This is a genomic window from Verrucosispora sp. NA02020 (assembly GCF_013364215.1).
Taxonomy (GTDB): Bacteria; Actinomycetota; Actinomycetes; order Mycobacteriales; family Micromonosporaceae; genus Micromonospora.
Window position 1 is genome coordinate 3,440,741 of sequence record NZ_CP054923.1, and the last position, 57,671, is coordinate 3,498,411.

Here is a 57,671-nt window from a genome sequence, read left to right on the forward strand (position 1 = left end):
GTAGAGGTGCTCGTGCATCAGCGTGGTGCCGAGCGTGGCCGGGTCGATCTCGCCCAGCACGGTGACGATCCGTCCCGCGCTCATCCGACCGGCACCTCGTGCAGCGCCGCCGCCGGAACCCGCAGCGCGTCGTGGATGATCTCGACCGCCTCGTCGATCTCGGCGTCGTCGAAGACGGTCGGCAACGCGAACACCCCCCAGCCGCACACCCCCCGGTTGAGCAGGGCGAGCCGCATCGCGGCGTTGACCTCACCCCAGGCCGCCGGGGTGCGCTCGGTGGTGGCGACACTGACCAGCGAACCGACCTGGCGTACCTCCAGTGCCAGGTCCAGGTCGGCGAAGGCGCCCCGGAGCCGGGTGGCGAACCGCTCACCGAGCCGTTCCAGGCGCGGGTACGCGTCGGCGTCGAGCAGCCGCAGCGTGGCCAGCCCGGCGGCGGCGGTCACCGGATTGCCGTTGAACGTGCCGGCGTGTGCCAGCCGGGGCCCACCGGCCGCGTCGGTCACCGCCATCACGTCGACCCGTCCGCCGTACGCGCCGACCGGCATGCCGCCGCCGATCACCTTGCCGTAGGCGGTGAGGTCCGGGGTGACGCCGTAGCGCTGCTGCGCGCCCCCGGGTGCGACCCGGAACGCGATGACCTCGTCGAAGAGCAGGAGTACACCGTGGGCCGTGGCGGCTGCCCGGACGGCCTCGAGGAAGCCGGGTGCCGGCGGGATCCAGGTGGCGATGGAGGCCATCGGGGTGACGATGACGGCGGCCAGCCGGTCGGCGTACCGCTCGATCAGCGAGACCACGCCGTCGGTGTCGTTGAACGACCCGATGACCACGTTGTCGGCGAGGTTCGCCGGCACCCCGGCGGTGTACGGCGCGCCGCGTTCGGAGCCGGGGGTCGCCGCGTTGATCTCCATGCCGTCGAAGGTGCCGTGGTACGAGCCGTCCATCTTCAGCACGAGGTCACGACCGGTGTACGCCCGGGCCGTCTTGATCATCATCATGGTGGCCTCGGTGCCGGAGTTGGTGAACCGCAGCCGGTCCAGCGAGGGCACCCGGGCGCACAGCTCCTCGGCGAGGTCGATCTGCACCGTGTTGGGGGCGAGCACGGCGGTGGCCCGACCGGCCTGGTCCCGGATGGCCTCGGTGACCTGCGGGTGGACGTGGCCGTGGATCAGCGACGTCGCGTTGTAGATCAGGTCGAGCAGCCGGTGACCGTCGGCGTCCTCCAGACGTGTCCCGGCGGCGCGTTCCACGTAAACGGGATACGGATTCATCGCCAGCGAATAGCGTGTGTCGCCGCCGGGAAGGACCTGGCGAGCGCGGTGGAAGAGAGCCGCCGATGCGGGCGTACGCTCTTCAAATGTGGACCTTTCGGTGGTGATCCAGTCTGCGATCCGAGTCCCGGCGCCCATCCGTTGACAGCCTCCCGCCTCAACCCTACTGTGCATTCGTAGTCACAGCGTCTGACGTCACAGTAGGGCCTCAAGGACCGTCGGACAAGGGCCCGGAACCACCCGACGAGGGGAGCCCGACCAGCGTGAGCGCCGCAGCGAGTACCTCGACCCGCGTACCCCGCCGACTGGCCGATCTCGACACCCCCGCGCCACTGGTGGAGGTCCCCCGGCTCGACGCCAACCTGCGTCGGGGCGCCGAGATCGCCGACCGGGACGGGCTGGCGCTGCGTCCGCACGCCAAGACCCACAAGACCGTGGAGATAGCCCGCCGGCAGCTCGCCACCGGGGCCACCGGACTCACCGTGTCCAAGCTGGACGAACTCGACGCGCTGCGTCCGGCCGGCGCGGCCGACTACCTGCTCGCCTACCCGGTGGTCACCGCCGTGAAGGCGGACCGCCTGGTGGCGCTCTCGACGACCACCCCGGCGCGGATGCTCGTCGGGCTGGACAGCCCGGCCGGCGCCGAGGTGCTCAGCGGTGCCGCCATCCGCGCCGGCGTCGAGATCGAGGTGCTGATCGAGGTCGACAGCGGCCTCGGGCGCTGCGGCGTGGCGCCGGACGACGCCGCCGACCTGGCGGACCTGGTCACCGGTCGGCCCGGCCTGCGGATCGCCGGGGTGTTCACCCACGCCGGCCACGCCTACGCCGCCCGCGACGCCGCCCACCTGGCCCGGACCGCCCAGTCCGAGGCCGACGCCGTCCGGCGGGCCGCCGCCGCGCTCCGCGCCGCGGGCACCACCTGCGAGGTGGTCAGCGTCGGCTCGACCCCGACGTTCCTCACCGCCGCAGACCGCCGTGGCGTCACCGAGACCCGACCCGGCAACTACGCGCTGCTCGACCGCACCCAGGTCGCCCTCGGCGTGGCCACCCTCGACCAGTGCGCGCTCTCCGTCCTCTGCACCGTGGTCAGCACCGGCCCGGGACGCGCCGTGGTCGACGCCGGCTCCAAGGTCTTCGGCCTCGATCGCGGCGCGCACGGCGTCAGCGTGCTCGACGGCTACGGCGAGGACCCGGACCGGGGCGCGGTGCTGTCCTGGCTCTCCGAGGAACACGGTGTCGTCGACGACCCGTCCGGGCGGTTCCGCGTCGGCGACCGCCTGCGCTTCGTGCCCAACCACGCCTGCGTCGCCGCCAACCTCACCCGCCACCTGTATTTCGTCGACGGTGACACGGTGCTGGAGACCGTCGCCGTGGCCGCCTCCGGCGGTGGCCGATGACCGGCGGCCCGGACCTGCTGCTGCGCGGCGGCACCGTCGTCGACGGGACCGGCGGTCCGCCCACGGTCACCGACGTCCGGATCAGTGCCGGCCGGATCGACGGGCTCGGCCCCACCGGCCGGGTCCGCGACGCCGTCGAGGTCGACTGCCGTGGCCTGCACGTGCTGCCCGGTGCCGTCGACGCGCACTCGCACGCCGACTTCACCCTGCCGACCACGCCGCACGCCGCCGGGCTGCTGCGTCAGGGAGTCACCACCGTCGTCACCGGCAACTGCGGCTTCTCGCCCTTCCCGGTGCGCCACCCCGACGCCCCACCGGCCAGCGGCGGGTTCCTCAACCCCATCCTGCCGCACGGCTGGCCGGACCTGGCCGCCTACCGCACCGCGCTCACCGCCGCCGGAATCCGGGTCAACGTCGCGCCGATGATCGGCCACGGCTCGGTACGGGCGGCCACCGCCCGGGCCGACGGGGACACCGGGGCGCACCGGGCACGTGTCCGCCACGCGATCACCCGGGCACTGGCCCAGGGCGCGGTCGGGGTCAGCCTCGGGCTGGCGTACCCCGACGGCCGTGCGGCGGACCGGACCGAACTCACCGACGTGGCGACGCTGGCCGCCACGACCGGCGCGGTGCTCGCGGTGCACCTGCGCGACGAACGGTCCGGCTGCGTCGCCGCCGTCGACGAGATCCTCGACCTGGCCGCGCGCAGCGGCGTGGCCACCCAGATCTCGCACCTCAAGGCGATGGGACGGGCGAACTGGGGATCCACCCGCACCACCCTGGCGCACATCGACCGGGCCCGCGCCGCAGGCGTCGACGTCACCGTCGACATGTACCCGTACACGGTCGGCGCGACGACGCTGACCGCCGCGCTGCCCGACTGGGCCGACACCGGCGGCGCCGAGGCGATCCGTCGGCTGGTCCGCGACCCCGCCGGCCGGGCCCGGTTGCTGACCGAACTCGCCGCCGGAGGCGGCTACGTCGGCCTCGACGAGGTCGTCGTCTCGCACGCCTCGCCCCGGTGGCGGCCGGTGATCGGACGCCCGCTGCCGCAGGCCGCCGCCGCGCTCGCCGTCACCCCCGGCGAACTGCTGCTCGACATCCTGGCCGACGACGCCGCCGGGGCCACCATGCTGGTCGACGCGATGACCGCCGACGACGTCGACCGGGTCCTCACCCACCCCGCCGCGATGGTCGGCTCCGACGGATGGGTCATCGACCCCACGCCGGGCGCGCATCCGCGCAACTTCGCCACCTTCGTGCGGACGCTGCGCGCCGCCGCCGACCGACCCGAGCGACTGGCCGACGCGGTCCGCCGACAGAGCGCCGCCGTCGCCGACCGGTTCGGGCTGGTCGGGCGGGGCCGGGTCGTCCCCGGGCACTGGGCCGACCTGGTCGTGGTGGACCTCGCCGCGCTGCACGACGGCGGCGACGACCCGACCGTACGGCCCGACGGCGTGCGGCAGGTCCTCGTCAACGGGATCGCCGGGTACGGCGAACTCCTTCCCACCACACCACGACCGGCGGGGCGGGTGCTGCGCCGCGCCGCCGACGGCAGGAGGCCACGATGACCGTCAACCCGCTGTCCAGTCCGGTGACCGGGGAACACCTCGGCGAATGGTCGGAGGTCGGCCCGGCCGGCGTCGACGCCGCCGTACGCACCGCCTCGGCGGCACTGCCCCGGATGGCCGCGCTGTCCCGCTGGCAGCGGTGTGACCTGCTGATCGCGACCGCCCGTGCGCTGAGGGCCCGCCGGGACCGGGTCGTCGCCGATCTCCTGGTGGAGCACGGCAAGGTCCGGGCCGAGGCGGAGGCGGAGGTGGACACCGCCATCCACGCGCTGGAGAGCACCGCCGAGTACGCCCGCCGCCTCGACGACGGCACGCCGACCATGTCCGACCCGGCCAAACGCGTCTTCGTCGACCGGATCCCGCTCGGGGTGATCGGCGTGATCACTCCCTGGAACTTCCCGGTCAACATCCCGCTGGAGTACCTCGGGCCCGCGCTGGCGATGGGCAACACGGTGGTCTGGAAGGGGGCCGAGAGCACCCTGCGCAGCAGCGCCCACGTGCTCGCCGCGATCGTCGAGGCGGGCTGGCCCGACGGCGCGGTCACCCTGGTCGAGGGCGGACCGCAGACCGGTGCGGCACTCGCCGCCCACCAGGGCCTGGCGGCCGTCGGGTTCACCGGCAGCAGCACGGTCGGGCACCGTATCGCCGCGACCGGTGGGATGCGTCGGCTGCTGCTCGAACTCGGCGGCAACGGCCCCACCGTGGTCTTCGACGACGCCGACCCGTACCAGGTGGCCGAGGCCGTCGTCACCGCCGCCACGTTCTGTTCCGGGCAGAGCTGCGCGGCCACCGAGCGGGTCCTGGTCCAACAGGGCCGCTACCGGCAGGTACTCGACGCCGTCGCGGCGGTGGCCGCCGAGCGTCGGGTCGGCGCACCGGAGGACACCGACGCGGCCTTCGGCCCACTGCACCTGGCGCAGACCGGTGCCACCATGCGCGAGCACCTCGCCGACGCCACCGACCGGGGAGCCCGGCTGGTGGTCGGCGGCGAGCCGCTGACCGACGCCCCCACCGACCGGTACTGGCCGTTGAGCGTGCTCGACCGGGTGGACCCGGCGTCACTGGTGTTCACCGAGGAGACCTTCGGCCCGGTCGTCCCGCTCACCCCGTTCCGCGACGAGGAGGCGCTCGCCGATCTGGTCGCCGCCGGCGGGTACGGGCTCAACGGCGCGGTCTTCACCGCCGACCTGGACCGGGCGTTCCGGGTGGCGCAGTCACTGCCGTGCGGCAGCGTCGTGGTCAACGACCACTCCAACGTCTGGGAGACGCACCTGCCGTTCGGCGGCCACCCCGGACGCGGCAGCGGCATCGGCCGGGTCGGTGCGCCGTACGCGCTGCTGGAGTTCTCCACCGTGCGCAGCACCATCCTGCACCTGGGGAGAGCGGGCCGTGGCTGACCCGTCGACGACCGGGCCGCAGCCGGACGGCACCGACACGCCCGTGCCGGCCGACCTCGTGCTGCGCCACGGGCGCGTGGTCACCCTCGACCCGCGCCGCCGCATCCTCACCGACGGCACGATCGTCGTGCACGCCGGCCGGATCCGCTGGGTCGGCCCCGACCGGCTCCGTCCGGCGACCACCGGGCCGGAACGGGACCTGGCCGGCGCCGTGGTCCACCCGGGCCTGGTCGACGCGCACGTGCACACCGGCACCGAGACGGTCCGGGGCCTCGCGCCCAAGGGCGCCGAGAGCTGGGAGACCGTGGAGGAGGTGGCCTACCTCGGCAAGACCCCGTACGACGAGGAGTTGGCCGCCACCCTGAGCGCGATGGACATGGTGTCCAGCGGCACCACGCTGTTCGCCGACACCGGCGGCTCGGTGCACCTGGACGCCACCGCGCGGGGGATCGCGGCGGTGGGGATGCGCGGCATCCCCGGCCACATCCTCTGCGACGTGCCGCAGGACGGTGTGCTGGTCGAGGTGGCGACCGACACCGACACCTGCCTGGCCCGGCTCCGGGACCAGCTCGACCGGTACCCGTGGCGGCCCGACGCGCGGGTCCGCGCCGCGGTGACCCTGGTCGGCATGGGCCTGGACAGCGACGCGCTGTTGACCGCCGCCGCCGGTCTGGCCGAGGAGTACGACGTACCGCTGATCATGCACCAGTCGTGGGACCGGGCCGAGGTGGACGCCAGCCTCGCCGGGTGCGGCGTCCGGCCCGTGACCCGGCTGCGCGACCTCGGTCTGCTCGGCGCGCGCACCACCCTCGTGCACATGATCCAGACCGACGACGCCGAGCGGGACCTGGTCCGGGAGACCGGCACCCGGGTCGTGCACTGCCCGTCGGCGTCGCTGCGGCGGGCCAAGGGGGCGCTGCGCGACGGGCGGTTCCCGGAGATGGTCGCCGACGGCGTCACGGTCGCGCTCGGCTCGGACGGCCTGTCCGGCCCGCGTGACCTGTTCCGTCAGGCATACCTCGCGGCGACGGTCTTCCGGGAACTGCGCGACGAACTGCCCACGCTCACCGCCGAGCAGGTGCTGGAGATGTCCACCCTGCACGGTGCCCGCGCACTCGGCATGTCCGACGAGGTCGGCTCGATCGAGGTGGGCAAACGCGCGGACCTGGTGGTCCACGCCACCGACCGGCCCCAGTCCCTGCCGGCCTTCGACGACCCCGTCGACTGGCTGGTCTTCTATGCCGGGGCCCGCACCGTCGACACCGTCCTGGTCGACGGCGAGATCCTCTACGACCGTGGACGGTTCACCCGGATCGACACCGACGAGGTACTCGCCGCCGTCGCCGACCAGGCCCGCCGACACGAACGCGCCATCGGCCCGGACCGCTTCGCCCGCTGGCCGCTGATCCGCTGACCGCCGCCCGGTCCGTCCCCTCACCACCGACCACCGGCCACGCTGGGAGTTGCCATGCCTCCGTCCACCCCGACCGCCGTCGCACCCCGTGAGCCGGCCGAGCCCGGGTACGCCGACCTCGACGAGATTCAGCGCCGGGTGCTGTGGCTCGCCGTCCGGATGGTCGACGCCGCGAACCGGGAACGACCCAACCTCGACGGGGTGAAGGTCGGCGGCCACCAGGCGTCCAGCGCCTCGCTGGTCTCGGCGATGACCGCGCTCTGGTTCGCCCACCTCGGGCCGGACGACCGGGTGGCGGTCAAGCCGCACGCCGCGCCGGTCTTCCACGCGATCCAGTATCTGCTCGGCGACCTGGACCGCGCGTACCTCACCCGGCTGCGTAGCCGGGGCGGCCTCCAGTCGTACCCGTCCCGGACCAAGGACCCGGACCGGGTCGACTTCTCCACCGGCTCGGTCGGGCTCGGCGCCGCCGCACCGTTGTTCGCCGCCGCCACCCGCCGGTACGTCGACGCGCACTTCGGGCCCCGCCCCCGGTCCCGCTTCGTGGCCATCCTGGGCGACGCCGAACTCGACGAGGGCAATATCTGGGAGGCCGTGGCGGACCCGGCCACCCAGGGGCTCGGCGACGTGATGTGGCTCGTCGACTTCAACCGGCAGTCCCTGGACCGGGTGGTCCCCGGGGTCCGGATCGACCAGTGGCGTGGCCAGTTCGAGGCGGCGGGCTGGCACGTGCTGGAGGTGAAGTACGGCCGGCGGCTCCAGGCGGCGTTCGCCCGCCCCGGCGGTCACCACCTGCGCGCCTGGCTGGACCGGATGCCCAACGAGCAGTACCAGTCGATGTTCGGCCTCACCGGCCGGACCCTGCGCGACCGGCTGACCGAGGGGGCGCCGGCCGAACTCGGTGACGTCCTCGCCGAGGTGGCCGACGAGGACCTCGCGACGTTGGTGCGCGACCTCGGCGGCCACGACGTCGAGGCGCTGCTGTCCGCGTACGCGCAGTGCGACGCGGTCACCGACCGGCCCAGCGTGGTGTTCGCATACACGGTCAAGGGCTGGGGTCTGCCCACCGCCGGTGATCCGCGAAACCACTCCAGCCTGCTGACCGGCGCGCAGATCGACGAGTTGCGGGCACAGCTCGGCCTCACCGCCCAGACCGAGTGGGACCGCCTCGACCCGGGAACCGCTGCCGGGGCCCTGGCCGCCGGACGCGCCGAGCTGTTGCGCCGACCCGCCGCCGCCCCCGCACCGCCGATCGCCCTGCCGGCGCAGACCGGAGTCGGCACCCGCCGGCCGATCGCCACCCAGGAGGCGTTCGGTCGCATCCTGACCGACCTCGCCCGGATCGACACCGTGGCCCCGTACCTGGTCACCACCGCGCCGGACGTGGCCACCTCGACCAACCTGGCCGGATTCATCAACCGCACCGGCGTGTTCGCCCCGACCGCGCGGCGGAGCTGGACCGAGGACGGCATCCTGCGCTGGAGCGAGGGGCCCACCGGGCAGCACGTCGAACTCGGCATCTCCGAGATGAACCTCTTCCTGCTGCTGGGCCAACTCGGTCTCGCCGAGCACTTGTCCGGCCAGCGCCTGCTGCCGGTGGGCACGGTCTACGACCCGTTCGTCCTGCGTGGACTGGACGCCTTCGTCTACGGCGCCTACTCCGGATCGCGGTTCGTGGTGGCCGGCACCCCGTCCGGGGTCTCGCTCGCCGCCGAGGGCGGGGCGCACCAGTCCACCATCACCCCCTCGGTCGGCCTGGAACTGCCGAACGTCACCTTCGTCGAGCCCGCCTACGCGGGCGCGCTCGACTGGCTGCTCTGCGACGCGCTGCACCGCGTCGGCACGGCGGCGCAGCCGACCGGTGACGGCGGGACCGACGCGTCCGGCGACGGGGAGGGCAGCTACTACTTCCGGCTCACCACCCGACCGATCGACCAGCAGCCGTACGAGGCCGCCCGGCAGCGCATCGGCGACGTGGCGTTGCGTCGGCAGGTGCTCGACGGCGCGTACCGCCTGGTCGACGCGTACCTGGAGTATCCGCACCTGCGCGGCGACGGGCTCGCGCCGGCACCGCTGGTGCACCTGGTCGGTTCCGGGGCGGTGCTGCCCGAGGTCCTCGCGGCCGCCGCGGAACTCGCCGAGGAGGGGATCGCCGCACACGTGGTCGACGTGACGAGCCTGGACCGGCTGTACCGGAGTTGGCAGCGGTCGTTGCGCCGGTCGGTGCGGACCGCCACCCTGCCGGAGTTGCCGGGTGCGTTGCACTGCGCGTTCGGCACCCGGGCGCCGGTGGTCACCGTCCACGACGCGGCGTCGCACGCGATGTCCTGGATCGGTTCGGCGCTCGGGGTGCCGGCGGTGCCGTTGGGGGTCGACCGGTTCGGCGAGTCCGGCACGGTGGCCGACCTCTACGAACTGCACGACCTGATGCCGGGAAGCATCGTCAACGCCGCGCTGACCGCGCTGGCGCTCGGAGGCGGTCAGGGTCGGTGAGCGCCCGCCGGTGCCGGCTACCGTCCGGAAACCTCCTGGAAGTTACGACGGCAGGGGCCCGGCGTGTCCGCGGCGACACCGATAGTTGCGGTGGCTATCGTCCGAGGTGACGCGCTCGCGGCGCCGCTGAACAGGATCAACAGCGCGGTGCTCGGTTGTTCCGGTCGGTCGCTGATGTCGGGAGTGTTTCCGGAAGTTGTTGACGTGTCCAGGGAAGTCGGCCAATACTGTTGCCCATCGACGCGGCTCAATCGTCGTCGAGGTCGCCACCAGTTCCGCCGGTCACCCTGCGGCACGACCGGTACCCCACCACCACCGAACGCGATACGCGCCGACCGTCGACGGCGGTCGCCCGGGCCGCCGAGAGGCGGTCGGCGCGTACGCACCGCTGGCCTCCGGCCAGCCGTCCCGAGGAGGAAGCATGCCCGACGGCCTCGTCCCACCGAGACGCCGCAGAAGCGGTCGCCTCCGGTCGCTCATCGGCGCGGCCTGCGCCGTGGCGCTGGTCACGACCGGCACCGTGGCGATCGCGACGGGTCCCGCCCACGCCCAGACCGTGACGTCCAACCAGGAGGGGAACCACAACGGTTACTTCTTCTCCTTCTGGAAGGACAGCGGCAACGTCTCCATGACGATGGGGAACGGCGGTCAGTACAGCACCCAGTGGAGCAACGTCAACAACTTCGTCGCCGGCAAGGGCTGGAACCCGGGTACGCGGCGCAACGTCACCTACTCGGGCACCTTCAGCCCGAACGGCAACTCGTACCTGACCCTGTACGGCTGGACGCGTAGCCCGCTGGTCGAGTACTACATCGTGGACAGTTGGGGAAGCTGGCGTCCGCCGGGTGCCAACTCCATGGGCACGATCAACACCGACGGCGGTACGTACGACATCTACCGCACCCAGCGGGTCAACCAGCCGTCGATCGACGGCACGCAGACCTTCTACCAGTACTGGAGCGTCCGGACGTCGAAGCGGGTGGGCGGCACCATCACCACCGGCAACCACTTCGACGCGTGGGCCGCCCGGGGCATGAACCTGGGCAACCACTACTACCAGATCATGGCCACCGAGGGGTACCAGAGCAGCGGTAGCTCCAACATCACGGTGAACAGTGGGGGCACCACCAACCCCACCACCCCGCCGCCCGGCAGCGGCGGCTGCTCGGTCAGCGTGAGTCGGGCCGAGGACTGGAGCGACCGGTTCAACGTGAACTTCTCGGTCAGCGGCAGCAACAACTGGACCGTCTCCATCCGGACCAACGGCGGCCAGAGCGTGCAGAACAGCTGGAACGCGTCGATCAGCGGCTCCAGCGGCACCCTCACCGCCCGGCCGAACGGCAACGGCAACAACTTCGGCGTCACGCTCTACAAGAACGGCAACAACACCACGCCGACCGCGAGTTGCTCCGCGAGTTGACGTGATCGACCGTGACGGGGTGTCGGCCAACGGCCGGCACCCCGTCCGTCGTCGTGTATCACTGCCCGGTCGTGGGGTGAGTCGACCCGCGCCAAGTTTCCTCAGGTCAGGGGCTTGACGGCGTGATCGACCGGCCCTATGTTCAGTGATGTCCACAGACTAATGCGGACATCACTGAACAAGCGACGAGGAGCAGGCGTGGCGACGACGCAGGAACTGAACCCCGCCGCGATCAGGGCACTCACCCGACAGGTCTCGCCCGCCGAGGCCGAGGCGCTGCACGAGCAGATCTCGCAACTGATGCGGCAGCGCATCGAGTCGGGGGAGTGGCCGGAACACCTGAAGCTCCCCGCCGAGCCCGAGCTGGCCGCCGCGCTGAACGTCTCGCGGGGCACGGTCCGCCGGGCCATCCGTACGCTGATCGAGGCCGGCCTGCTCAAGCAGACCCGGGGCAAGGGCACCTTCGTCCGGGGCCAGATGCTGGAGCAGGAGTTCGCCCAGGAGCTGATCTCCACCGCGCAGAGTCTGGACCGGGAGGGCGTCGAGTACCACACGCAGGTGCTCTCCGCCCGTGTCGTGCAGGCCCCCTCGCACATCGCCGCCCACCTCGGCCTGCGTGCCGACGACCTCAGCGTGTTGGCCATCCGCCGGACCCGATCGGTCGGCGGCGAGGTGGTCTACCTGCTCGACAACTACCTGCCCACCGCCCTGTGCCCGGACCTGTCACCGCAGGTCCTCCAGGAACGGTCGCTGTTCGGAGTGCTCGAACACGACTACGGCGTGACCGTCGACTCGGTCCGGCGTACCTTCTCCGCGATACTTCCCGACGACGACGTCAGCACCGCGATGGCGCTGCGTCCCGGGGTGCCCGTCCTCTACCTCGAGCAGATCTCCTACCAGGCCAACGGAGGCTCCGTCGAGTACTCCGACGTCTGGGTACGCGGCGACCGCGTACGGATCTCCTCCTGGATCAAACGGTAGGACGCCCCGCCCCACCACGTCCTTCCCCCAACACCACACCCCACCCCCACCCGTGCCGACGGTGGTTCGCCACCGCCGTCGTCGCACGCTGCCCTGAGGAGACATCATGCGCAACGAGGCTCCCTTCCGGCTGTCCAGGCGCGGCCTGCTGACCGGCGTGCTCGGGATCGGCGGCGCCGTGGCGCTCAGCGCCTGCGCCGGCCGCGAGGGCGACACCGGCACCGCGAACGTCGCGGCGGCGGCCGACACGTTCGACGGCTCCGGCATGACCTGGGACCGCTTCAAGGGCGAGACGCTCAACCTCCTGCTCTGCGAGCACTGGTGGACCTCCGCGGTCAGCAAGCGGTTCGCCGAGTTCGAGGCGCTGACCGGTATGACGCTCAAGGCCAACACGCTCTCCGAGGACAGCTACTACCAGCAGGCCCTGGTGGCCCTCTCCTCCGGCGCCACCACCTACGACGCCCTGATGGTCGGCAACCTCCAGGCCGGGCAGTACATGAACGCGGGCTGGCTGGAACCGCTGGACGCGTACTTCGGCGGCGGCGACCTGGTCAACACCGGCTGGTTCGACCCGAACGACTTCTTCGAGCCGGCCCGCCGGGCCAGCAGCCTCAACGGTGAGCTGATGGCGTTGCCGCTCTCCGCCGAGGCGGGCGTGGTGATCTATCGCAAGGACCTGGCGTCGCAGGCCGGGATCACCGGCTTCCCCACTCAGGAGAGCCTGGTCGACGCCAGTCAGAAGCTCTCCGCGACCATGGAGCGACCGTTCGCCGGGCGCGGTCGACGCGGTCTCGACATCGTCTGGACCTGGACGAACTACTTCCTCACCCAGGGCGGCGAGTTCTACGCCGGCAACACCCCGGCGGTGGACAGCCCCGAGGCGGTCGCGGCGACCGAACTGTACGTGCAGCAGCTGCTCAGCCGGTACGGCCCGAAGGGCGCGTCCAACATGAGCTGGCTGGAGGCCACCGGCTCGGTCAACGAGGGCCGGGCGGGTCTCTACACCGACGCCAGCGGGCTGCTGTCGGTCGTGCTGGACAAGAGCAGCAGCCAGCACACCGACCAGATCGCGGTGTCCCGCTGGCCCGGCAGCGCCGCCGCCCCGGCCGCCCCGAACTACTGGTACTGGATGGCCGGCATCCCGAAGGCGTCGCGCAAGAAGGAGCAGGCGGCGCTCTTCTACGCCTGGGCGATGAGCAAGGAGACCGCCACCGCGGTCAGCGCCGAGTCGGGCAGCCCGTCGGCCCGCGAGTCGGTCTGGTCCAACAAGGACTTCCTCTCCTTCTACCCGGGCGACATGTCGCAGGAGATCGTCGCCAACCTCCAGGCCGTCCAGCCGGAGCGGGTGCCGTACGCGCGGCCGACCTTCCCGAGCGAGGCCGACGCGCTCTCCCTCGAACTGATCAAGGTGCTGGTGGACGGGAAGGACCCGAAGCGGGCCATGTCGGACGCGGCGGCCGCCATGGCCCGGGCCGGCCGATGACGTCTCGCCCCACCACCGTGGACGACTGCCGGAGCAGTCCAGGCCGAACGAGGTTGTGATGTCCGCAGATCGAACAGCCGTGCTCGCGCGGCAGGCCGCCGACCCGACGCCGCCGACGCGTCCGGGTCGCACCGGCGGCCCGCCGCGCCGCCCCCGCGAGGACCGGGGCCGGCGACTCTTCCTCGTCGGCATGCTCGCGCCGATGACCGTGCTGCTGCTCGCGTTCACGCTCTACCCGTTCGTGTCGGTGCTGGTCGGGTCGTTGCGACGCAACGACCTGACCCGCCCGGACGAGCAGGGGTTCGCCGGCCTGGCCAACTTCGCCGACGCGCTCTCCGAGCCCGGTCTGCTGCGCGCGGTGCTGCTCACCGTCGGCATGGTGGTGGTCGCCGTGGTCGCCGAGTTCGCCCTGGGTACGCTCGCGGCCTCGCTGCTCTGGCGGCCGCTGCGCGGCAGCCGGCTCTACCTGGCCCTGCTGGTGCTGCCCTTCGGCGCCACGCCGGTGGCGGCGTACCTCTCCTGGCGGTTGATGCTCAACCCGGACGGCGGGCAGATCAACGCCACCCTGGGCGCGCTCGGCCTGCCGACTCCGGGCTGGACGTCCGAGCCGATGCTGGCCGTGGTGGCCCTCGTGGTGGTCGACATCTGGCAGTGGGCGCCGTTCATCACGCTGGTCATGCTCGCCGGGCTCAAGTCGCTGCCGGACGAGACCTTCGAGGCGGGCGCCCTGGACGGCGCGAACGCCGTGCAGCGGCTGGTCCGCATCGCGTTGCCGATGCTCAAGCCGCTGGTGGCCTTCGTCGTGACGATCCGCGCGATCGACGCGATCCGCACCTTCGACTCGATCTGGATCATCACCGGGGGAGGACCGGGCGCGGCGACCGAGACGCTCGTCGTCCGCATCTACCGGACCGCCTTCAACGACCTGCACATCGGCGAGGCGTCCGCGCTCGGCCTGCTGCTGCTCGTCGTCCTCTTCATCCTCGGCAAGCGGTTCGCCGCGCCCGCGCTGCAACGGTTGGAGCACTAGTGCACGAGACGCGCAAAGGCCGGGTCCTGCGGACCGTGGCGATCTGGGGCCTCATCCTCTGGTCGGTCCTGCCGTTCGCCTTCATGCTCCGCGTCGGCTTCGCCGCCCCCAGCGACATCCGTGGTGGGTCGCCGGACTGGCTGGCCCCGCTCTACATGTTCAACGTCGTCGACCTGTTCGGCGACGCGGACTTCATGTCGGCGATCGGCCGCTCGGTCCTGGTCGCCGTGGTGTCCTCGGCGATCGCCATCGCCGCCGCCACCCCGGCCGCGTACGCCTGCGCCCGGATGAAGTTCCGGGGCCGCGCCGACTTCGAGTTCTGGGTGCTGTCCACCCGGATGCTCCCCGCCGTCGTCGTGGTCATCCCGTACTTCGTGCTGTTCCGCCAGCTCGGCGGCATCGACACGGTCTGGGCGCTGACCGTGATGCACACGGTGGTCAACCTCGCGGTGACGTTCTTCCTGCTGCGCAGCTTCTTCGCCGACCTGCCGGCCGCGGTCTTCGAGGCCGCCGACCTGGACGGCTGCTCGGAGACCCGCAAGTTCGTCAGCGTGGCGTGGCCGATGGTGCGCAACGGCGTCGCCGCGGCGGCGGTGTTGAACTTCATCTTCTCCTGGAACGAGTTCGTCTTCGCGTTGACCCTGGCCAGCGGCGAGGCGAAGACCGTCTCGGTGGCGATGCTCGGGTTCATGCAGTTCCAGTCGGTGGCGATCGGCCCGATGATGGCCGCCGGCACGCTGGCTGTGCTGCCCGTCGCCATCGTGCTCTTCCTGTCGCAGAAGCAGCTCGTCACCGGTATGAGCTTCGGGGCGGTCAAGGGATGACCGACGTCGTGTGTGTGGTCGACGCCGGCACGACCGGGATCCGTTGCGCCCTGGTCGACGAGCGGGGCGAGGTGCACGGCCAACACAGCCGGGAGTTGGCCGTCGACCACCCGCAGCCGGGCCGGGCGGAACAGTCCCTGCCGGCGATGTGGGAGGTGACCGTCGGGGAGCTGCGTGCCATGCGGGCCGTGGCCGCACAGGCCGGGCACCGGGTGGTCGCGCTGACCCTGTCCACCCAGCGGGCCTCCGTCGCCGGACTCGACGCCGACCTGCGCCCGGTCACCCCGCTGGTGCTCTGGATGGACCAGCGGGGCGCGAGCGAGCTGGACGCCCTGCGGGCGGCCGTCGACCCGGACACCTACAGCCGGGTGTCGGGGATGCCGCTGAGCACCATGCCGGCCCTGGCCACCCTCGTCTGGCTGCGGACCCACGCCCCCGAGGCGTACGCCGCGTCGTCCTCCTTCGTCGGTGTCCAGGAATGGCTGCTGGCGCGACTGACCGGCGGCCGACCGCAGGTCGACCGCAGTTGCGCCTCCTGGTACGGCCTGCTGGACCTGCACGCCGGGCAGTGGAGCGACGACCTGCTCACGGCGTTCGACCTCGACGGTGCCCGCCTGCCCGAGCTGCGCGCGGCCACCGACGTCGCCGGTGCCCTGCGCGACGAGGTCGCCGACGCCACCGGCCTGCCGCGCGGGCTGCCCGTGTACGTGGGCGGCGGCGACCAGCAGTGCTCGGCGGCCGGTGGCGGCGGGGTCCGTCCCGGCGCCGCCACCGTCAACCTCGGCACCTCGGCGACGATGGTCTTCCCGGCCGCCGTCGGTGACGTCGTCGACCACGCCGGGTTCGTCCGCGCCGCCCACGTCGTCGAGAACTGCGTCTCGGTCGAGGGCACCATCCCGGCCTGCGGGTCGGCACTGCGCTGGCTGCGGACTCTGCTGCGCTACGGCGACGACGACACGGCGTACGAGCGGATGTCGGCCGACGCCCGGCAGGTCGAACCCGGCGCACGCGGTCTGCTCTTCGCGCCCACCATGGCCGGCGTCGGCACCCCGCACTGGACGGCGGCCGGCGGCCGGATCGACGGCCTCGACTTCACCCACGGACCGGGCGCCCTGGTCCGGGCCACCATGGAGGGAATCGCCCTCCAGGTCCGCGACGTGCTGCGACACCTGCCGACGGACCTGGCCGGACCGACGTTGACCGCGATCGGCGGCGGTGCCCGCTCGGAGGTCTTCGGCCAGATCCTGGCCGACGTCACCGGCCGCGCCATCGAGGTCCCGGCCGGCGATCCGCAGGCCGCACCGCTGCGCGGCGCCGCCCTCTCCGCCTGGGTGGGCCTCGGCCGGTACCCGGATCTGGCGCACGCCGCCGGTTCCCCCGCCGCCGCCCGCCGCCACCTGCCCGATCCCACCACCGTCCCTGTCTACGACGCCCTGTACAGCCGGTACCTCGACGTGACGGACCTGGCTGCGGCGTGACACGCACCATTCGAGGAGAACGCGAGATGGAAGCCCACCCCACGGAAGAACCGTCGATGCGGGCGCTGATGCTGACCGGTGACCGCACCTCGGTCGTACGCCGGGTGCCGCGCCCGGTGCCGGCCCCCGACGAGGTACTGGTACGCGTGACGTCGTCGGCGGTCTGCGGCAGCGACCTGCCGCACTACCGCAAGCCTGCGGCCGAACTCGACAACCGCCTGCACACCGTGCCCGGCCACGAGGCGGTGGGCGTGATCGCCGCAGCCGCCGCCTCCGGCACCGGACCGGCCGAGGGCACCCGGGTCATCGTCTACCAGCACTCGGGCTGCGACGAGTGCGTCTTCTGTCGCAGCGGCGAGCCGATGTTCTGCGCCGACCGGCGGACGCTCGGCAACCACCGGGGCGGCGCCGACGCGGAGTACGTCACCGCTCCGACGACCGGCGTCCTGCCGGTACCCGACGACGTCAGCGACGGACTGGCGACGCTGATCGCCTGCAACTTCGGCACCGCGTACTCGGCGGTCCGCAAGTCCGGGGTCGGCGTCGGCGACCGGGTCGCCGTCTTCGGCCTCGGGCCGGTCGGTTGCAGCGTGGTGGCCCTCGCGGTGGCCGCCGGTGCCGAGGTCTACGCGGTCGACCCCATCGAGGGGCGGCGGGACCTGGCCAAGACGCTGGGGGCGGTGGTCGTCGACCCGCTCGGACAGGACCCCGTCGCGACCGTCGCGGCGGTCACCGAGGGCCGTGGACCGGAGATCGTCTTCGAGTGCTCCGCGAACCCGACCGCGCAGGCGCAGGTGATGAAGCTGGCCCGGCCGCACGGCACGGTGGTGCTGCTGGGCGCGAACAACAGCATGGAGATCGACCCCGGCGTGGACGTCATCCGCAAGGAACTGCGGGTGCTCGGTAGCTGGGTCTTCACCCAGCCGGAGTTCCCGGCCGTGCTCCGGGCCGCCCGTGGCCTGCCCGCGCTGGCGCACCTGCTCGCCCCGCCCTTCCCCGCCGACCAGGCGGCCGAGGCGCTGGCCGCGGCCGACGCCGGCCACGTCGGGAAGGTGTTGATCGACTGGTCGTGACCCGACCGAGCGGTGTGCCGCTCCCGTTCACCCGGTCCTTGACCATCCCCAGATCCGCCACTACGGCGGCCGAGGCGCGCGACGCCGGCCGCCGGGTGCCGCACGTCCGCACAAAGGAGATCCCCGCCATGACGTCCGCCACGACGGCCCTGCCGGCCGACCTGACCCCGGCCGCCCTCGCGCCGTACATCCAGCACACCCTGATCGAGGTGGGCACCACCCGGGAACGCATGATCACGCACGCCGAGGAGGCGCTCACCCACGGCTTCAACGCGGCGATGGTGCCGGGTTCCTGGGTGTCGGTCGTCGCCGAGGTGCTGCGCGGCACCGACGTGCAGGTGGCCTCCGCCCTGGACTTCCCGACCGTCGGCGTGACCACCAGCGCCGGCAAGGCGTTCGAGGCGGAGAGCCTGGTGCGCGCCGGTGCCGCACAGATCGACATCGGGGTGCAGATCGGCTGGCTCAAGAGCGGCATGTACGACGAGTTCCGCGAGGACATCGCCGGTGTCGTCCGCGCCTCCGGAGTGCCGGTCAAGGTGATGCTGGAACTGCCGCTGCTGACCGCGGCCGAGCGGGAGACCGCCATCGAACTCTCCATCGAGGCGGGTGCGGCGTACCTGAAGAACGCCAGCAGCGGCGCCGTCGAGGTCGCGAACTCGGAGAGCATCGGCTACCTGGTGTCCCGGGCCGCCGGCCGGAGCCGGGTCAAGGCGTCCGGCAGCATCAAGTCCTACCCGCAGGCCGTCGGGCTGCTGCGGGCCGGGGCCGAACTGCTCGGCACCAGCGCCGGCATCGCGATCGTCACCGACACCGCCACCGCCACGACGGTCAGCTACTGACCCGGTGGTGACGACGTGACCGCCCGGACGCGGGTCGGCGAGAGGCACCCTCGCGCCCGCGTCCGGGCCACGTCGCCCGTCGGCCCGGTCACGCCTCGCCGTCCGGATCCCGGCGCCGCAGCAGGTACGTGTCCATGATCCAGCCCTTGCGGCGGCGGGCCTCCCGGCGGGTCTCCACGATCCGCTCCGCCACCTCCGACAGCCGTCCAGCGACCAGGATCTCGTCGGCGGTGCCCAGGTAGGCGCCCCAGAAGATGTCGAAGTCCTCGTCCAGGTAGTGGGTGAAGGAACAGTTCGCGTCCAGCATCACCACGATGTCGTCGACGTCCGAGGGCAGTTGCTCGGCCAACCGACGGCCGGTGGTCACCAGGAACGCCCGGCCCACCCGGTTGAGCCCGATGCGGTGCCGCGCGGCGAGCGTCGCCACGCTGCTGACGCCCGGGATCACGGTGTGCTCCACCTCGATCCGGCCGCGCGCCCGGATCTCCTCCACCACCGCCAGGGTGCTGTCGTAGAGCGCCGGATCGCCCCAGACCAGGAACGCGCCGCAGCCCCCGTCGGGCAGGTGCGCGGCGATGGCCTCCTCCAGCAGGTCGGCGCGGTCCCGTCGCCACTGGTCCACCGCCGAGACGTACCCGGCGGCGGTCCGGTCCCGGTCCGGGTCGCGTACCTCGACCACCCGATGCTCCGGCCGGGCGAAACGAGCCAGCAGCTCCTGCCGCAACGCGATCAGGTCGTGCTTCTCGGCACCCTTGTCCAGCAGGAAGAACACGTCGGCCCGGCGCATCGCCTCGGCTCCGGCGAGGGTGAGCTGACCCGGGTCGCCGGCCCCGATGCCGATCACCAGGATCGTCCGCGCGGCGCTCATGCCGTCGGCCCGTGCGGACGCTTGGCGCTACGGTCCCGGCCGGGGGAGTAGAGGTAACTGTCCGGAAAGGAGTCGGCGGCCAACGCGGCCCCGACGATGATCACCGCGGTCCGGCGGATGCCGTGCGCCTCCACCTGATCGGCGATGTCGGCCAGGGTGCCGCGCAGCACGATCTCGTCGGGACGGCTGGCGTTGGCGACCACGGCCACCGGACAGTCCGACCCGTAGTGCCCGACCAGCTCTCCGGCGATCTGCCGGGTCCGCGCCACCGCCAGGTGCAGGACCAGCGTGGCGCGGCTGCGGCCCAGCTCGGCCAGGGTCTCCCCGGGCGGCATCGGCGTCGACCGGGCCTGGGTACGGGTGAGGATCACGGTCTGCCCGACGGTCGGCACGGTCAGCTCCCGGCGCAACGTGGCCGCCGCCGCCGCGTACGACGGCACGCCCGGCACGATCTCGTACGGCACCCCGGCCGCGTCCAGCCTCCGGGTCTGCTCGGCGACGGCGCTGAACACGGCCGGGTCGCCGGAGCAGAGGCGGGCGACGTCGTGACCGTCGCGGTGCGCCTCGACCATCGCCGCCACGATCTCGTCCAACGTCAGCTCGGCGGTGTCCACCAGCCGGGCGTCCGGCGGGCAGGTGGCGAGCAGGTCGGCGGGGACCAGGCTGCCCGCGTACAGGCAGACCTGGGCGCGGGCCAGGACGCGTTGCCCGCGTACGGTGATCAGGTCGGCGGCGCCCGGTCCGGCGCCGATGAAGTGCACTGTCATGGCTTGCTCACCGCCCACTGCACCAGCGCGCGGGCCGGTTTCCACCCGGTGAAACCGCCCAGCGGCGTGGCGCGTTCGATCGACAACCGGGTCAGGTCCCCACCGTGCCGGGCCAGTTGGTCGGTGAGTTCGCGCTCGCCTTCGAGGGTGACCGCGTGGGCGACGAGCCGCCCGCCGGGACGCAGCGCGTCCCAGGCCGCGTCGAACACCCCCGGTGCGGTCAGCCCGCCGCCGACGAAGACCGCGTCGGGTGCGGGCAGGTCCGCGAGGGCCTGCGGCGCCCGGCCCCGGACCACCCGCAACCGGGGTACGCCGAGATTCCGGGCGTTGGCGACGATCCGGTCGGCGCGGTCGTCACGGCCCTCCACCGCCACCGCCGACGTGGAGGGATCGCTGCGCAGCCACTCGACCGCCACACTGCCGCTGCCGGCCCCGACGTCCCAGAGCAGCTCGTCGCCGGTGGGTGCGAGCCGGGACAGGGCCAACGTGCGGGCCTCCCGCTTGGTCAGGGCGCCGTCGTGCGCGAAGGCGTCGTCCGGGAGACCGGGCACGGTGGAGAGCACCCGCGTGCCGGCTACGGCGACGACCCGCACCGCGACCACGTTCAGCGGATCGCCGGGTGGGGCGGCCCAACCCTCGGCCCGGCCGTCGACCCGCTGCTCCGTGTCGGCGTCGAGCGCGCCCAGGACCGTCAGTTCGCTGTCGCCGTACCCGGCGTCGGTCAGCAGCCGGGCCAGCGCGGCGGGGGTGGCGGCATCGGTGCTGAGCACCAGCAGCAGTCGGCCCGGGGCGAGGTCGCGGCGGACCTCGTCCAGGTCACGGCCGACCGCGCTGCGGACGGTGACCCGCTCCACCGGCCAGCCCATCCGCGCGCACGCCAGCGTGATCGAGGAGGGATGGCCGACCACGCGCACCCGGTCGGCGCCGAGGAGCCGGACCAGGTGCGTGCCGATGCCGAACCACATCGGGTCGCCGCTGGCCAGTACGCAGATCCGCCGGTCGGCGTGCATCGCGAGCAGGTCGGGCAGGGCCGGCAGCAACGGCGTCGGCCAGGCGACCCGCTGCGCCGGCACGCTCTCCGGCAGCAGGTCCAGGTGCCGCCGGCCGCCCAGCACGACCTCCGCCTGCCGCACCGCGTCGCGTCCGCGCTCGCCGAGCCCCGCCCAGCCGTCCGCGCCGACGCCGACCACGGCGACCGGGGATGTCATGGACCTCACGCGGCGCAACGGTAGTCCAGCAATCCGCGACCCTGCCGCCCCGGGGGGTCGGTGTGACATCATCGGCGACGACGGCGCGGTGGGGAACACCGGTGAGCCGGCCCGAACGGGGTCGGCGAATCCGGGGCGGTCCCGCCACTGTGACCGGTCCGGCCCCGCGCCGGCCACCGGAAGCCAGACACTCGCTGCGTCGTGCCACGTCGGCCGCTGCGTCGGCGTGGTCGGTGACCGGCCGTGGGCGAGGACCCACGCGAGGTGAAAGGTGTGGCCGTGCGGTCGTACCCCTTCTCCGCCGTCGTCGGCATGGACGACATGGCGTTGGCGCTGAACCTGTGCGCGGTCTCCCCGGCGATCGGCGGTGTGCTGGTCCGAGGCGAGAAGGGCACCGCGAAGTCGACCGCCGTGCGGGCCCTGACCGCGTTCCTGCCCCCGGTCGACGTGGTGACCGACTGCCGCTTCTCCTGCGACCCGGCGGCACCCGACCCGGACTGTCCGGACGGGCCGCACCCGGCCGACCCACCGGCCCGTACGCGTCCGGCCCGGTTGGTGGAGCTGCCGGTCGGTGCCGGTGAGGACCGCCTCCTCGGCGCGCTGCACCTGGAACGGGCACTGCGCGAGGGCGTCACCGCGTACGACCCGGGCCTGCTGGCCGCCGCCCACCGTGGCCTGCTCTATGTCGACGAGGTCAACCTGCTGCACGACCACCTGGTGGACGTGCTGCTCGACGCGGCGGCGATGGGGCGCGCCACCGTGGAGCGCGACGGCGTCTCGGTCACCCACGCGGCCCGGTTCGTGCTGGTGGGCACCATGAATCCCGAGGAGGGGGAGCTGCGCCCGCAGCTGCTGGACCGCTTCGGTCTGACCGTCGAGGTCGCCGCCAGCCGGGACCCGCAGGTGCGGGCCGAGGTGATGCGCCGACGGCTGGCGTACGAGGCCGACCCGGACGGTTTCGCCGCCCGCTACGCCGACGCCGACGCGGCGCTGGGCGCACAGGTCGCCCGGGCCCGGACCCTGCTGCCGACGGTCCGTCTCGACGACGCGACGGTGACCCGCATCGCCGCCCTCTGCGCCGCCGCCGAGGTCGACGGGATGCGCGCCGACCTGGTCATCGCGCGGACCGCCATCGCCCACGCGGCGTGGTGCGGGCGCACCGAGGTGAGCGTCGGTGACGTCCGGGTCGCCGCCCGGCTGGCCCTGCCGCACCGCCGCCGCCGCAACCCCTTCGACCCGCCGCAGCAGGACGCCGCCGACCTCGACCGGGCGCTGCACGACGCCGGGCTGGACGAACCCGGGCCGCCCGAGGAGGAGCTGGATCCGCCCACGGACGGCCCACCGGGCCCGGACGACCCGGACGGCCCGCCCGACGGCGGCGGCCCGGGCGACCCCGAGGGCGATTCCGCCGACGACCGCCCGTACCGCTCCCGCCCGGACACCCCGCCCGCCCCGGGCGCCGAGGGGGAGCGGACGGTCCCCGCACCGGTGCCGGCCGGCGCGCCCTACCGGGCCCGGTTGTTACAGGTCCCCGGCAGCGGCCTCGGCGTCGCCGGCCGCCGCTCGCCGGCCCGCACCACCACCGGCCGCACCGTCGGCGCCCGACGTCCCGACGGGGCGACGACCGGACGGCCCCACCTGGTGGCCACCCTGCACGCCGCCGCCCCGCACCAACGGGCCCGGGGCCGACAGGGTCCCGGCATCCTGGTCCGTCCCGGCGACGTGCGGTTGCCGGTGCGGCAGGGCCGCGAGGGCAACCTGATCCTGTTCTGCCTGGACGCCTCCGGCTCGATGGGCGCCCGCCAACGGGTCGGCGCGGTCAAGGCGGCGGTGCTCTCCCTGCTGCTCGACGCCTACCAGCGCCGGGACAAGGTCGGCCTGGTGACGTTCCGCGCCACCGACGCCGAGGTGGCGTTGCCGCCGACCGCCAGCGTGGAGGTGGCCGCCGCCCGGCTGGCCACGCTGCCGACCGGAGGCCGCACCCCGTTGGCCGAGGGGCTGCTGCGCGCCCGCGAGGTGCTACGGGTGGAACGGATCCGCGATCCGCGACGGCGTCCGCTGCTGGTGCTGGTCACCGACGGGCGCGCCACCACCGGCCCGGACGCGGTGGGTCGGGCCCGGCAGGCGGCCCGCCTGCTCGCCGCCGCCGGCACCAGCACCGTGGTCGTCGACTGCGAGCAGGGCCGGGTACGCATGCGACTCGCCGCCGACCTGGCCACCACGCTCGGCGGTCAGTACCTGCCGCTGGAGGGGGTCGCCGCCGACGCGCTCACCGACGCGGTACGCGCCCACACCGCCGTCCGCACCGAGAGGGGTGCCGCCTGATGCCACAGGGCCAACCGGTCACCGTGCCGGACGACGGGCTGACCACCCGGCAACGCCGCAACCGGCCGCTGCTGATGGTCCACACCGGACCGTCGAAGGGCAAGTCCACCGCCGCCTTCGGGCTCGCCCTGCGGGGCTGGAACCAGGGCTGGTCGATCGCGGTGTTCCAGTTCGTCAAGAGCGCCAAGTGGACCGTCGGCGAGGAACACGCACTACGCGCCCTCGGCACGCTGCACGAGCAGACCGGCCAGGGTGGCCCGGTCTCCTGGCACAAGATGGGCGCCGGCTGGAGCTGGAGCCGGACCCAGGGCACCGAGAGCGACCATGCGGCGCAGGCCGCGGAGGGCTGGGCGGAGATCAAGCGCCGGCTCGCCACGTCCGCCCACGACCTGTACGTGCTCGACGAGTTCACCTACCCGATGAAGTGGGGGTGGGTGGACGTCGACGAGGTGGTGGAGACGCTGCGGCAGCGCCCCGGTCACCAGCACGTGGTGGTGACCGGGCGGGACGCCGATCCCCGGCTGGTGGACGCGGCGGACCTGGTCACCGAGATGACCAAGATCAAGCATCCGATGGACTCCGGTCAGAAGGGGCAGCGGGGCATCGAATGGTGACCCTCCCGCCCCGGCTGATCGTCGCCGCTCCGGCCTCCGGGCAGGGCAAGACGACGGTCGCCACCGGCCTGATGGCGGCCCTGCGGCGGCGCGGCCTGACCGTCAGCGGCCACAAGGTCGGCCCGGACTACATCGACCCCGGCTACCACGAGTTGGCCACCGGCCGCCGGGGCCGCAACCTCGACCCGTTCCTCCAGGGCGAGCAGCGGATCCTGCCGCTGCTGCGGCACGGCGCCACCGTCGGGGCCCCCGCCGACATCGCGATCGTCGAGGGCGTGATGGGCCTGCTCGACGGCGCGGTCGGTCGGGCCGGGTACGCCTCCACCGCCCACGTGGCGCGGCTGACCCGTACCCCGGTGCTGCTCGTGGTGGACGTCTCCGGTGCCTCGCGCAGCATCGCCGCGCTGGTGCACGGCTTCGCCACGTTCGACCCGCAGCTCACCGTCGCCGGGGTGGTCCTCAACAAGGTCGGCTCGGTGACCCACGAGGCGGAGATCCGCGACGCGCTGGCCGTCACCGGCGTGCCGGTGCTGGGGGCGCTGGGCCGGGACGCGACCCTGGACACCCCGAGCCGGCACCTCGGCCTGGTGCCGGTCGCCGAGCGGGCCGCCGCCGCCGCGCGTACCGTCGACGCGCTCGCCGCCCACGTCGCCGCCGGTGTCGACCTCGACCAGGTCGTCGCGGTGGCCCGCCGGGCACCCGCGCTGCCCGGCCCGGCCTGGGACCCGGTGGCCGAACTGTCCGGTCTCACCGTGGAGGGGACCGTCGCGGTCGCGTCCGGGCCGGCGTTCACCTTCCGGTACGCCGAGACCGACGAACTGCTCACCGCCGCCGGCCTCCGGCTGGCCCCGGCCGACCCGCTGCACGACCCGACGCTGCCCGAGCGGACCACCGGGTTGTACCTCGGCGGCGGCTTCCCCGAGGTGTACGCCGCCGGACTGACCGAGAACGCACCCCTGCGTCGGGAGGTGGCCGACGCTGCGGCGCGCGGCGTCCCGACGGTCGCCGAGTGCGCCGGCCTGCTCTACCTGGCCCGCGACCTCGACGGCGCGCCGATGACCGGGGTCCTGCCGGTACGCGCCCGGATGACCGACCGGCTGACGCTGGGCTACCGGGACGCGCGGGCCACCACGGAGAGCGTGCTCGCCGACGCCGACCAGGCGGTCACCGGCCACGAGTTCCACCGGACCCGCGTCGACGCCGATCCCGACAGCACGCCCGCCTGGCGGTTCCGGCCCCGCCCGTCCGCCGCGCACGGCACCGCCGCGCCGGTGCCCGACGGTGTCGTGGCCGGCACCGTGCACGCCTCCTACCTGCACGTGCACTGGGCCGGACACCCGAGCCTGGCGGCCCGCTTCGCCACCGCCGTGCACCGGCACACCACCGGAGCGGCACCCCGTACCCCCGCTGCCGTCGCGGATCCGGAACCCGGTGGTTCCGGCGCCGTCCCGGCTGTCGCAAGCCCGGCGGCCGGGGTGATCCCGGCCCCGCGCGTGTCCGGGTCGACCGGTCCCACCCCGGCCGATGCGCCCGCCGTCGGCCGGGTCACGCTGGTCGGAGGCGGCCCCGGCGACCCGGGTCTGCTCACCCGCCGGGCGCTGGACCGTCTCGCCGAGGCCGACGTGGTGGTGGCCGACCGGCTCGTGCCGCACGCGGTGCTGCGCGACCTGCGGCCCGGCGTCCGGGTCGTCGACGTGTCGAAGGTGCCACGCGGCGCGTTCGTTCCCCAGGAGCAGATCAACCAGATCCTGGTCACCGAGGCCCAGGCCGGACACCGGGTGGTGCGGCTCAAGGGCGGCGACCCGTTCGTCTTCGGCCGGGGCATGGAGGAGGTGCTGGCCTGCCGGGCCGCCGGGGTGCCGGTGGAGGTGGTACCCGGGGTGTCCAGCGCGGTGGCCGTGCCCGAGCTGGCCGGTGTGCCGGTGACCCATCGCGGTCTGACACAGGGCTTCACCGTGCTCGCCGCCCACCTGCCGCCCGACGACCCGGGCAGCACCGTCGACTGGGCCGGGGTGGCCCGCTCCGGCACCACGATCGTGCTGCTGATGGCGGTGCAGACGCTGCCCGAGGTGACCGACGCGCTGCTGCGGCACGGCATGGACCCGGCCACGGCGGCGGTCAGCGTGGAGAACGGCGGCACCGACCGGCAACGCGTCCTGCGCGGAAGCCTCGCCGACATCGCCGACGTCGCCGCCGCCGGGCACCTGTGCGCACCCGCCGTCACCGTGATCGGCGCGGTCGCCGCGTTCGCTGACGTCACCCAGCTCGCCGACGTCTGAGCCCCGTCCCGGGCACGTCGCCTGAGCCCGTCCTGGGGAACCGACGGCTCCCCGGGACGGGCACCGCTCAGCCGGACTCCTCCAGGTCGCCCTCCACCTCCAGGTACGCCTGCCGTAGCGCGTCCATCAGGGCGGGATCGGGCTTGGCCCAGAGCCCACGGTCGGCGGCCTCGGTGAGCCGCTCGACGATCCCGCGCAGCGCCCACGGGTTCGACCGGCGCAGGAACTGCTGGTTCTCCGGGTCCAGGACGTAGCTCTCCGCGAGCTGCTCGTACATCCAGTCGGTGACCACGCCGGCCGTCGCGTCGTACCCGAACAGGTAGTCGACCGTGGCGGTCATCTCGAACGCGCCCTTGTAGCCGTGCCGGCGCATCGCGGCGATCCACCGTGGATTGACCACCCGGGCGCGGAACACCCGTGCGGTCTCCTCGGTCAACGACCGGGTCCGGGTGGCGTCCGGGGTGGTGCTGTCCCCGATGTACGCCCGGGGCGCCTGCCCGGTCAACGCCCGCACCGTGGCGATCATCCCGCCGTGGTACTGGAAGTAGTCGTCGGAGTCGGCGATGTCGTGCTCACGCGTGTCGGTGTTCTTCGCCGCCACCGCGATCCGCCGGTACGCCGACTCCATGTCCTCCCGGGCGGGCCGCCCGTCCAGGTCACGGCCGTACGCGAACCCACCCCACACGGTGTAGACCTCGGCCAGGTCGGCGTCGTCGCGCCAGTTCCCGCTCTCGATCAGCGGCAACAGCCCGGCACCGTACGCACCGGGCTTGGAGCCGAAGATGCGGGTGGTGGCACGCCGGTCGTCGCCGTGCCGGGCGCTGTCGGCACGGGCGTGCGCGGCGAGGTAGTTCTCCTCGTCCGGCTCGTCCAGCGCCGCCACCTCCCGGATCGCGTCGTCCAGCAGGAGCACCACGTGCGGGAAGGCGTCCCGGAAGAAGCCGCTGATGCGCAACGTGACGTCGATGCGGGGGCGGCCCAGGTCGGCCAGCGGGACGATCTCGACGCCGGTGACCCGCCGGGACGCCGGATCCCAGACCGGTTGCCCCCCGATCAGCGCCAACACCTCGGCGATGTCGTCGCCGGAGGTCCGCATCGCCGAGGTGCCCCACGCCGACAGACCGACCGAGCGTGGCCACTCGCCGGTGTCCCGGCGGTAACGCTCCAGCAATGAGGTGGCCATCGCCTGCCCGGTCTCCCAGGCCAGTCGGCTGGGGATCGCCTTCGGGTCGACGGTGTAGAAGTTGCGGCCGGTCGGCAGCACGTTGACCAGGCCGCGCAGCGGCGACCCACTCGGTCCGGCCGGCACGTAACCCCCGTCGAGGGCGTGCAGCACGGCGTCGAGTTCCCCGGTGGTGCCGGCCAGCCGTGGCGCGACCTCGGTCGCGGCGAACGTCAACACCCGGCCGACTTCCGCGCCGTGCGGGTGGTCGTCGCCGAGCACCTCGACGCGTACCCGGTCGACCGCCTCGGCGGACCAGTCGTGCCGTTCCATCTCCTCGGCCAGCCGTCGGGCCACTGCCTCGATCCGGTCCACCTCGGCGGTCTGCTCGGCGCCGCCCTCGTCGAGGCCGAGCGCGGCCCGCAGACCGGGCACCGCGTCGGCCTGACCGCCGAAGACCTGGCGGGCGCGCAGGATGGCCAGCATCAGGTTGACCCGCGCCTCGCCGGTCGGGGCGTGCCCGAGGACGTGCAGGCCGTCGCGGATCTGCGCGTCCTTGACCTCGCAGAGCCACCCGTCGACGTGCAGCAGGAAGTCGTCGAACTCGGCGTCGTGCGGACGCTGCTCCATGCCGAGGTCGTGGTCGAGGCGGGCGGCCTGGATCAGCGTCCAGATCTGCGCCCGTACGGCCGGCAGCTTGGCCGGGTCCATGGTGGCGATGTTGGCGTGCTCGTCGAGCAACTGCTCCAGCCGGGCGATGTCGCCGTAGCTCTCCGCGCGGGCCATCGGCGGCACCAGATGGTCCACGATGGTGGCGTGCGCCCGCCGCTTGGCCTGCGCGCCCTCACCCGGGTCGTTGACCAGGAACGGATAGATGAGCGGCAGCTCGCCGAGGACCGCGTCCGGGCCGCAGCTCGCGGAGAGGCCGAGGTTCTTGCCGGGCAGCCACTCCAGCGAGCCGTGCTTGCCCAGGTGCACCACGGCGTGCGCGCCGAACTCCTCGTCCAGCCACCGGTAGGCGGCCAGGTAGTGGTGCGTCGGCGGCAGGTCCGGATCGTGGTAGATGGCCACCGGGTTCTCGCCGAACCCGCGAGGCGGCTGGATCATCAGCAGCACGTTCCCGGCCCGCAACCCGGCCAGGACGATCTCGCCGTCCGGGTCGGCGGACCGGTCGACGAACAGGTCACCCGGGGCGGGACCCCAGTGCTCGGTCATCGCCTCCCGCAGGTCGTCGGGGAGCGCGTCGAACCAGCGGCGGTAGGTGGCGGCCGGGACGCGTACCGGGTTGCCGGCCAGCTTCTCCTCGGTGAGCCACTCCGGGTCCTGGCCGCCGGCCGCGATCAGTGCGTGGATCAGGCGGTCCCCGTCGGCGTCCTGGCCGTCGCCGCTGGGCAGCAGGCCGGGCAGCGCGTCCGGGCCGTCGACCGGACCGACGTCGTAACCCTGCCCGCGCAGCGTCCGCAGCAGGTGTACGGCGCTGGCCGGGGTGTCCAGACCGACCGCGTTGCCGACCCGGGAGTGCTTCGTCGGGTACGCCGACAGCACCACCGCGATCCGTCGTTCGGCCGGCGGCACGTGCCGCAGCCGTGCGTGCCGGACCGCGATGCCGGCGACCCGGCGGGCACGCTCCGGGTCGGCGACGTAGTGCGGCAGCCCGTCGGCGTCGGTCTCCTTGAACGAGAACGGCACGGTGATCAGCCGACCGTCGAACTCCGGCACCGCCACCTGGGTGGCCGCGTCCAGCGGGCTGAGCCCGTCGTCGCTCTCCGCCCAGGACGCCCGGTCCTGGGTCAGCGCCAGCGCCTGGAGGATCGGCACGTCCAACTCGGCGAGCGCACCGACGTCCCACGCCTCGTCGGCGCCCCCGGCGGAGACCTCCGCCGGCCGGGTACCCCCGGCCGCCAGCACCGTGACCAGCAGCGCGTCGGCCCGGCCGAGCGTGGCCAGCAGGTCCGGCTCGGGGGCGCGCAGGCTCGCGCAGAACACCGGCAGTGGCACGCCACCGGCCTGCTCGACGGCCGCGCAGAGCCCCTCCACGAAGGCGGTGTTGCCGCTGAGCTGGTGGGCCCGGTAATAGAGGATGCCCACGGTCGGCCCGGTCCCCGTCGGGGCCGGACGTGACATCACCCCCCAGGTGGGGTGCGCGACCGGCGGCGCGAAGCCGTGGCCGGTCAGCAGCACCGTGTCACTGAGGAACGCGTGCAGCTCGCGGAGATTGTCCGGACCGCCCTGCGCCAGGTAGGCGTGCGCCTGGGCGGCGATGCCCCGGGTCACCGTGGAGCGGGCCATCAGGTCGGCGTCGGGAAGCTGTTCACCGCCGAGGGCGACCACCGGCACGTCGCCGCCGAGCAGCGTGTCCAGGCCACGCTGCCACATCCGGTAACCGCCGAGGATGCGGACCACCACCAGGTCCACGCCGGCCGTCAGGTCGGCCAGTGCCTCCGGTTCCTCGCCGACGCGGGCCGGGTTCGCCAGCCGGTACGTCGCACCGCTGGACCGGGCGCTGAGCAGGTCGGTGTCCGAGGTGGACAGCAGTAGGATCACGCCGTCACCGGGCATGGTTGACTCCTCCCCGGGTCCGCGCCCGTGGCCGTCGGTCGCGGTCGACCGGAGTGTCTGGCTCGCGGCCCGGCACGTGGCCGGACCGGTGACAGTGGCGGGACCGCCCCGGACTCGCACCGGGTTCCTCCGCACCGACCGCGTGATGCTGATCTCGGCGCATTCCGTGCCGAGAGTCTGACTCTACGATGAGCACGTGCCCGCTGTCTCCTCCCCGTCCGGCCGTTCCGGCGCCGACCGGTGTCCCGGGGCGCTTCGGGCCCACCAGGCCGCCGACGGTCTGCTGGTCCGCGTCCGGCTTCCCGGCGGCCGGTTGAGCACGTCACAGCTACGCCGGCTGGCGGCCACCGCCCGACGCGACGCCGACGGCACGCTGGAGCTGACCTCGCGGGCGAACGTGCAGCTCCGCGGCATCCCCGACCAGGTGGCGGTGGACCGCATCGCCGCCGTCCTGGTCGAGTCGGGGCTGCTGCCCAGCGCCACCCACGAGACGGTCCGCAACATCGTCGCCTCACCGCTGAGCGGCCTGGAGCACGACGGGCGGCCCGACGTACGGCCGGTGGTGGCCCGGGTCGACGAGGCGCTCTGCGCCTGTCCCGATCTCGCCGACCTCAGCGGCCGTTTCCTCATCGCCGTCGACGACGGCCGGGGTGACGTCGCCGCCCTCGGCGCGGACCTGTGCTGGCTGGCCGACCCGGGCGCGCTGCTGGTGGCGGGACGCGACGTCGGGCTGCGGGCCGACGCCGACGAGGCGGCTGAGACGATCGTCGCCGCCGCCCGGGCCTTCCTGCGCCACCGGGCCGGCCGGCGGGACGTGTGGCGGGTGGCCGACCTGCCCGAGGCACCCGCCGCCATCGTCGCGGCACTGGGCGGGTCGCACGCCGCGCCGGTCGACGTGCCGCGCTACGGCCCGCCGCCGGTCGGTCCGGACCCGGCCGGGTTCGTGGTCGCCGCCGCACCCCTGGGCCGGCTCACCGCCGCGCAGGCCGAGGCGGTCGCGGCGCTGACCGACGGGCCGGTGGTGGTGACCCCGTGGCGGACCGTCGTCGTGGTCGCCGCACCCGAGTCGGCGGTGCCGGTGCTGACCGGTGCCGGGCTGGTCGTCGATCCCGCCTCGCCCTGGGTCGGGGTGACCGCCTGCGCGGGCCGACCCGGTTGCGGCAGCGCGTTGGCCGACGTCCGCGCCGACGCCACGGCCGCACTGACCGCCGCCACACCGCCCGCCGACGACGCGCTTCCCCTGCACTGGGCGGGCTGTGACCGGTGCTGCGGCCGACCGTCCGGTCCGGCTGCCCTGGCGGTGGCCACCGGCGCCGGTTACCGTGTCGCCGGTCCCCGAGGGGATCACCACGGCCCGCTGTCCGAGCGGGTGGCACAGGCACGGAGACCACGATGAGTTACGACTACGTCCGCGAGGGCGCCGAGATCTACCGCCGCTCGTTCGCCACCATCCGCGCCGAGACCGACCTGTCCCGCTTCCCCGCCGACGTCGCCCGGGTGGTGGTGCGCATGATCCACGCCTGCGGCATGGTCGACCTGGTCGACGACGTGGAGGCGCACCCCGAGGTGGTCGCCGCCGGGTACGCCGCACTGGCCGCCGGTGCGCCGGTGCTCTGCGACGCGGCGATGGTCGCCGCCGGGATCACCCGCACCCGGCTGCCCGCCGACAACGAGGTGGTGTGCACGCTGCGTGATCCGGCGGTGCCCGATTTGGCCCGGCAGTTCGGCACCACCCGCAGCGCCGCCGCCATGGAGTTGTGGCGGGACCGGCTCGACGGCGCCGTGGTCGCCATCGGCAACGCCCCGACCTCCCTGTTCCGGCTGCTGGAACTCGTCGACGAGGGCGCGGGTCGGCCGGCGGCGGTGGTGGGCGTACCGGTCGGGTTCATCGGCGCGGCCGAGTCCAAGCAGGCGCTGGCCACGCATCCGGCCCGGATCCCGTACCTGGTCGTGCAGGGTCGTCGGGGCGGCAGCGCCGTCACCGCGGCGGCCGTGAACGGCATCGCGAGCGAGGTGGAGTGACCATGGTGGAGCCCGGCACGCTCTACGGCGTCGGGGTCGGACCCGGCGACCCGGAACTGTTGACGGTCAAGGCGGCCCGGCTGATCGCCGAGACCGACGTGGTCGCGTACTACTCGGCCCGGCACGGCCGCAGCATCGCCCGCTCCATCGTGGCCGGTCTGCTGCGGGAGGACCACGTACACGAGGCCCTGGTCTACCCGGTCACCACCGAGGGCACCGACGACCCGGCCGGCTACGAGGGCGTGATCCGCCGGTTCTACGACGACAGCGCCGAACGGCTGGCCGTCCACCTGGCCGCCGGACGCGACGTGGTGGTGCTCTGCGCGGGCGACCCGATGTTCTACGGCTCCTACATGTACCTGCACGAGCGGCTCGCGCACCGGTTCCCGGCCGAGGTGGTGCCGGGGGTGACCTCGATCAGCGCCGCCTCCGCCGTGCTGGGTCGGCCGCTCGTCGAACGCGACGAGGTGCTGACCGTCCTGCCCGGCACGCTGCCCGCCGAGGAACTCGCGCGGCGGCTCGCCGACACCGACGCCGCCGCCGTACTCAAGCTGGGCCGGACCTTCGACAACGTCCGCGCCGCCCTGGACGACGCGGGCCGACTGCCCGAGACCTGGTACGTGGAGCGGGCCACCTCACCACGCGGACGACACGCCCCGCTGGCCGACGTGTCCACCGACGAAGTGCCGTACTTCTCGCTGGCGTTGCTGCCCAGCCCGACCAGCGCCGCCAGCCGCGACGACCTGCCGGCACCCGGACCGGCGTCGGCGGGGGAGGTGGTCGTGGTCGGGCTCGGCCCGGCCGGACCCCGCTGGCTCACCCCCGAGGTGGCGCGGGCGCTGCGCGAGGCCGAGCACCTGGTGGGCTACGGCCCGTACGTGGACCGGGTGCCGGTGCGTCCCGGCCAGCAGCGGCACACCTCGGGCAACCAGGTGGAGACCGAACGGGCCGCCCACGCCCTGGAGTTGGCACTCGGCGGGGCCCGGGTGGTGGTGGTGTCCTCCGGCGACCCCGGCGTGTTCGCCATGGCCAGCGCGGTCTACGAGGTGGCGACCGGCCAGGCGAGATTCGCCGGGGTGCCGGTACGGGTGCTGCCGGGCCTGACGGCGGCGCAGGCGGCGGCGAGCCGGGTGGGTGCCCCGCTCGGGCACGACTTCGCGGTGCTGTCCCTGTCGGACCGGCTCAAACCGTGGCCGGTCATCGAGGCCCGCCTGGCCGCCGCCGCCGCGGCCGACCTGGTCCTGGCGCTCTACAACCCGGCCTCGGCCAGCCGTCGCTGGCAGGTGGGCGCGGCCCGGGAGACGCTGCTGCGCCACCGTGACCCCAAGACGCCCGTGGTGCTGGCCCGAGACGTGGGCCGGGCCACCGAGTCCGTCACCGTGATCACGCTCGGTGATCTCGACCCGGACACCGTGGACATGCGGTGCCTGCTCATCATCGGCTCGTCGACCACCCAGGTCAGCACGCGGGGCGACGACTCGGTGGCGGTCTGGACGCCGCGCACCTATCCCGGCTGAACCGGCAGCGCCGACACCCAGTCCACCGCCTCGTCCACCCGGGACACCGTCGTCGGATGGACGGCGGGCACCGGCCGGTCGATCATCAGCACCGGTAGGCCGAGCTGTCGGGCCGCGTCGAGTTTCGCCTCGGTGAGCCGGCCGCCGCTGTCCTTGGTCACCACCACGTCGAGGCGATGGGTACGGATCAGCTCCAGTTCACCGGCGAGCGTGTAGGGACCCCGGCTGCGCAGCAGTCGGATGTGCTGCGGCAGCGGCTCGTCCGGCGCGTCCACGACCCGGGCCAGGATCCACAGCCCGGTCGACGGGCCGAACGCCGCGAGGCTCTGCCGTCCGGTGGTGAGCAGGACCCGCCGCCCGAGCGCCGGAAGTTCCCGGACGGCGGCGGCCACGTCCGGCACACGGTGCCAGCGGTCACCCGGCCGCGCCGTCCAGCCCGGTCGTTCCAGCCGCAGATGAGGTACGCCGACCTGGGCAGCGGCGGTGACGGCGGCGGTCCGGATCCGGGCCGCGTACGGGTGGGTGGCGTCGACCAGTACGTCGACGGGGTGCGTGTCGAGCCACCGGGCCAGGCCGTCGGCACCACCGAACCCCCCGATGCGTACCTCACCGACCGGCAGGCGGGGATCGGCGACCCGCCCGGCCAGCGAGGAGATCACCGACAGCCCCGGCCGGTCGACGAGTCGGGCGGCGAGATCACGTGCCTCGGCGGTGCCCCCGAGGATGAGTACCCGCACCCGCCACCCCCTGCTGCTCGTTCCCCGATCGACCAGTCAACCACGCGCCTTCGTGTAAGGAAGGGCCCCCTGCTAACGCCTACGGTATAGAAGGGGTCCCCTCCTAACATCGGCGCCGGCGCCGGCTCTCCCCGTGCGGGCACCTTGTTGCGGGGCCGGCGCCGGCTCGGCGGTGGGCGCCGGTACGGGCCCTCCGCGTGGGTGCCGGCGCCGGCTTGCGCAGCGGTCAGGCGGCGACGAACCCGTCGATCTGGTTGATCGCTCCGGTGGCGCCCTCCACCATGCCCATGTCCAGCACCTGCTGGAGGGCCTCGGCGGACGGGTAGGTGCTCACGTACGTCACCCGGGTCCCGCCGTCGTGCGCGCTGAAGGTGTAGACGCACTTGGAGACCGGCATCTCCGGGTTGGGGGAGAGGTCGTCGTGGGCGAAGCCGTCGTCGAAGGCGAAGCTGCGAGCCTCGTCCACGGCCGTGACCAGCCAGTACCCGGCGTACCGCTCGCCCTCCGGGCTGGTCATGTAGTAGGTGACCCGGCCCCCGGGCGTGAGATCGTGGTCGACCACGGTGGCCGGATAGGTCGGCGGTCCCCAGACCTTCTCCAGTTGGCGTGGGTCGGCGTACACCTGCCAGATCCGCTCCACCGGTGCGGCGAAGTCGGCGGTGATGGTCAGGCTCAGGTTGTCGAGGTCCTGCTTGACGTCGGTGACGGGCACTGTTCAGTCCTCCTGGTCGGTCTCGGATGCGATGAGCATGTCGATGCGGGCGATGCGGCCGCGCCAGACCTGTTCGAGCTCGGTGAGCATGGACGCCACCGACCGCACCGCCTGCACGTCGCCGCTGGCCAGTTGCTCGCGGCCGCTGCGTCGCTTGGTCAGCAGGCCGGCCCTCTCCAGCACGGCGACGTGTTTCTGCACGGCGGCGAAGCTCATGTCGTAGTTGGCGGCGAGCGCGGAGACGGAGTGCTCCCCGGCGAGCACGCGGCGCAGGATGTCGCGCCGGGTGCGGTCGGCGAGCGCGTGGAACAGGGCGTCAGCCCGGTCGTCACTCGTCTCCGTCACCACCCCAACATACAACCAATCAGTTGTACGTCGCCAGACCTTCGCAGGATTCATCCCCGCGTGTCGCGGCGCGGGGTGTGGCGCCTCGCGGTGCGGACACGAGCGCGGTGCGCGGCTGAGTCGCCGGACGCACGGCCGTCGATACGGATGCAAGGAAGGGTCCCCGGTTAACACCAGGTGTTAACCGGGGACCCTTCCTTGCATGCGGGTGGGGCGGTGCCTGGGGAGGTGGGGAGATTTGTTGTCGCTAGAGCGACAACAAATCTCCCCACCTCCTGGCAAGCTGGCCTGAGTGGGTACGGCTACGGGGCGGTGGGGCTTTCCGCCGGGCCGCTCCGGCGTCGCGCGAACGTCCGCGCCGCCACCACCGGCAGGACGCGCAGGAGTAGCGCCAGAATCACCGCCAACGTGGCAGCCTGCTCCACCGACAGCCCCTGCCACACCAGCACCGCGCCCGCACCCACACCGGTCAGCAGCGCACCACGCACGACGCGCAGCGCGACGACCAGGCCCGAGGGCTCCTCTCCGTCCCGGTCGGGCCTCGACCACAGCGTGCTCACCGCCGCCGTGACCGCGAACAACACGGCGATCAGCAACGCCCAGAGGGCGACTCGTCCGGCACCGGCGTCGTCGGTCAGCGACGGTACGGCGAAGTTGGCCACCAGGAGAATGGCAAGGGTTGGTACCCACGTCAGGAGGAAGGCGGCCAGCCCGGTCTGCAACGCCCTGCGACCTCGGCTGACCTGTGGTTGCACCTGGCTTCCGATGCCGGCGGTCACCTCGTCGGGGGCCCATACCAGCTGGCCGACCCTGCGCGGCTCGGGCGTTGGCTCTGACATGGCGGCAAGCCTAGTGTGGAGGACTTCCGCCGCCATGCTCGGTCTCTCGGTCACCACATGCGGCGCGTCGGCCACCGAGCGGTGTCACCCTTCGCGTAGGACGGCGGTGAGTGCGGCGTCGAGGATGTCCAGGCCGGCGTGCAGGTCTTCGTCGCTGATGGTGAGCGGTGGTGCGATCCGGAAGATCCCGCCCATGCCCGGCAGTTGGACGATGTTCATGTGCAGTCCCCGGTCGAGGCAGGCCGAGGTGACCCGGGCACCCAACGCGTCGGCCGGTGTGCGGCTCACCTTGTCGGTCACCAGCTCGATGCCCTGGAGCAGGCCCCGGCCCCGGACGTCGCCCACCACCTCGTGTTCGTCCCGCAGCGCCTGGAGCCGATCGGTGAGCTGCTCGCCGAGTCGCGCGGCACGCCGCACCAGGTCCTCTCGGGCGATGACGTCGAGCACGGTCAGCGCGACCGCCGCCGCCAGCGGGTCGGAGACGTGGGTGGTGTAGAAGAGGAACCCCCGGTCGTGGCAGACCTGCTCGATCTCGGCGCTGGTCACCACGGCGGCCACCGGCAGTCCCGCCCCGAGGGTCTTCGACAGGGTCAGGATGTCGGGGGCGACCCCGTCGCGCTCGAAGGCGTACATCGTGCCGGTGCGGCCGAGGCCGGTCTGCGCCTCGTCGAGGATGAGGAGCATCCCGCGCTCGTCGCACATCTGCCGGAGGCGGGCCAGGTATCCGGGCGGCAGGTCGATGATGCCGCCCGAGGAGAGGATCGGTTCGACCAGGCAGGCGGCGAGGCTTCCGGCGGACTGCTGGTCGACCAGGGCGAAGCCGTACGCGAGTTCGGCCTCCCAGTCGTGTGCGCCGTCTGCGCTACGGAACGGCGACCGGTAGGCGTTCGGTGTGGGCAGGGCGAGGTTACCCGGGATCGGCGGACCGTAGCCGCGCCGCCCGGCGGAGAACGTCGCCGAGGCCGCCCCCTGCGTCATGCCGTGCCAGGACCGGTCGAAGGAGACGATCTCGTACCGGCCGGTGTAGAGCTTGGCCATCTTGATCGCCGCCTCGTTCGCTTCGGCGCCGGTGGTGAGCAGCAGCGTTTTGCCGAGCGGGTCGGGCAGTGTGGCGGCGAGCCGTTCGGCCAGCGCGAGCAGCGGCGGGCTGAGCATGCCGCTGTAGAGGTGGTCCAGTGAGGCGACCGCGGACGAGACGGTGGAGACGATGTCCGGGTGCCCGTGGCCGAGGATGGCGCTCATCTGCCCCGAGGTGAAGTCGAGGATCGACCTGCCCTCGCGGTCGAAGACGTACGCCCCCCGGGCGCGTTCGATGATCCGGGGAGTGAAGCTGGCCCCGTACCGGATCAGCAGGCGGTCCGCCTGGTCCCAGAAGGTCGTGTCCATCAGCGGTCCTCTCGTCCGTCGGGCGGCGGAGCCGGTCCCTGCCGGTCATCCTGCGACGGCCCCGGCGGGGCGACAAGCAGACAAAGATCGCTGATCGTTCGTCGTCGCCGTACGGTCGACGCATGCTGAACCCTCGACGCCTGGTGGTGCTGCGGGCGGTCCTGGCGGCCGGATCGATCAACCGGGCCGCCCGGAACCTGAACTACGCCCCGGCCACGATCAGTCAGCACATGACCGAGCTGGCCAGGGAGACCGGCCTGGTCCTCTTCGTGAGGCAGGGACGGGGCATCGTCGCCACCGACGCCGCCCGACATCTCGCCGACCAGGCGCAGACACTGGTCGCCGACTTCGAGCGGCTGGAACGGGTCGTCGCGGACCTTCGTGGCGGCCAGGGCGAGCACCTGGCGATCGCCTGTTTCGCCTCGGCGGCCGAACGGTGGATCCCGGAGCTGGTGCGGACCGTTCGGCAGCACCGACCGAACCTCACCGTCGAGATCAGCCTCAACGAGCCGGTCGACGGGCGGGGGCGCCGTCAGCCGGACCTGGACATCCGCACCGAGCCGGCCGGCGGCGTCGAGGTACGGGTCGACGGCTACCAGCGGCACGACCTCGCCGTCGAGGAACTCGTCGCCGTCCTGCCCGCCGGGCACCCGCTCGTGGACGCCCCCGAGATCGCGTTGCGGGACCTCGGTGCCGAGCCGTGGGTGGACCACGACATCTACGACAGCCCGATCGGGCAGATCATCTCCAGCGCCTGCCGGACCGCCGGGTTCACCCCCCGATTCGCCGCCCGTCTGGACGACCACCGGACAGCATTGCGCCTGGTGGCGGCCGGTGTCGGCGTCACACTGCTGCCGCGTCTGGCCGTCGTGGAGCTGCCCGGGGGCGCGGTGGCGAGGCCGGTGGTCCGTCCCGTCGTCCGGCGTCGCATCGTCGTGCACGTCCGCCGGGACCACCGTCGGCAGGAACTCCTCGCCCGCGCGGTGGCGCGGCTGCGCGCGGACGCCGAGGCCGATCCCTGCACCGCCATGCCTGACCGCTGACGCGACGACCGACGATCCGAGGCGGGGTCTGCGCATGACCGGTGATCCGGCGAACGGGAGTACGCGCGTGCCCGGTGTCCGAGGACACCGGGCACGACGGTGGTGCGACTGCCGTCTAGCGCAGCGGCCGGAAGCCGGCGCGCAGTTCCTCGGCGAAGGCCATCGGCCGTTCCCAGGCGGCGAAGTGCCCGCCCCGGTCGAGCCGGTGGTAGTAGACGAGGTTCGGGTACGCCTGCTCCACCCAGCTACGCGGTGCCTCGTACAGCTCGTCCGGGAAGACGCTCACCGCCACCGGCACGCGTACGCCCTTGGTGGCGAAGAACGAGAGTGCGTTCTCCGCGTAGAGCCGGGACGACGAGACGCCGGTGTTCGTCAACCAGTACAACGTGATGTTGTCCAGCACGTCGTCCCGGCTGAGGCCGCCGGGCCCGCCCGCGAAGACCCGCGAGATGAGGTCCAGACTGCGCGCGTCGTGGTCGAGCAGGAACGCGGCCAGGCCGACCGGCGAGTCCGCCAGCGCGGTCAGGGTCTGCGGCCGGGTGCCCATCATGAGGGCGTACGCGACGTGCTTCCACACGAAGTTCAGTTGCTCGCAGGCGCGCCGTTCCTCGTCGGAGAGGTTCGACGGCAGCGAGCCGAGGGCATCGTTCGCCCCGCTCATGTCGGACTGGAACAGCTTGTCGAGATCCGCTGGTACGGCTCCCGGCATGTTGGTGTGGATCCCGGCCAGCTCCGGCGGTGCCTGGACCCCCATCAGGTCCGAGATGATCGCGCCCCAGTCGCCGCCCTGGGCGACGAAGCGGTCGTACCCGAGGCGCCGCATCAGCTCGGTCCACGCGCTCGCGATGTGCTCCGGACCCCAGCCCGGCATGGTCGGCTTACCGGAGAAGCCGTGCCCGGGCATGGACGGGATCACCACGTGGAAGGCGTCCGAGGCGCTGCCGCCGTGGGCGGTGGGATCGGTCAGCGGGCCGATGACCTTGAGCTGTTCGATCACCGAGCCGGGCCAGCCGTGCGTGATGATCAGCGGCAGCGCGTCCTCGTGCTTCGAGCGGACGTGGATGAAGTGGATGTCCAGTCCGTCGATCTCGGTCATGAACTGCGGAACGCTGTTCAGCCGCGCCTCGACGCCACGCCAGTCGTACTCCTGCTCCCAGTAGCGCGCGACCGCCTGGATCGTGGCGAGCGGCACGCCCTGCGACTGGTCGGCGACGGTCTCCTGCTCCGGCCACCGGGTGGCGGCGATCCGGCGGCGCAGGTCGTCCAGCTCCGCCTGCGGGATCTCGACCGTGAACGGCCGGATCTGCGTGGTACGCGGTCGGGCTTCGGTCTTGACGGCCATCTCTGCCTCCTTCTCCCTCTCTCGCGGGTGTACGGGAGTCGTCGGACGGGGTCAGCGCCGTGCGGCGAATCGGTCGAGGTACGCCCCGTAGCCCTCGCGCTCCAGGTCGTCGCGGGGCACGAAGCGCATCGCGGCGGAGTTCATGCAGTAGCGCAGCCCGCCGGTCTCGATCGGACCGTCGTCGAAGACGTGGCCGAGGTGGCTGTCGCCGTGCGCGGACCGGACCTCGGTGCGGGTGACGCCGAGGCTGCTGTCCGGGATCTCGACGAGGTTCGTGGACTCGACCGGCCTGCTGAACGTCGGCCAGCCGGTGCCGCTGTCGTACTTGTCGACGGAGGCGAACAGGGGTTCACCGGACACCACGTCGACATAGAGACCGGGATCCTTCTTGTCCCAGTACTCGTTGGCGAAGGGCGTCTCGGTCGCGGCCTCCTGTGTGACCCGGTACTGCTCGGGCGTCAGGTTCGAGACCTTTTCGGGGTTCTTGCGGTAGTCCTGAGACACGACTTCTCCTCCCGGCGGGCAGTGCCCGGTGGTCGGGGAATCTCCGAACCCGCTGCCTACCCGGCCTGCCTCCGCCTACGCCACACAGTCACCGGGAGGCGTACGCGGCCCGGGCGGGGGCACCCACCTCGTGCAGGTGTCGCAGCGCCTGCCGGTACGAGTCGACCAGGCCGGTCTGCTCGTAGTGAACCCCGATCTCGGCGCAGTACGCCTGCACGATCGGCTGGGCCCGGCGCAGGTTGGGCGTCGGCATGGCGGGGAAGAGGTGGTGTTCGATCTGGTAGTTCAGGCCGCCGAGTGCCGCGTCCACCAACCGGCTGCCGTAAACGTTGCGCGAGGTCAGCACCTGCTTGCGCAGATAGTCCTCGGTGCCGGTCGGATGCGGCATCCCCTTGTGGTTGGGCGCGAAGGTCATCCCGAGATAGACGCCGAAGAGCGCCTGGTGCAGCAGCAGGAAGGCGACGGCCTGCGGCGGGGTCAGCACGAGCAGCAGGGCCGTGAGGTAGCCACCGGCGTGCAGGAGAAGCAGGGCGGTCTCCACACCGGGTCGCTTCACCGTGCCGTCCCGCAACGCCTTGACGCTGGACACCTTCAGGCTGACGGCGAGCAGGGTGAGCAGCGGGAAGAACAGGACGCCCTGGTGCCGGACGACGAATCCGCGCAGCCCGCGACGGCCGACGGCCGACTCCGCGGTCCAGACGAGCACCTCCGGGGCCACGTCCGGGTCGAGATCGTCGTGATTGGGGTTGTTGTGGTGGCGGGTGTGCTTCTCCATCCACCAGCCGTAGCTCATCCCGACGCCGAGGTTGCCGGCGACCAGCCCGGCGACCGCACTCGGACGCCTGGTCCGGAACACCTGGCGGTGTGCCAAATCGTGTGCCACGAGCGCGACCTGGGCGAACGTGACGGCGAGGAAGACCGCGGTGATCATCTGCCACCACGACGAACCGAGGGCGACGAAGGCCGTCCAGCCACCGACGAACATGAGCCCGACGACACCCAACCTCAGGGCGTAGTAGAGGGGCCGGCGTCGCATCAACCCGGCATCGGTGATCCGGCGGGACAGGACGGCGAAATCGCTGCCGCTCGTCGGGCGCGGCGGCGTCGTGGCGGTCGTCATGGTCCCAGCAGACCGCACAGGGGACGCCCCCGTCAGGAGTTCTGCCCCCACCCTACGACGGGGTGCTAGCACCACCGAGAAGCGGCTGACACGCAGGCACAATGTGACGATGGACCGGGTCGACGGCGACGAGCGGGCGTACGCGTGGGCGTGGCGGGGCCTGCGCGCCGTACTCGCCGGTCTGGCCGCCGTCGGTCTGGCCGTGACCAACCTCGTGCTGCTCGGCGTCTCGCTGGTGGCACTGGCCCTGGTCCCGGTGCCGTTCCTCGGCATGGCGTTGCTGCCGTGGACGATGACGCTGGTCCGCCACCGCGCGGATCTCGAACGCCGGCGGGCCACCCGCGCCGGTGTCCCGGTGTCCCGGCCCTACCGTCCGCCCCCGGCACGCGGCGTCCCCGGCGGGTGGCGGCGGTTCCGCTGGATCGTCACCGACCCGGCCACCTGGCGCGATCTCGCCTGGCTCCTGCCCGGCGCGGTGGTGTCCACCGCCCTCGGTCTGATCTCGCTGGCCGTGCCGCTCTACGGCGTCATGGGCCTGACGTTGGTGCCGGTCTGGATCTGGCTCGGCACCGACTGGTACGGCTACGGCCTCGTCTGGTCGGTCGACAATGTCGTGGAAGGGCTGGTCTGTGTGCCGCAGGGCGTCGCCATCCTCGCCGGTGGGCTCTGGTCGGCCCCGTGGCTGCGCCGCGTCGACGGGTACTTCGCCCGGTTGCTGCTCGCCCCGACCAAGGCCGCGGAGCTGCGACTGCGCGTCACCGAACTGACCGTCACCCGGGCCGACACCGTCGACGCCCAGGCCGCCGAGCTGCGTCGCATCGAGCGTGACCTGCACGACGGCATCCAGGCTCGCCTCGTCTCCCTGGGCATGATGATCGGCCTGGCCGACGAGCTGATCGACCGTGACCCGAACGCGGCTCGTGAGATGCTCGCGGAAGCGCGGGAGTCCAGCGGCACCGCCCTGGTCGAGTTGCGCCATCTCGTCCGGGGCATCCATCCGCCGGTGCTGGCCGAGCGCGGGCTCGACGGCGCGGTGCGGGCGTTGGCGCTGGGCCTGCCCGTGCCGATCACGGTCGATGTCGACCTGCCCGGCCGACTCGACACCCCGGTCGAGTCGGCCGCCTACTTCGCCGTGGCCGAGACGTTGACCAACCTGGTCCGGCACAGTCGGGCGCGGACCGGGGCGGTGTCCCTGCGGCACTCCGACGGCACGCTGACCATGGTGGTCGCCGACGACGGGACCGGTGGTGCCGACCCGGGCGCCGGTTCCGGCCTCCGGGGTATCGAACGCCGTCTGGCCGCCTTCGATGGCACGATCACCGTGTCAAGCCCGGCCGGAGGGCCCACCGTCGTCACCATGGAGCTGCCGTGCGCGTTGTCATCGCCGAGGACCACGCACTCCTCCGGGACGGGTTGACCCGGATCCTGCGGGCCTTCGACTTCGACGTCGTCGCGGCCGTCGACAACGGCCCCGCCCTGCTGCCGGCGCTGGTCAGCCTCCGGCCCCAGGTGGCGGTCGTGGACGTGCGGCTACCGCCGACGTTCACCGACGAGGGCCTGCACGCCGCGATCGCCGCCCGTACCCGGATCCCCGGTCTGCCGATCCTCGTGCTGTCCCAACATGTCGAGCCGTTGTACGCCCGGGAGTTGCTCAGCACACCGCACGGCGGCGTGGGCTACCTGCTCAAGGATCGGGTGTCCCACGTCGGCGAGTTCGTCGACGCGGTCCGCCGGGTCGCCCAGGGCGGGACCGCGATGGACCCTGAGGTGATCTCTCGACTGCTGGCCCGCCGGGAGCCTCTCGCGGTCCTCACCGTCCGGGAGCGGGAGGTGCTCGGCGAGATGGCCGAGGGCCGCTCCAACGCCGCGATCGCCGGCAAGCTGCACATCACCGAGAAGGCCGTCAGCAAGCACATCAACAACATCTTCACCAAGCTCGACATGCCGCCCTCGGACGACCACAACCGGCGGGTCCTCGCCGTACTGGCGTACCTCAACCCCTGACGGGGGTCGACGTTCCGTCTCAGGCGTCCGCTCTCCACCGACGGTCACCGTCCGCGAGGGCGGGGCGGACCTCCGGGCCGCCCCGCCGCACGTCGGTGGTCAGCTGGTCGGGAAGGTGTCCGGGGTACGGATCCGGTCGCGTACCCAGACCCCGGCGGGCTTGAGGACGCCGGTCCCGGTGTACGAGCTGCCGCCGCAGGTGCCGGTGAGGAAGACGGCACCGCTGCGGAAGTCGTCGGAGAAGTTCCAGTTCACCCAACTGATCTTCTTGGTGGCCATCAGGTCCAGGTACTGCTGGGCACGGGTGAAGTCGTTCGCCCCGTCGCCGGAGGCGGTCTGGGTGCCGAACTCGGTGACGAAGACCGGCAGCCGGTCGGCGGTCCGGGACAGCGCGTTCAGGTACGTCGTGCCGTGCGAGGCGGCGTAGAAGTGGAAGGTGTACATGATGTTCGAGGCGTTGACCGGGCTGTTGACGATCTCGGTCTCCGAGGAGCCCTCGGAGAGGCCCAGCGACGACCAGGCGCGGGTGCCGACCAGCACCACGCCGTCGGGGTCCTGCGCCCGGATGACCGGGATGATCTGCTCGGCGTAGCTCTTGATCGACGCCCAGCTCACCCCGTTGGGCTCGTTGGCCACCTCGTACAGGATGTTGGTCTTGTCCTTGTGGCGCTGGGCGATCTCGGTGAAGAAGGTGCGCGCCCGGGCCAGGTTGTGGTTCGGGTCGCCCGGGGTGAGCATGTGCCAGTCGACGATGGCGTACATGCCGCGTGCGGTGGCCCGTTCGATGTAGTCGTGCACCCGGTCGGTGAAGCCGCGCGGGTCGGTCTCGTAGCCGCCCTCCTGGATGTACATGGAGATGCGCAGCACGTCGGCGTTCCAGTCGTAGGCGAGCGCGTCCAGCGAGGCGTTGTTGACGCACTGCGAGTACCACTGGATGCCGTGGGTGCTCATGCCGCGCAACTGGATCGGTCGGCCGTACTTGTTGCAGAGCTGCACGCCGCAGACCCGCAGCTGACCGTTGATCGAGGCGGGGGTGCCGGTCACCGTGCCGGGTGCCGTGGTCGCGGTGACCGTCGTGCTCGCCGCCGAGACGTTGCCGGCGGCGTCGCGGGCCCGGACCGAGAAGGTGTACGCGGTGGCGGGGCTCAGGCCGCCGACGGTGGCGGTGGTGGTGCCGACGACGCTGGTGGCGAGCATGCTGCCACGGTAGACGTCGTAGCCGGCGACCCCGACGTTGTCGGTCGCGGCGTTCCAGGCCAGCGCCACGCTCGACGTGCTGGTGCCGGTGACCCGGAGGTTGCCGGGCACGCTGGGCGCCTGGGTGTCGGCGTTGCCGCCGCGGCACGAGCCGCCGTTGACGGTGCAGTTGGTCGGCGTGCCGCTGCCGGAGACGATGAAGCCGAAGGTGGTCGACGCCCCGGCGGCCAGGGTGCCGTTCCAGGTGCGGTTGGTGAAGCTGTGCCGGTTGCCGCTGCTGGTCAGCAGGGCGTCCCAGTAGCTGCCGAGCGTGGATCCGGCCGGCAGGTCGAAGTCGACCCGCCAACTGGCGATGGTGGTGGCGGTGTCGTTGCGGACGGTGAAGCGGGCCTCGTAGCCGCCACCCCACTCCTGGACCTTGGCGAAGTCGGCGGTCGCGGCCTGTGCGCCGGGGGCGGCGACCAGGACGCCGGCCATGGCGAGTGTGGCGGCGAGGACTCCGGACACCGCAGTACGCAGTCTGGACATTCCACTCCCTCTGTCGTCGTGGGGTAGCTGCCGACACGCGTCGAAACAGGACTGTAAAGATGTCTTACAGTCGGGTCAACCCGTCGACGACGATCCATGTAGACCGTGGCGCCCGTTCGCACCTGCACGTGTGGCCGCCGGACGCGTCCGAACCCGTTCGACACCGCGTCTTCCGTGACGGGCGGCGCGTACACCCGGAGAACCGTACGCATCTTCGCCCCCGAGGCCGGGCCGGACGCTACCGGCCCTCCTGCCCAGCGTCGGACCAGGTGCTGATCCGGACGACCAGGTCGTGTCCACCCGTGACGAGGGTGCGCGGGCCGGCGAAGGCCACACCGTGCACCACTCCGGCGTGGTGGATCCGGCTCACCTCCCGGCCCTCCGGCACCGTCCACACCCGTCCGGTGCGGTCGTCCCCGGCGGTGCCAAGCAGGCGACCCCGCGATCCGAACGCCACCGCCAGGACCCCGCCGTCGTGACGGACGGAGACGACGCGGTCACCGGATGCGGTGTCCCAGACCACGGCGGTGCCGTCGTAACCGGCGGTGGCGAGCAGTGTGCCGTCGGGGCTGAAGGTCACCGCGTTGACCCAGTCGTCGTGTGGCAGCAGCCGCAGCGGTCTGCGTTCTGCGACGCTCCACACCTCGGCGCCCCGGCGTCCGGCAGCCGTGGCCAGCAGCGAGCCGTCGGGATGGAAGGCGACTCCGTGCAGGCGGTGCGAGCCGGCGAACGTGGCCAACCGGCGTCCCGACCGGCTGTCCCAGAGCACGGCGGTCTGGTCGTGGCTGGCGGTGGCGAGCAGTGTGCCGTCGGGGCTGAAGGTCACCGCGTCGACCCAGTCGTCGTGGCGTACCCGCAGCAGTTGGTCACCGGTGACGGCGTCCCAGACGCGGGCGGTGCCGTCCCGCCCCGCCGCCGCGATCCGGGCACCGTCGGGGGTGCAGCAGACGCCGCTGGCCGCATCGTCACCGGGGCCGAGGCGACGACGCCAGCGCAGCCGGTCGTGGCGCAGATCCCAGAGCTGCACCTCGCCGGGCGAGCCGGTCGCCAGGGTGGCCCCCGCGCCGTCGACCGCCACCGCATAGACCCGGCGTCCCACCGCGATCGTCCGTGGGTCGGTCCGGCCGTGCTGGTCGACGCCGGACGGCGTCCCACCGCCGTCGGGCCTGCGTCCACCGTCGGGTGTGGCGGTCGTCGGCGCGGCGGCGGGCGTCGTGGCCTGGCCGGGGCCGGGCCTGGCGGAGAAGGCGCGGCGCGCCGACCGTCGGGTGTCGGGCGTGGGTCGGGCGGCCAGCAGCGCCGCACCGTACGCGACGGCCAGTTCCGGTTCGGCGGTACGCAGGACCGGCCGTCCGGTGTGCCCGGACAGGGTCCGCCCGACCGAGGGCATCCGGGTCGGTCCGCCCACCGGGACGATCCGGTCGATGTCGGACCATCGCAGGCCCAGGTCGTCGAGAAGCCGTTCGCACTCGGTGATGGTCTCCCGCAACGCCGGCCGGACCAGCTCGTCCAGCTCGTCGCGGGTGAACGTGAACGTCGTCGGCGGGTCCAGGTCGGTGAGATCCGCCGAGTGGGTGGTGACCGTGGAGAGCCGGATCTTGATCTGCTCGCAGGTGTCGCGCAACTGAAGCCGGCGGGGCAGCAGGTCGAGGTCGGTGGTGTCGGCGAACAGGTGGGCGCACCGGTCCGGGAACCGCTGGCGGATGTGGGCCAGCAGCATCCGGTCGATATCGGTGCCGCCGAGGTCGGGGATGGCACCCGGTCGGCCCAGCACCTCGAATGCGCCGTCCGGGCCGGTCTGCGCCACCGCGCAGTCGAACGTGCCGCCGCCCAGGTCGTAGACGAGCGCGGTGACCTGCGCCGGCAACGTGGTGTCGGCGAAGGCGTACGCGGCGGCGGCCACCGGGTCCGGCTCCAGCCGTACCGTGGCCGGGTCGAAGCCGGCGAGGCCGGCAGCGGTGCGCATCAGGTGGCGGTTGTGGTCCTCCCAGCTTGCCGGCACCGTCACGACGACCCGCTCCGGTGTGCCCGCGACCGTCTCGGTGGCCTGCTCGCGCAGGAAGCGCAACACCTCGGCGGTCAGTTCGTGCGTGGTGAGCTCGCAGTCCTCACCGAGTGCCCACGGGATCGGATCGGCGAAGTCCCGTTTGAAGCGGCATCGGTAGTGCTGCGGGCGGAGCCGCCCGGCGTTCTCGGCCACGGCGCCGACCGCGAGCGTGCCGTCGGGCAACAGGCACACCGCCGACGGCACGGTGGGTACGTCGGGCCGCCCGGCCGGGTCGCGGGCCAGGACCGGCTCCCGACCGGGGCGGCCGATCACCAGCGCCGAGGTGGACATGCCGAAGTCGACGCCGTAGACGAGGCCGCTCGGCATCACGGTCGCCGTTCGGGCTCGTCCGTCGGGCGGGTCAGGTCGTCGGCCCGGTCCCGGAGCCGGTCGAACTGCTCCTGCAGGCCGGCGAAGACGGCCACCCGCGCGTTGAGTTCCGCGATCCGTTCCGCCCGCTGGAGCTCGTCACGGGCCCGGGCGGCAGCCAACCGCCGTTCGGTGGCGGCGTACGACTCGCTCTGCGCCGCCACGTGGTCCTCCAACGCCTGGGCCAACGCGTCGACGTAGTCGTTGACCTGGTACGTGAACTGCCGTTCGGCCCGTCGACGAGAGGATTCGATCATCGGGATGACGCGGTCGCGTAGCGCCGCCACCTGCTCGTGCCGGCGGCGGTGCTCGGCCTGGAGCTGGGCCTCCTGCCGCCCGGCGAACCAGCCGGTGATCTGGCCGACCATGCCACCGACGATGCCGCCGAGCAGGGTGCCCACGATCGGGATGACGCTGCCCGCCACCGCGCCGATGGCGGCGCCCGCCCCGCCGTACGCCATGCTGCCGCTCCACCCCGTGCGGAACGTGGCGAAGCGGGTGGGCTGGCTGCTGCGCGTCGGATGCACGTCGCCCACTCTGGGGGCGGTGACGAGGTCGGCGCCCTGCGGGAGGTCGACGACGACGGACAGGCGTTGCGCGTACCGGCTCGCCAGGTGTTCGGCGGCCATCCGGAGTTCCCGTTGGGCGCGTTGGCCCGCGTCGACGATCTGGTGCGAGATCCGGCGGGCCAGGGCGTTCGGGTCGGAGACGGCCTCGTCGGTGCCGAGGCTGCGGCGGAACTGTTCGGCGATCTGGTCGAAGTCCACGCCGAGCTGGTCGCGTACGTCGCGGGCGGCCATCTCCATGTCACCACGCAGGCCCCGTCGCCACCCCTGGGTCTCGGCGCGGAGTCTGTCGGCTTCGGCCCGGGCCTTCTCGATCTGCGTGCCCAACTCGTCGAGGGTGTCGTCGACCAGCGCGGTCAACTCGGTCGCGAGTGGAGCGATGGCGTCGTCGAGCAGGGTGGTCACGGCGTCCGCGGCCCGGACGACCTGCCGGGCACCGCAGGTGGCCGCGAGGGCGCCCCACAGCTCGCGTTCGAGGGCGGGGAACCCGGATTCGGCGAGCAAGTCGGGGTCGTCGTCGGCCAGCGCGGCGTTCTTGCGGTAGGCGGAGACGGCGGCCACCCGCAGCTCCTCCTCGGGTACGCCGGCCACCGCGGCGATGCGGGCGCGGGCCGCCGCCACCACGGGCTGGGGTTCGACGACCTTGTCGGTGCAGGTGATCGCGACCAGGACGGTCGGACACTGGGTCAGGGCATGGGTGAGGAACTCCAACTCGGGTGTGCCCAGTGGCTCGACCGCCGACGAGACGAAGACCAACGCGTCGGCCTGGGGGAGGAACGCCCGCGTCGCGGCCGTGTGCGCCGGGTTGAGGCTGCCGATCCCGGGGGTGTCGACGAGCACCAGGCCGGAGCGCAGCGGCTCCAGCGGCAGCCCGATCTCCACCAGGCTCACCCGGCGGGTGTTGTCCGGGTTCGCCTGCTCGGTCACGAACTCCGTGATCTCCTCTAGCCGGACCGGTCGCGACGTGGGGGCGGCCGACGGGTCGTCCGGGTCCTCGGCGAAGTAGACCACCGCCTGTTCCGCCTCGGCCCAGTGCAGGGCGGTGACGGTCGCCGTGGTGACGTCCAGGTCGACGGGGAAGAGTCCGACCCGTTCCACAAGTGCGTTGAGCAGGCTGGACTTGCCCTGCCGGAACTCGCCGCACACGACCACGTGGTAGCGGCCGGCCGCCACCCGCTCGCGTTCGGCCGTGAGCATCCGCGCGGCGGACTGTGACAGGTCGTCGGCGAGGACGACCTGGACGTGGTCGAGGAGGGAGAGGGTGTCCTGCCGGAGTCGGTCGAGTGTGTGCACTGCGATCACCTCTCAGAGGGCCGGGTGGTGGACGATCATGTGCTGGCCGCGGTGGACCACGCCGGGTTCAGCCGAGGCGGCTGGTCCAGGTCGTCCACGTCGGAGAGCAGGCGCAGCGCCTGGCGGGCCCGGTGGGCGATGTGTTCGTGGCACCGTCGCATGGTGCGGACGGCTCGCGCGGTGGGCCGGTCGAGCGTCGGATCCTGCTCCCGGGCCGCCCAGGCACGAGCCCGCTCCCGGGCGCGGTCGAGGACGAGCCGAGGCGCGCTCTCCTCGGGCAGGCCCAACCGGGCAGCGCAGCTGGTGCCGTGCTCCCCGGTGACGCGCAGCAGTTCGGCCGACTCCGGCGCGGTGAGCGTCACCTCGCCGTTGTAGAAGGCCGACAGGGTCCGCAGCTCGGCGAAGGCCGGCATCCAGGCGCGGAGCCGCTCGACCGCGGCGGCGACCTCGCCCACCGGGGTGGGCACCGGCGGGCCGCCCCGCTGAGCGGTCAACCGGATGCGCGCCACCTCCCGGTCGGTGTCGCGTAACCCGTGGTCGAGCTTGAGCAGCGTGGACCGGTTGCCGAAATGACTGACGATCAGGTCCTCCAGGGCGCTGACCCCACTGTCGGCACGCAGCCGGTCCCGGATCTCGGCAGGGGTGAGACCGTCCCGGACGTACCCGCAGGCACGGGTGACGCCCCAGACGCCGAGGTGTTCGGCGAGCACCCGACGTTCGGCGACCGGCAGGGTGATGCCGTTGAGGTGCGGCGCGTGGGCGAAGCGTCCGGCGTCGGAGGCGTGGCGGGCGACCCGTCGCGGGTCGCCGGTCGCGAGTTCGGCCAACCAGTTCAGGTGCGCGTCGGTCAGGGTCTGCCCGCCGATGCCGAGCAGCCCCGAGACGGGCAGGATGGTGTAGAACATCCGCCGCATCCGGGGCCGGCGAAGATGGTCGTCTGCCAGGGCCCGCGCCGCGACCATCGGGTCGAACGTCATCGGGTCGGGGCTGCCGGGCAGGTCGGCCATCGGCGGCCAGAACTGGTCGCACCGGGTGAGCACGCCGAACGCCCGCAACGGCGTGACCGCGCCCCCGACATCGCCCAGGAAGTCCTCCAGTGTCGCCTTGTCGGTCTGGTGCAGGGCGCGGCTGAACAGATAGAGCACGGCGTCGGCCCGGTCCAGCTCGGCCGCGCTGTCGTGGTGCACCTCCCGGGCGGTGCGGCGCAGGGCGTCGAGTGTGGAGCCCACGGTGCCGCCGTCGGTCGGCACGAGCCCGAGGAACTCGCTGGTGTTCGCCGAGTCGACGCCGTGGACGCTGCCCAGCCCGGGGGTGTCGACTAGCCGGAACCGGCGCAGCAGGTCGTGCGGCAGCCCGAACTCCACCTTCCGGATGCGCCGCAGGTGTGCCAGCTGCGCGGGATCGCGCACGGTCAGTTCGCGCAGCCGCTCCGGCGGTAGCTCGGTCGGCGTCGGATCGTCGCGGTAGTGGACCCGGACGGTGGGCACCGGGGCGTACCGCAGCTCGTTGACGGTGAAGGTCAACTCCAGTTGGCCGGTGGCCGCGACCGGCGTGCCGAGGAGCGCGTTGACGAGCGTCGACTTGCCGCGCTTGATCTGGCCGACGACGGCGACCCGCATCGGTTGGGACAGCCGGTCACCGGCCTGCCGCAACAGGTCGGCCAACGGGTCGAGTGCCGGTCCGCCGGTCCGGGCGAGGGCGGCGCAGCGCGCCAGCTCCGTCAGCACGGAGCGCGGCGGGGGGTACGGGGGCACGACAGTGGTGGACATGGACCTGGCCTTCCGGGTCACGATGCCGGTCGCGTCGAGGCTAGGTCCGTCGGCGACGGCTGTTCCGGTCATACGACGGCATCTGGCGTGGTCACCCGGTCCGACAATGGCCGTGCCGCGGCGCCGGTCCGGTGTGGTGGGTCCCGCCCGGCGCCCGAGAGGAGACGGAGACATGGTCCTGCAGGGGAACTTCGTCCGCAGACTGCTGATGGCGGTCGACATCGAGAAGTACAGCCGGCGTACCGCGGCGACCCACTACGACGCCCAGGTGCGGCTGCTGAGGATCGTGCAGTGCGCCTGCCGCTACGCGCGGATCCGCCAGGTCGAGCCCCAGGAGAGCGGCGACGGCCTGATGCTGGTGTTCCCGCCGGGGCTCAACGAGGCCCGCGTGGTCCCGGCGCTGATCCGGGGCTTCCGGCACGGGTTGTCCGAGAACAACCGTGACCCGGGTGAGTTCGGGCCGATCCGGGCCCGGATGGCGATCGTGGAGGGTGCCACCGCCCGCAGCCCCAACGGCTTCGCCGGTCCGGCCTCGATTCTCGTCAACGACCTGGTCGGCGTCCCGGTGCTGAAGCGGAAGCTGGCCGACGCCCGACCGGACAGCGATCTCGCGGTCATCGTGCCGCACGCCCTCTACGCGGATCTGGTCAGCCAGAACTATCCCGGACTGACCCGGGAGCACTTCTCGCGCGTCGCGCTGACCCTGCGCGAGGAACCGGTGGTCGCCTGGGTCTGCCTTCCGCCCGCCGGGCCGGCACCGGACCCGTACGGTCCGGAGATCCGCTGGGACGGGGTCGCCACCGTGCTCACGGTCTCCGGGCTGGCGACCGTCGCCGCCGAGTTGGCCCACCGCTACCGGGCGGCCTCGACCGCCGGTGGGCGTGCGGTGGTCGCCGACGGTCACCACACGCGTCGCGGTGACCACGACGGTTCCGACCGGCTGGACCCCGACCATCCGAGCCACCCGGACGACGTCGACGAACCGCGACACGATGTGGTGCACCACGACGACCTGCACCAGGACGACCTGCACCAGGACGACCATCCGCACCCGTGACCGGCGGCCACGGCCGGACGGGCGGTGACGTTTCGTGTCGATGCCATCACCTGATGTCGATCGGTCGGCGTGTCGGTGGTGTGCTGTCGACATGACCGGCCTACCACCGACGCCACCACCCGACCCGCCCCTGACACCCGCCGAGGAGATCGCCGTCGCCGGCACCATCAACGCCTCGTTCCAGGTCGCCACACAGCAGGCGGACAGCAAGGTCAGCATGTTGCTCGTGGTGCACTCCGGCATCGCGGTGGTGGTCTCCACCCATCTGCGGGAGGCGGTCGCGCTGGTCGCCTCCGGTGGGGCGGCCGGGCTGACGGCCGTACCGCTGCTGGCAGCCGTGATGGTCGGGTTCCTGATCTCCGGATACCACCTCATGCAGGGACTGCGTCCACGGCTGACCCCGCCGGCGCCGGACAACCGGTTCGCGTTCCCGGCGGTCGCCACGGGCGCCCTCGGCGGGCCGGAGGCGCCCGCAGCCGGCGTGGCCTCCGGCCGGTTGCGTGTGGAGGCGTGGGAATCGGCCCGGCGGCTGGCGGAGATCGCGATGGTGAAGAACCGGCACGTGGTCAGGGCGCTGAACTGGATGGCGCTGATGGTGCTGGCGGCGCTGGCGGCGATGACCCTGGTGACCCTCGCCGGTTAGGGCGCGATGGTCGTCGCCACGATCCGCAGCCGCCCCGCGTCCGTGATCACCACCCGCCGGTAACCGACGGTCACCGCGCCGTCGCGCTTGAGCCCGGCGAGCGCCCGCTGCACGCTCGGCTCCGCCGCGGCCACCAGCTCGGCCAGGTCCGAGTGGCTCAACGGCACGTCGACGAGGATGCCGTCGCTGACCGGGCGGCCGTAGACCTCGCCCATGTGCACGAGCAGTCGGGCGATGCGGACCCGCACCGGGTCGCCCCCGACGTCCACCCGGTGCCGGTTGGCCATCCGCAGCTTGGCGGTGACGACCCGGCGTACCGCCTCGGCGAGGCGGGGATGCTCGTCGAGCAGCCGGCGGAAGTCCGCGGCGGGGGTGACCCGTCCCGAGGCGGGCGCCGCCGCCACGACCGACGCGGACCGTGGACCACCGTCGAGGACGGCCAGTTCACCGATGAGGTCACCGGCGACCCGGACGGCGAGCAGGGTGGGGTTGCCGTCCGCCTTCGAGCCGAGCACCCGGACATGCCCGCGCAGCAGCAGGATGGCCGCGGTGCCGGTGTCGCCCTCGCGGATGATCAGGTCGCGGGGCCGCCACGACCGGGGACTGCCGGCCGCCAGCATCACCGCGCGGTCGTTCTCGGCCAGCCCGGCGAGGAAGCTGCCGGCCGGCCACGCGCTGCTGCGGGCGGATCGTTGTTCGGGGATCACGGAAGCTCCCGGGTGGGCCGGCGAAGCGGATGCGAGGAAGCTAGCGTTCCTCGGTGGCCACCCGGCATCATCTTTCACGGTACGCCGGCAACCCGTTCACTCTGTGTAGATCACTCGACCGGCCAGTGTGTGGTCGGCGTCTCGGTAGGCGACCCGGAGCACCCATTCCACGGAGGGACGACGTTTGGTCGGCGCGCTCACCACCTTCATGTCCTGATTCGGACTGGTCGACTTACCTCCATGCCGCGGCCAGGTGGGCGGATAGGGGCCGGCGGGCACGACGATGTCGGCGTCGTGGTCCGCGAAACGGTGGCGTAGCAGCGCGTCGGACCGCGCGGCGAACTGCCGCCACCAACTGCCCGGCGCGGGCAGCGGGCGCGGGAACAGGGAACGCACCGCCTCGTCGACCAGCACCAGACGGCGCAGTCGGCCGTACTGGTCGGGTTCGTCCGCGTACTCCCGCAGCCGGCGCCACAGATGCTCCCGGTAGTGCCGCAGCTGCCCCTCGTCGTCCAACCGGTGCCTGCCCGCTCGGTCCGGTTGCAGACTGTGGTCCAGCGACGCGTGACTGCCCGCCAGGCTGAGCACGTCGGTCACCAGCCGCGCCAGGTCGTCCTCGCGTCCGTGCAGCACCATGGAGACCTCGGCGTCCGGTTCCGTGCCGGACAGGTCCAGTCCCTCGCCGCCCACGGTCGACAGGTCCGGCGCGAACGCGCTCGGCGGCCCGACGACGGCACCTCCCAGGTGTGCCAGGCGACGCCGCCACTCGGTGGCGTGCGGCTCGGGAAATGCGAGGCAGGTCAACCACATCCACTCCCAGCAGTGGGCCGGGTCGGACGGCGGCGCGGCGTCCCGCCAGGCGGCCACCTCGCGGTCGGCGAGGAACATCTCCGTGAGCGGGACCACCTCGGCCGTGGGCAGCGTCGGATCCGGCCGACCCGGCGCCGGTCCACGGCCGGACACGGAGTCGGCGGTGGACGTGGCGGCGCCGGTGGGTATCGACGTGGTGGGCGTCGCCTCGACGGTCGGCCGAGCCACGGTCGACGCCGGATCGACGGCGGCCGACAGGTGGTGGAGCACGACGTCGATGAGCCGACCGGTCTCCCGGTCGTCGTCGTCACCGGGCGGCGGCCAGTGGGCGGCGGCAGCCAACGCCCGGCCGAGACCGTCGAAGGCCCGCCGGGCCTGCTCGGCGCGGGGCCCGCCGCGCCGGGCGAGGGTGTACAACGCCGACTCCAGCGACCGGCCGTCCAGGTGGACCGCATCCATCAGTGCCTCCCGGTGAACGGGTCCCAGTTCTCGTTCCACATCGGTTCTCCCTCGCTCATCGCCGTGTGGAAGACGGCCCCGGGATGGCCGAGCATGTCGGTCAGCCGGGTGGTGGTCAGGTATCTCGGATAGCCGCGGTGCACCCGCAGCCAACCTCGCCGGTCCAGCGAGGCGACGTAGCGCACCGCCGGGTCGTACGGCCCGTCGGGCGGCGCGAGCTGCGCCAGGGCGACGGTGTCGCCCGCCGCGTCGACACCCTCGAACTGCCACAGCCGCTGCCCGTCGCCGACGTCCACGGGTGCCGGCAGCGGATGTTCACCGACCATCCCGGGTACCGGCGGCTCGTCCGGGTGCAGGGTGTGCATCCGGTGCTGCCACGCCGACTGGTCCGGGTCGGCGGGGAAGACCAGGGCCGGGCCGTCCGGCCGGTGCTCGGTGTGACGGGTCGACGGAGCCCCGACGTGGATCGCGACCGGCAGCCGGTCGATGGTCCCGTCCGGGCCGGTGGCCCCCGCGCGGAGTCGGGGCAGGATGTTCACCCCCGGTTCGTGCAGCAGGTGGTCGGGAGCGCCGCCCACACACAGGAAGACCGTCGGGGTGAGGTCCTGGTCGATCTGCAGTTGGAAGTACAGGTCGGCGGGGGGCTCGCCGGGTAGCGTCAGCCCGGTCTGGCGCAGTGCGTGGGTCGCCAGGTGGAACTGGAACTCGCCCCACTCGATGGACTCGCGGGCACCGAGGTCGCGGTGTACCCGCAGGTTGCGGGGGACCGGATACCAGCGGCTGCGCGCGGCCAGGTTGCCGTTGCGGTCGCTGTAGCGGCAGGGTGTGCCCGCCTCCAGCAGCAGCAGACCGCTGCCGCCGTCGGGTTCGCGCAGGAAGAAGTGGCACGGCAGGGAGAGGAACATGTTGTTCACGTCGATCATCACGGCGCTGCCGCCCCGGTTGAGCTGGGCGACGATCCCGGCGCCGTCCTCGGCGGTGCCGCGCAGGTTCTGTTGCTCCTCCGCCCAGCAGGCGCCGAGCGAGGCGGCCTGCTTGGCGTTCGTGGTCTCCACCGCCATCGCCGACGGGTCCCAGGTCCCGGTGGCGCCGTGCTGGCTGAGCCGCCGGGCGAGCGTCTCGCCGACGATCTGGCGTACCACCGGCATCTGGGCGCTCCGGCCGGAGAAGAAGACCTGGTCGAGCGGTTCCGCGTCGGCGCCGCGGAGGCGCACGTTGACGATGTCCGCCGCCAGGTCGGCCGCCTTGACCACGACCGGCCGGACGAGGCGGACGAAGTCCGCACTGGACAGTTCCAACGACGGCGCCCGCACGTCGGCCTTCACCAACGGGACACCGCTCCTGCGGACCTCGGCGAGGACCTGGTCGAGCTGGGTGTCGAGGATGGTGACGGAGCCCGGCCCGGCCAGCCGACCCAACTCGATCTTGACAGTCTCCGCCTCCGTCCACAGCACGGTGAAGGCGTACGTCGAGATGCCGGACTCGGCGTCGGTCGGAAGCAGGTCGCTCAACGCCTGGCGGACCGACGACGGGGCCGGGTCGAGCGTCTGGTTCGCCAGCACCATCGGGGCCAGCGGCTGGTAGCTGCCGTCGGCCGCACGGCTGACCCCGGGCCACTGGTAGGTGTCCTGTATCCGCCGACGCTCCTGCTCCGGCAGGTTCTCCACCAGCGCGTCCGCCAACCTCGCCTTGATCCAGTAGAAGACCCGCAGGGTGAGCAGGTCGCCGCCGAGTTGCGGATGACCGGTGGAGCCGAGTACCCGTGGGGTGATCAGGTAGGAGCAGCCCGCCCTCGGGTCGTTCGCGGCCGGCGGGGTCCGGTCCTCCAGGTCGAGGGCGAGCAGGGCGATGTCGGTGGTCCCGCCACCGATGTCGACCACCAGCAGGTTCCGGCGCCAGATCCGCTGCCCGGCCACGTCGACGGGACGGCTGCGACTGCGGAACCGTTCCATCCCCTCCGACAGACTGCCGCGCAGCTCACGCATGAGGAAGTACATGCCCGCCGCGACCCCCTCGTCGTAGGTGAAGGTCGGCAGCGGCACCAGCAGGTCGTCCTGGAACAGGCTGCGCAGCCGTTCCCGGCGGGCCGGCGGCATGGTCGTCGGGTAGGTGACGACGACGTGGCCCACCCCCAGCGGCTGCCCCGAACCTGTGCGTGCCGCGAAGCGCAGGGCGCTGTCGATGAGCCAGTTGTAGGCGTGC

Annotated in this window: 45 protein-coding genes, 1 pseudogene and 1 riboswitch (2 of these 47 running past the window's edge); of the genes and pseudogenes, 25 read left to right on the forward strand and 21 right to left on the reverse strand. The window is 72.9% G+C overall.

The window, feature by feature from the left end:
- Window positions 1-84 carry the 5' end (the start) of a phosphotriesterase gene (locus HUT12_RS14980; RefSeq protein WP_131057089.1) on the reverse strand. Its footprint begins 855 nt before the window's first position, so only the first 84 of its 939 coding nucleotides appear in the window; its start codon is at window positions 82-84; its stop codon lies off the left edge, out of view.
- Window positions 81-1,445 (reverse strand): aspartate aminotransferase family protein, encoded by a 1,365-nt coding sequence (locus HUT12_RS14985; protein ID WP_368660258.1) that lies wholly within the window; start codon window positions 1,443-1,445, stop codon window positions 81-83. Before HUT12_RS14985 ends, HUT12_RS14980 begins: the two co-directional genes overlap by 4 nt.
- An 89-nt stretch (window positions 1,446-1,534) precedes the next feature.
- Here HUT12_RS14985 and HUT12_RS14990 point away from each other — a divergent pair, with 89 nt between their 5' ends.
- The 13 genes from HUT12_RS14990 (at window position 1,535) to deoC (ending at window position 18,671) form a co-directional block, all read left to right on the forward strand.
- Complete coding sequence (locus HUT12_RS14990) at window positions 1,535-2,668, forward strand: alanine racemase (protein ID WP_176093778.1); 1,134 nt, start codon at window positions 1,535-1,537, stop codon at window positions 2,666-2,668.
- Window positions 2,665-4,239, forward strand: a complete 1,575-nt coding sequence (locus HUT12_RS14995; protein ID WP_176093779.1) for an amidohydrolase family protein — start codon at window positions 2,665-2,667, stop codon at window positions 4,237-4,239. The genes HUT12_RS14990 and HUT12_RS14995 overlap by 4 nt, the downstream gene beginning before the upstream one ends.
- Complete coding sequence (locus HUT12_RS15000; RefSeq protein WP_176093780.1) at window positions 4,236-5,636, forward strand: aldehyde dehydrogenase; 1,401 nt, start codon at window positions 4,236-4,238, stop codon at window positions 5,634-5,636. Before HUT12_RS14995 ends, HUT12_RS15000 begins: the two co-directional genes overlap by 4 nt.
- On the forward strand, window positions 5,629-7,050 hold the full coding sequence (locus HUT12_RS15005) for an amidohydrolase family protein (protein WP_161594985.1): 1,422 nt from the start codon (window positions 5,629-5,631) through the stop codon (window positions 7,048-7,050). Before HUT12_RS15000 ends, HUT12_RS15005 begins: the two co-directional genes overlap by 8 nt.
- A gap of 159 nt (window positions 7,051-7,209) precedes the next feature.
- Window positions 7,210-9,543 (forward strand): transketolase C-terminal domain-containing protein, encoded by a 2,334-nt coding sequence (locus tag HUT12_RS15010; protein ID WP_254877056.1) that lies wholly within the window; start codon window positions 7,210-7,212, stop codon window positions 9,541-9,543.
- 421 nt (window positions 9,544-9,964) lie between these two features.
- Window positions 9,965-10,963 (forward strand): glycoside hydrolase family 11 protein, encoded by a 999-nt coding sequence (locus HUT12_RS15015; RefSeq protein ID WP_131054036.1) that lies wholly within the window; start codon window positions 9,965-9,967, stop codon window positions 10,961-10,963.
- A gap of 198 nt (window positions 10,964-11,161) precedes the next feature.
- Window positions 11,162-11,944, forward strand: a complete 783-nt coding sequence (locus tag HUT12_RS15020; protein ID WP_176093782.1) for a GntR family transcriptional regulator — start codon at window positions 11,162-11,164, stop codon at window positions 11,942-11,944.
- 106 nt (window positions 11,945-12,050) lie between these two features.
- Window positions 12,051-13,427, forward strand: coding sequence for an ABC transporter substrate-binding protein (locus HUT12_RS15025; RefSeq protein ID WP_131054034.1), 1,377 nt, complete (start codon window positions 12,051-12,053; stop codon window positions 13,425-13,427).
- A 58-nt stretch (window positions 13,428-13,485) separates the two neighbouring features.
- Window positions 13,486-14,457, forward strand: coding sequence for a carbohydrate ABC transporter permease (locus tag HUT12_RS15030; protein ID WP_176093783.1), 972 nt, complete (start codon window positions 13,486-13,488; stop codon window positions 14,455-14,457).
- Window positions 14,457-15,281, forward strand: coding sequence for a carbohydrate ABC transporter permease (locus tag HUT12_RS15035; protein WP_131054538.1), 825 nt, complete (start codon window positions 14,457-14,459; stop codon window positions 15,279-15,281). Before HUT12_RS15030 ends, HUT12_RS15035 begins: the two co-directional genes overlap by 1 nt.
- Entirely contained in the window at window positions 15,278-16,759 is a 1,482-nt protein-coding gene (locus HUT12_RS15040; protein WP_176093784.1) for an FGGY-family carbohydrate kinase, read from the forward strand. The genes HUT12_RS15035 and HUT12_RS15040 overlap by 4 nt, the downstream gene beginning before the upstream one ends.
- A gap of 26 nt (window positions 16,760-16,785) precedes the next feature.
- Entirely contained in the window at window positions 16,786-17,832 is a 1,047-nt protein-coding gene (locus tag HUT12_RS15045) for a zinc-binding dehydrogenase (protein WP_176093785.1), read from the forward strand.
- Window positions 17,833-17,960: 128 nt separating this feature from the next.
- A complete protein-coding gene (deoC, locus tag HUT12_RS15050; protein WP_176093786.1) occupies window positions 17,961-18,671 on the forward strand; it encodes a deoxyribose-phosphate aldolase in 711 nt (236 codons plus the stop codon).
- Between the two features lie 88 nt (window positions 18,672-18,759).
- On the opposite strand, the gene cobF is transcribed toward deoC, so the two are convergent.
- Genes cobF through cbiE form a run of 3 tightly spaced genes read right to left on the reverse strand, consistent with a single transcriptional unit; the run spans window position 18,760 to window position 21,514 of the window.
- Entirely contained in the window at window positions 18,760-19,539 is a 780-nt protein-coding gene (cobF, locus tag HUT12_RS15055; RefSeq protein WP_176093787.1) for a precorrin-6A synthase (deacetylating), read from the reverse strand.
- Complete coding sequence (cobM, locus tag HUT12_RS15060; RefSeq protein ID WP_131054543.1) at window positions 19,536-20,306, reverse strand: precorrin-4 C(11)-methyltransferase; 771 nt, start codon at window positions 20,304-20,306, stop codon at window positions 19,536-19,538. Before cobM ends, cobF begins: the two co-directional genes overlap by 4 nt.
- Window positions 20,303-21,514 carry a precorrin-6y C5,15-methyltransferase (decarboxylating) subunit CbiE gene (gene cbiE / locus HUT12_RS15065; RefSeq protein WP_176095791.1) on the reverse strand — a complete coding sequence of 404 codons (1,212 nt, stop codon included), beginning with the start codon at window positions 21,512-21,514 and terminating at the stop codon, window positions 20,303-20,305. The genes cobM and cbiE overlap by 4 nt, the downstream gene beginning before the upstream one ends.
- A gap of 312 nt (window positions 21,515-21,826) precedes the next feature.
- On the opposite strand from cbiE, the gene HUT12_RS15070 reads away from it, so the two are divergent.
- The 4 genes and pseudogenes from HUT12_RS15070 to cobA all read left to right on the forward strand — a co-directional run bounded on the left by HUT12_RS15070 (window position 21,827) and on the right by cobA (window position 26,732).
- Entirely contained in the window at window positions 21,827-23,839 is a 2,013-nt protein-coding gene (locus HUT12_RS15070; protein WP_217706084.1) for a magnesium chelatase subunit D family protein, read from the forward strand.
- Entirely contained in the window at window positions 23,839-24,453 is a 615-nt protein-coding gene (gene cobO / locus HUT12_RS15075; RefSeq protein WP_131057785.1) for a cob(I)yrinic acid a,c-diamide adenosyltransferase, read from the forward strand. The genes HUT12_RS15070 and cobO overlap by 1 nt, the downstream gene beginning before the upstream one ends.
- Window positions 24,447-25,808 (forward strand): annotated as a pseudogene (locus HUT12_RS32820) (cobyrinate a,c-diamide synthase); the annotation flags it as partial. The gene cobO and the pseudogene HUT12_RS32820, both read left to right, overlap by 7 nt.
- A 138-nt stretch (window positions 25,809-25,946) precedes the next feature.
- Window positions 25,947-26,732: a uroporphyrinogen-III C-methyltransferase gene (gene cobA, locus HUT12_RS32825; protein WP_254877057.1), complete on the forward strand. Its 786-nt coding sequence runs from the start codon at window positions 25,947-25,949 to the stop codon at window positions 26,730-26,732.
- Between the two features lie 67 nt (window positions 26,733-26,799).
- Here cobA and cobN read toward each other — a convergent pair whose 3' ends face one another.
- Complete coding sequence (gene cobN / locus HUT12_RS15085) at window positions 26,800-30,453, reverse strand: cobaltochelatase subunit CobN (protein ID WP_217706003.1); 3,654 nt, start codon at window positions 30,451-30,453, stop codon at window positions 26,800-26,802.
- Window positions 30,454-30,504: 51 nt separating this feature from the next.
- A riboswitch (cobalamin riboswitch) is annotated at window positions 30,505-30,583 on the reverse strand.
- A gap of 66 nt (window positions 30,584-30,649) precedes the next feature.
- Here cobN and HUT12_RS15090 point away from each other — a divergent pair.
- The 3 genes from HUT12_RS15090 to HUT12_RS15100 are packed head-to-tail and all read left to right on the forward strand — an operon-like array spanning window position 30,650 to window position 33,992.
- A complete protein-coding gene (locus HUT12_RS15090; protein WP_176093789.1) occupies window positions 30,650-31,849 on the forward strand; it encodes a precorrin-3B synthase in 1,200 nt (399 codons plus the stop codon).
- Entirely contained in the window at window positions 31,846-32,475 is a 630-nt protein-coding gene (locus tag HUT12_RS15095) for a precorrin-8X methylmutase (protein ID WP_131053230.1), read from the forward strand. Before HUT12_RS15090 ends, HUT12_RS15095 begins: the two co-directional genes overlap by 4 nt.
- 2 nt (window positions 32,476-32,477) lie before the next feature.
- Window positions 32,478-33,992: a precorrin-2 C(20)-methyltransferase gene (locus HUT12_RS15100; RefSeq protein ID WP_176093790.1), complete on the forward strand. Its 1,515-nt coding sequence runs from the start codon at window positions 32,478-32,480 to the stop codon at window positions 33,990-33,992.
- Here the strand turns inward: HUT12_RS15100 and HUT12_RS15105 are convergent.
- From HUT12_RS15105 to HUT12_RS15125, 5 genes are all read right to left on the reverse strand, one after another.
- Window positions 33,980-34,729, reverse strand: coding sequence for a cobalt-precorrin-6A reductase (locus tag HUT12_RS15105; protein ID WP_176093791.1), 750 nt, complete (start codon window positions 34,727-34,729; stop codon window positions 33,980-33,982). The two genes, HUT12_RS15100 and HUT12_RS15105, sit on opposite strands and share 13 nt — an antisense overlap.
- Before the next feature lie 226 nt (window positions 34,730-34,955).
- The gene (locus HUT12_RS15110) at window positions 34,956-35,441 is read right to left on the reverse strand and encodes an SRPBCC domain-containing protein (protein ID WP_131053227.1); all 486 of its coding nucleotides are present in this window, start codon (window positions 35,439-35,441) and stop codon (window positions 34,956-34,958) included.
- A gap of 3 nt (window positions 35,442-35,444) precedes the next feature.
- Complete coding sequence (locus tag HUT12_RS15115; RefSeq protein WP_176093792.1) at window positions 35,445-35,786, reverse strand: helix-turn-helix transcriptional regulator; 342 nt, start codon at window positions 35,784-35,786, stop codon at window positions 35,445-35,447.
- A 302-nt stretch (window positions 35,787-36,088) separates the two neighbouring features.
- Entirely contained in the window at window positions 36,089-36,625 is a 537-nt protein-coding gene (locus HUT12_RS15120; protein WP_131053225.1) for a hypothetical protein, read from the reverse strand.
- Between the two features lie 84 nt (window positions 36,626-36,709).
- Window positions 36,710-38,011, reverse strand: coding sequence for an aspartate aminotransferase family protein (locus tag HUT12_RS15125; RefSeq protein ID WP_176093793.1), 1,302 nt, complete (start codon window positions 38,009-38,011; stop codon window positions 36,710-36,712).
- Between the two features lie 122 nt (window positions 38,012-38,133).
- Here HUT12_RS15125 and HUT12_RS15130 point away from each other — a divergent pair, with 122 nt between their 5' ends.
- Window positions 38,134-39,054 carry a LysR family transcriptional regulator gene (locus HUT12_RS15130; protein WP_176093794.1) on the forward strand — a complete coding sequence of 307 codons (921 nt, stop codon included), beginning with the start codon at window positions 38,134-38,136 and terminating at the stop codon, window positions 39,052-39,054.
- 115 nt (window positions 39,055-39,169) lie between these two features.
- Here HUT12_RS15130 and HUT12_RS15135 read toward each other — a convergent pair whose 3' ends face one another.
- The 3 genes from HUT12_RS15135 to HUT12_RS15145 all read right to left on the reverse strand — a co-directional run bounded on the left by HUT12_RS15135 (window position 39,170) and on the right by HUT12_RS15145 (window position 42,020).
- A complete protein-coding gene (locus tag HUT12_RS15135; protein ID WP_131053222.1) occupies window positions 39,170-40,396 on the reverse strand; it encodes an epoxide hydrolase family protein in 1,227 nt (408 codons plus the stop codon).
- Window positions 40,397-40,447: 51 nt separating this feature from the next.
- On the reverse strand, window positions 40,448-40,900 hold the full coding sequence (gene msrB / locus HUT12_RS15140; protein ID WP_131053221.1) for a peptide-methionine (R)-S-oxide reductase MsrB: 453 nt from the start codon (window positions 40,898-40,900) through the stop codon (window positions 40,448-40,450).
- Between the two features lie 88 nt (window positions 40,901-40,988).
- Window positions 40,989-42,020, reverse strand: coding sequence for an acyl-CoA desaturase (locus tag HUT12_RS15145; protein ID WP_131053220.1), 1,032 nt, complete (start codon window positions 42,018-42,020; stop codon window positions 40,989-40,991).
- A gap of 109 nt (window positions 42,021-42,129) precedes the next feature.
- On the opposite strand from HUT12_RS15145, the gene HUT12_RS15150 reads away from it, so the two are divergent.
- The gene (locus HUT12_RS15150) at window positions 42,130-43,437 is read left to right on the forward strand and encodes a sensor histidine kinase (protein ID WP_176093795.1); all 1,308 of its coding nucleotides are present in this window, start codon (window positions 42,130-42,132) and stop codon (window positions 43,435-43,437) included.
- Window positions 43,389-44,024, forward strand: a complete 636-nt coding sequence (locus HUT12_RS15155; protein ID WP_131053219.1) for a response regulator transcription factor — start codon at window positions 43,389-43,391, stop codon at window positions 44,022-44,024. The genes HUT12_RS15150 and HUT12_RS15155 overlap by 49 nt, the downstream gene beginning before the upstream one ends.
- Before the next feature lie 99 nt (window positions 44,025-44,123).
- On the opposite strand, the gene HUT12_RS15160 is transcribed toward HUT12_RS15155, so the two are convergent.
- The 4 genes from HUT12_RS15160 to HUT12_RS15175 all read right to left on the reverse strand — a co-directional run bounded on the left by HUT12_RS15160 (window position 44,124) and on the right by HUT12_RS15175 (window position 51,793).
- The gene (locus HUT12_RS15160) at window positions 44,124-45,749 is read right to left on the reverse strand and encodes a cellulase family glycosylhydrolase (RefSeq protein WP_254876827.1); all 1,626 of its coding nucleotides are present in this window, start codon (window positions 45,747-45,749) and stop codon (window positions 44,124-44,126) included.
- A gap of 238 nt (window positions 45,750-45,987) precedes the next feature.
- The gene (locus HUT12_RS15165) at window positions 45,988-48,123 is read right to left on the reverse strand and encodes an Hsp70 family protein (protein WP_176093796.1); all 2,136 of its coding nucleotides are present in this window, start codon (window positions 48,121-48,123) and stop codon (window positions 45,988-45,990) included.
- On the reverse strand, window positions 48,123-50,024 hold the full coding sequence (locus tag HUT12_RS15170) for a dynamin family protein (RefSeq protein ID WP_131053616.1): 1,902 nt from the start codon (window positions 50,022-50,024) through the stop codon (window positions 48,123-48,125). The genes HUT12_RS15165 and HUT12_RS15170 overlap by 1 nt, the downstream gene beginning before the upstream one ends.
- A 35-nt stretch (window positions 50,025-50,059) precedes the next feature.
- A complete protein-coding gene (locus tag HUT12_RS15175; RefSeq protein ID WP_176093797.1) occupies window positions 50,060-51,793 on the reverse strand; it encodes a dynamin family protein in 1,734 nt (577 codons plus the stop codon).
- A gap of 172 nt (window positions 51,794-51,965) precedes the next feature.
- Between HUT12_RS15175 and HUT12_RS15180 the strand changes: the two genes are divergently transcribed.
- A complete protein-coding gene (locus tag HUT12_RS15180) occupies window positions 51,966-52,850 on the forward strand; it encodes a hypothetical protein (protein ID WP_131053619.1) in 885 nt (294 codons plus the stop codon).
- A gap of 91 nt (window positions 52,851-52,941) precedes the next feature.
- Window positions 52,942-53,493: a hypothetical protein gene (locus HUT12_RS15185; RefSeq protein ID WP_176093798.1), complete on the forward strand. Its 552-nt coding sequence runs from the start codon at window positions 52,942-52,944 to the stop codon at window positions 53,491-53,493.
- Here the strand turns inward: HUT12_RS15185 and HUT12_RS15190 are convergent.
- From HUT12_RS15190 to HUT12_RS15200, 3 genes are all read right to left on the reverse strand, one after another.
- Window positions 53,490-54,200 carry a Crp/Fnr family transcriptional regulator gene (locus tag HUT12_RS15190; protein ID WP_131053622.1) on the reverse strand — a complete coding sequence of 237 codons (711 nt, stop codon included), beginning with the start codon at window positions 54,198-54,200 and terminating at the stop codon, window positions 53,490-53,492. The two genes, HUT12_RS15185 and HUT12_RS15190, sit on opposite strands and share 4 nt — an antisense overlap.
- 96 nt (window positions 54,201-54,296) lie before the next feature.
- Window positions 54,297-55,469 (reverse strand): hypothetical protein, encoded by a 1,173-nt coding sequence (locus HUT12_RS15195; protein ID WP_176093799.1) that lies wholly within the window; start codon window positions 55,467-55,469, stop codon window positions 54,297-54,299.
- Window positions 55,469-57,671: the 3' portion of a hypothetical protein gene (locus tag HUT12_RS15200; protein WP_176093800.1), read on the reverse strand. The gene runs 1,211 nt beyond the window's last position; the window shows 2,203 of its 3,414 coding nt (coding positions 1,212-3,414); its start codon lies off the right edge, out of view; the stop codon is at window positions 55,469-55,471. Before HUT12_RS15200 ends, HUT12_RS15195 begins: the two co-directional genes overlap by 1 nt.

Coding starts and splice junctions, on each gene's coding strand:
- HUT12_RS15125 (WP_176093793.1), bottom strand. CDS start 38,011: ATGGACACGACCTTCTGGGACCAGGCGGACCGCCTGCTGATCCGGTAC.
- HUT12_RS15030 (WP_176093783.1), top strand. CDS start 13,486: ATGTCCGCAGATCGAACAGCCGTGCTCGCGCGGCAGGCCGCCGACCCG.
- HUT12_RS15135 (WP_131053222.1), bottom strand. CDS start 40,396: ATGGCCGTCAAGACCGAAGCCCGACCGCGTACCACGCAGATCCGGCCG.
- cobM (WP_131054543.1), bottom strand. CDS start 20,306: ATGACAGTGCACTTCATCGGCGCCGGACCGGGCGCCGCCGACCTGATC.
- cobO (WP_131057785.1), top strand. CDS start 23,839: ATGCCACAGGGCCAACCGGTCACCGTGCCGGACGACGGGCTGACCACC.
- HUT12_RS15045 (WP_176093785.1), top strand. CDS start 16,786: ATGGAAGCCCACCCCACGGAAGAACCGTCGATGCGGGCGCTGATGCTG.
- HUT12_RS15175 (WP_176093797.1), bottom strand. CDS start 51,793: ATGTCCACCACTGTCGTGCCCCCGTACCCCCCGCCGCGCTCCGTGCTG.
- HUT12_RS15025 (WP_131054034.1), top strand. CDS start 12,051: ATGCGCAACGAGGCTCCCTTCCGGCTGTCCAGGCGCGGCCTGCTGACC.
- HUT12_RS15095 (WP_131053230.1), top strand. CDS start 31,846: ATGAGTTACGACTACGTCCGCGAGGGCGCCGAGATCTACCGCCGCTCG.
- HUT12_RS15010 (WP_254877056.1), top strand. CDS start 7,210: ATGGTCGACGCCGCGAACCGGGAACGACCCAACCTCGACGGGGTGAAG.
- HUT12_RS15165 (WP_176093796.1), bottom strand. CDS start 48,123: ATGCCGAGCGGCCTCGTCTACGGCGTCGACTTCGGCATGTCCACCTCG.
- HUT12_RS15070 (WP_217706084.1), top strand. CDS start 21,827: ATGGACGACATGGCGTTGGCGCTGAACCTGTGCGCGGTCTCCCCGGCG.
- cbiE (WP_176095791.1), bottom strand. CDS start 21,514: ATGACATCCCCGGTCGCCGTGGTCGGCGTCGGCGCGGACGGCTGGGCG.
- HUT12_RS15160 (WP_254876827.1), bottom strand. CDS start 45,749: ATGTCCAGACTGCGTACTGCGGTGTCCGGAGTCCTCGCCGCCACACTC.
- HUT12_RS15185 (WP_176093798.1), top strand. CDS start 52,942: ATGACCGGCCTACCACCGACGCCACCACCCGACCCGCCCCTGACACCC.
- HUT12_RS15145 (WP_131053220.1), bottom strand. CDS start 42,020: ATGACGACCGCCACGACGCCGCCGCGCCCGACGAGCGGCAGCGATTTC.
- cobF (WP_176093787.1), bottom strand. CDS start 19,539: ATGAGCGCCGCGCGGACGATCCTGGTGATCGGCATCGGGGCCGGCGAC.
- HUT12_RS14985 (WP_368660258.1), bottom strand. CDS start 1,445: ATGCACAGTAGGGTTGAGGCGGGAGGCTGTCAACGGATGGGCGCCGGG.
- HUT12_RS15015 (WP_131054036.1), top strand. CDS start 9,965: ATGCCCGACGGCCTCGTCCCACCGAGACGCCGCAGAAGCGGTCGCCTC.
- HUT12_RS15130 (WP_176093794.1), top strand. CDS start 38,134: ATGCTGAACCCTCGACGCCTGGTGGTGCTGCGGGCGGTCCTGGCGGCC.
- HUT12_RS15100 (WP_176093790.1), top strand. CDS start 32,478: ATGGTGGAGCCCGGCACGCTCTACGGCGTCGGGGTCGGACCCGGCGAC.
- cobN (WP_217706003.1), bottom strand. CDS start 30,453: ATGCCCGGTGACGGCGTGATCCTACTGCTGTCCACCTCGGACACCGAC.
- HUT12_RS15195 (WP_176093799.1), bottom strand. CDS start 55,469: ATGGATGCGGTCCACCTGGACGGCCGGTCGCTGGAGTCGGCGTTGTAC.
- deoC (WP_176093786.1), top strand. CDS start 17,961: ATGACGTCCGCCACGACGGCCCTGCCGGCCGACCTGACCCCGGCCGCC.
- HUT12_RS15000 (WP_176093780.1), top strand. CDS start 4,236: ATGACCGTCAACCCGCTGTCCAGTCCGGTGACCGGGGAACACCTCGGC.
- HUT12_RS15040 (WP_176093784.1), top strand. CDS start 15,278: ATGACCGACGTCGTGTGTGTGGTCGACGCCGGCACGACCGGGATCCGT.
- HUT12_RS15180 (WP_131053619.1), top strand. CDS start 51,966: ATGGTCCTGCAGGGGAACTTCGTCCGCAGACTGCTGATGGCGGTCGAC.
- HUT12_RS15120 (WP_131053225.1), bottom strand. CDS start 36,625: ATGTCAGAGCCAACGCCCGAGCCGCGCAGGGTCGGCCAGCTGGTATGG.
- HUT12_RS15150 (WP_176093795.1), top strand. CDS start 42,130: ATGGACCGGGTCGACGGCGACGAGCGGGCGTACGCGTGGGCGTGGCGG.
- HUT12_RS14995 (WP_176093779.1), top strand. CDS start 2,665: ATGACCGGCGGCCCGGACCTGCTGCTGCGCGGCGGCACCGTCGTCGAC.